This is a genomic window from Amycolatopsis sp. A1MSW2902 (genome assembly GCF_017312175.1).
Taxonomy (GTDB): domain Bacteria; phylum Actinomycetota; class Actinomycetes; order Mycobacteriales; family Pseudonocardiaceae; genus Amycolatopsis; species Amycolatopsis nivea.
The window spans coordinates 53083-107514 of the sequence record NZ_QJPO01000005.1 but is presented as its reverse complement, the minus strand read 5'-3'; the positions used below and the strand labels follow the sequence as shown (position 1 = coordinate 107514).

The window sequence follows — 54432 nt, the reverse complement described above, 5'->3', positions numbered from 1 at the left end:
GCTGACCGCCGCTTTGTACGTCAGCACCACCCTGGCCGGGCCGATCGCGCAGTTCGCCCGCGAGCGCGTTCCGAGCCCGCGGCGGCCTCAGCGGCGGACCGTCGACGCGGCGCGGTTGCGCGCCGTCATCGCCGGCCGCGCCGAGCGCAACGAACCGCTGGAGCTGCTGCATCCTTCCGAGGTTCGCAAGCGGCTCGACAAGCAGCCGTGGCGCGCTGACGACCCGCTGATTCATGTCAACCTGGCCGAGCTGGCCCACGAGGTCGACGTCGACTGGATGCCTCTGACCTGGCTCGACCGGCTCCGCCCGGAGCTGGAAGCCGCGGTGAACGCGGTCGGCCTCGTGCCGCCGCTGGCGCGCAACGCCGAGGTCGTCGAGCGCGCGGACGGCACCGGCAGCCTGCCCTGGACCGAGCCGCTGTTCTTCTACCAGGCCGCAGGAATCCCCGAACTGCTGCGCTTCGCCTGCCTCGTCGTGACGGCCGCGGTGTCCGGGATGCGACGCAGCGAACTCGTCGAACTGCTCCCGGGCTGCCGGATGCCGGTCGAGGAACCCTTCCCCGGCCTGCGGCGCTACCGGGTGGCCGGGACCTTGATCAAAGGCCAGCCCGTGGGCGGGACGCGGGAGCAGTGGGTCGTCACCGAGCACGTCCACACCGCGATCGCAGCTGTCGAACAACTGGGCGAGGACGGCCCGCTGTTCCCGAACATGGTCTTCGACAAGAAGTACGCCGCCTTCCGAACCTGGGGCAACGGGCCCCGCGGCCAGCGCCTCGGGCTCGCCCCGATTCCCGACGGCCCGGTGAACCTGCGCATGCTGCGCCGGACGCTGGCGGTGGCGCTGGCCTACCGGCCGCACGGCGTCCTCGCGGCCAAGATCCAGCTCAAGCACGTCTCGGTCGCCACCACCGAGGGATACGCGGGCAGCCCCGGCGGGGCGCAGGGCCCGTTTCCTGGCCGACGTGGCCCGTGAAGAGGAACAGCGGACCCTGGAACTGCTCACCCGCGAACACGAGCGATACCGAGCAGGCGCCCGCCCCGCAGGACCGGGAGCACGAGGACTCGCTAATTTCTTCGCCGCGCTGGACACCGCCCCGAAGCCGCCCTCGGGAACGCCGGCGAACGTCATCGACAACGACCAGCGCGTCCGCGCGATGCTGGCCCGGCGCGCGAAGACGCTGCACCTCGGAGCCGCGAACTACTGCTGGTTCAGCGACCCCGCGCAGGCCCTGTGCCTCAAGACCGCCGGCACCCCGCAGGCCGAACAGCCGGTGCTCGGGCTCTGCGAAGCGACCCGCTGCCCGCAATCGACCTTCCACCCCGTCCACCGGGCCATCTGGCAGGACGCCGCCGAACAGCACGAGCGCTTCCTCTCCGACCTGCCCCGCAGCCGCACCGTCGAACGCCGCCGCCTGGAGCAGGAACTGCTGCGCGTCAAGGAAGTCCTCTCCCGCATCGACGAGGCGAACCCGGAAGGCATCGCGGCATGGGACGACTGACCGAGCAGCAACGCGCCCGCAACGAGGCGGCGATCCGCGCCGCGATGGAACGCCTGCTGAGCGGAACCCTGCCCGCCGGCGGCCGCTGCGACCTCAACACGCTCGCGCGGGAAGCCGGTGTCCCGCGCACCGGCTTCTATCCCAAAGGAAACCGGCGCGGGACCTACCAGGATCTCTCCGAGGAATTCATCCGCCGACGCGACCAACAGCTCGCCAACCAACACCGCGCCGACCCTCGCGACGCCCAGATCTCCCGGCTCACCACGGAGAACAGACACCTCCGCGACCGCCTTGCCGACCAAGCTAGCGACCTGGACGAGCTGCGGCAGTTCCGAGACCTCGCAATCAGCCGCCTTGCCGCGCAGCACAACGAAATCCGAAGCCTGCGCGCGGCCGTCGAAGCCGGAGACTCCCTCGGCCGACTCCGGCCAGCACCCCGTCCTCCGCATGGGTGAACCACATCCCCCGATGACCGGGGCCGCAACGAGACACCGGGCAAGGAGGAATGCGCCACCGCTGTTATCCCGCTCGCTTCGCCGGAACGACCCGCCGGGCTGCAACGATCGCCAGCGCCGCGGCCACGGCATCCGGCAGGGCGTCGACCACCGGGATTCCCAACCGAAGGGCATGCCAGATCAGGTAGCGGTTCCGTTCGGGATTGCCCTGCCGTTAAGGACGGTGTCATAAGCCGCCATCTTGAACGAGCCCGCTGGTCAGTGGCCCCTGCGGGCGACAGGCCTCTACGGCAGCGCAACAGTCGATGGGTTCGTGAGTTCGGTCAGCGCTGTCGGCTGCATTGATCGTGCCTGGACCAGGGCTTGTGGGCATGGTCGGCTGTTCTCGACCCCAATTGAATCTGTGTCATCCAGAGTGACATGATCGCCTCTTCAATGAGTGATCTTCACTGAGGATGAAGGCGAGGGGTGTGGGTTGGCACTGGCTGTGGTGCGTGACCTACGTGATCTGCGTGCGCCGGAAACTCCGGAGGACCTCGCCGACTTCGAGACGGACGTTGCTGGCCGGGTTCGTGCTGGCACGTGCGTCAGCCGGGTTGGTGGACAGCACGATCCGCAACGACACCAACCACCTGGAGCTGATCAGGGACTGGTTCGGCCGTCCGCTGTGGGAAATGCAGCCTCCGGACGCCCGATGTCTACTTCGGCAAAGAACTGCGCCGACGCGAGGCCGTCGACGCGGACCGGCCGCGCCGGGGCGCTGGCGGTGTACTTCGAGTACCTCGAATTGCGCCACAAGGTCGAACTGCACAACCTCACCGGCCGGGTTGTCGAGTGTCCGCTCGACGAGATGAACCGGCCTCGCCAGTCGGTCGAGCCGCAGTTGCGGATCCCGCCCACCGAGGCCGAGATCGAGCAGCTGTTCTCCGGATGGCGCCAGGAATTGGTCACCTGCCGCAAGTTCTCGCCGATGGCCCGCAACTACGCGGTCGCTCGCCTCGCGGCCGATGTGGGCGTGCGGATCAACGAGGCCCGGATGCTCGACCTGGACGACGTCCGGTGGGAGCTGGGCCGGTACGGCAAGCTCAACGTCCGGCACGGCAAAGGCTCGCGCCGCAAAGGCCCGAAACCACGCCTCGTGCCGTTGATCAACGGTGCGGACCGCAATCTGCACTGGTTCATCGAGGACATCTGGGGCCAGTTCGGCGACGATCACACGCGTCAGGGCGCCCCGTTGTTCCCCTCCGAACGCAAGAACCAGGACGGCTCCTGCTCACGAGCGACCGCCGATGTGTTCCGGCGAGCGCTGACCGCGGCCACCGCCGCACACCTGCCGACCTGGGCGGGGAAGCTCACGCCCCATGTCCTGAGGCACTTTTGCGCCAGCCAGCTCTATCTCGGGGCATGAGCCTGTTCGCCATCCAGGAGCTGCTCGGTCACGCCTGGACCGGCACCACGGCCCGGTACATCCACGTTCACGGCAGTCACGTCGAAGACGCATGGATCACCGGGCAGCAACGCGCCGCCGACCGATGGAAGGGACTTGCACGATGAAGTGGAATCTGCGCCTGGCCGCAGCTAATCGCGGCATCTGGAAGGCCAGCGAGTTCCAGCGGATGCTCGCCGACCGAGGCCTGGTGATCAGCGCAGGCAAGATGTCCGGGCTGTGGTCGGGCACGCCGAACGTCGTCAAGCTCGACGAGCTGGACGTCATGTGCGCGGTGCTTGGCTGCGGGGTGGAGGAACTGCTGCTGCCCGAGCCGGGCAAGGTGTCGCAGCCAGATGCCACCACGGACGAGACCACCGCCGTGGTGGGCGAGGCTCGTGCCGTCACGCCGCGTCGCCGCGCTGGGAGATCCCTTCCGCCGCGGTGAAATGTGTCCACTGTGGAACGCCGCTTCCTGCTGGGAGTCGCCGGGATCGTGCTTACTGCGACAACAGATGCCGAGGGTTGGCGTCGTACTACCGCCGCAAGGACGGCGTCCCGACGCCGTCGCGGTGGCAGCATCCGGCACTGAGATCGAGCGATTCGGTGGTGCGGGCCGCTGCGGTCCAGGCCGAGCAACTCGGTGCCGCCCACGGCTGGGACCGCTCGACAACACGGCAGGTTCTGGACGGCCTAGTCGTGCTGCTCGACGGCCGGCCCGTCGACGACAGAGTCCTCGTGACCGAGATCCGCGAACGTCGGCTGCGCAACTCCCGCCGGATCGCCGAGGCCCTCGCCAAGCTCGATCTCCTCCAGGACGACACCACACCCGCGATCCGGCGATGGATCGAGCGCTGTGTCGGCGAGCTGCCGGCCGGCTTCGCTGCCCCGGTCCGGGCCTGGCTGCTGGTCCTGTTGGAGGGAGACGCCCGGACCCGGAGCCGATCACAGCCGACCGTCTACCGGTACTTCGGCGCCCTCCGGCCGACCCTCAACCGCTGGGCAACGAAGTACGACCACCTCCGCGAAGTGACCGTCGCCGACGTCAACGAGGTACTGGACCCGCTGCGCGGCCACCAGCGGCGCACCGCGGTCCCTGCGCTACGGTCTCTGTTTCTCTACGCCAAGAAGCGCGGCCTCGTCTTCACCAATCCCACGACCCGGCTTAAGGCCAGCCGCGTCGACTTGAGCCTGCAGTCGATGACCGACACCGAGATCCGCGCCGTCGAGAAGCTCGCCGACGATCCAGCGCAACGGCTGATCATCGCCCTGGCCGCCATCCACGCCGCCCGAACCGGCGCGATCAGGCGACTCACACTCGACGACCTCGACATCCCGAACCGACGGATCACCATCGGCGGACACCGACGCCGGCTCGACGAGCTGACCCACAAAGCGCTGCAGGCATGGCTCGATCATCGCCGCACCACCTGGCCGCGCACCCCGAACCGGCACGTGCTGATCGCCGGTCGGACCGCACTCGGCACCGAGCCCGTCAGCCACGTCCATCTCACCAACCGTCTGAGCCAACACGGGTTCACCATCGACCGCATCCGCAGCGACCGGATCCTTCACGAAGCACTGGCTCCGGTGCGGATCCGCTGCACCTGGCGCTAGTTTTCAACTTGTCCCACGCCACCGCCAGCCGATACACCGTGCTCGCCGAGCATCTGCTTGACAACCAGCTCGAGCGCGGCACCGAACAGCAGTAACCGCTACGCTCACAGCCACGAACCCACCGGGATTCCCCGCTTCGGCGGCGGCGAGGCCGTCAGTTCCCGACGAAGCGCGTTCACTCGCGCTGAACTCACCGGGGAACGGAGACTCCTGGAGCTGATCCGAGCCGCAAAGTAGGGACTAGCTGCTGGTCCGGTGGCCGGGCAGGTGAAGGTCGGCCCGGCGGGGTTCGCGGAGTACCAGTTCACGGGCTGGACGATCGAGCACCACCGACCGCACGCTGCGATCCGCGGCTCACACCCGTGTCGTGCCGGACTGCCTACCAGCCGCGCTGGTCAAGAACGGCGTGCGTTTCCGGCCCCCGCTCGTCCCCTGGTCCAGCAGTGGGTGATCTCGCCCAACTGGACAATGGGGCATCCCTCGCGGGGTGTGCGTCGACAACCCGGGCGAGGTGTGGGAGTCGCCGAAACGACGCAGTCCCGGTTCATCCTTGAAGCCTCCCCTTTTCGGGTGCGTCCGGTTGGGGGTGATTGCGGCGAGGGGGATGCCGAGCGGGCTCGGGACAGGGGATGATCGCGGTGATCGTTCGGGCACGCCCCGCTTCTCCCGCAGGAGGGTTGAGCAGGAAAGGGTTTCGGTGCACGACAGACGGGGCGCGCGGCTCGGTTGAACTGGGCGGAGTTGGCCAACTCGGCGAAGTTAGTGAATCCGATGCCTTTCGGGCCGCAGATTTTTGATGCCTTGGGCGCTGCTGATTCATGCACGAGCCGTACTTATTTTCCGTCCGAATCCGAGAGCGTATTCTTGCGCTATTCGCGCAAGTCTCAATGGTTTCACCAGTCAGAGTGGAGGCGTTTTTTTCATGCGAAGATGTCACGTGGCATTCTCGTCTATTTTGTGCGCAGCGTTGCTTGTGGGCCTTGCGACGGCTTCGCCAGTGAATGCAGCTCCGTCGCGGACGTCGCAGGGCACGGTTTCGCCGCCGGGTTCAGTCGAGGCCCAGAAGCAGGACTGCGCTCGGCGTGCGGGCGGCCGGGCGCGCTACACGTGCACAGTGGTTGAACGTGACTCCTCCGGCGGGAAGCGCGGGCTGCCTGCGCAATCGGAACTCGGCAGGCGACAGTCGCTGAAGGAACCCGGCGCGCCGAAAGCCGCGAAACAAGGTCGCGCTGCCGTAGGCGGCAGTTCGCTCGACCCGGCTTGCGCCGACGGCTATTACAATCCGAACAGGTTCACCTCGTGCTCCGATGACGGATGGACCGTGACGCAGCGGGAGACGGTCAACGGGGTGACCAGCGTGACCGGTTCCCTGAGCTTCTCGGCCAGGACCTCGGCGTCCTTCGCCGAGGGGTCGGGGGCGACTCCCTCGTGGGATCTGGACGTGGAAATCACAGTCGGCGCAGCATCGGGCACGTTGGCCAACGGCTTGAACGGAAACATGTACTCCGGGTGTCGGAACAACGCATCCGTCTGCTCGACTTCGCAATTGGCTGGCTCGAACGGAGAATACGAACCCGTCAGCCTCACCCGGGGGAAGACGGTGAAAAAATGGTATACGCAGTACTCTGCGGGCATGGACCAAGGCGCTGTTATCTCCTTGGACAAGTCTCTGGGCTACGGTCTCATCCTGTATCCCGTCGGCAACCCTGTGCAAATAGATGACTTCAAGAGCAATCAAATGTACGGTCGCTGCGACCACCGGCCGAACAGATACGGCGCTGGTTGCGTCGACTACAGCCTGCCCGGATACGTCAACTACAACAGCGTCGACAACCCCGACGTCGGCCCCGTCGCGCAGCACGTCTACGACGCCATCAGGACTCTGCCGAGCCATTGGGGACGACCTGGTCCTGGTTCGTCCACTCTGAACCGGCAGACGAACGCAGCCAAGATCGCCGACAACCGCAGAATCGCGTGCGGCTCCGTTGCGACCGGTCCGGGCGAAAGCTGCGACGAATACCCGATGGCGTCGACCTACCAGGGCGGCGACGGAGCTGCGCCCAACGACCGTTCCACCAAGATCGTGCCGCAAAACGCCAACGACATCCAAGGCGGCCTCACCAGCGCGTACTACGACTACTACCGTATTATCGACTTCGATGATTTTTACGTGCAGGCCGTGCTCCCCAATGGGTCCACCGCCTGGTAGGCCGATGGCACGGGGAGCAGCGTGAGCGCGGACGACGTGGTGGTACTGGCCGTCGAGGCCCAGGACGGCCAGTACCACCTCCGCTCGAAGCCTGAAATGGACAACCCGTGGCCGGGCAGCCCGGACGGCCTGCTGACGGGCGAAGCCGGCTGGATTGCCGTGCTCACCGGCACGGAATTCGGATCCGTCCCGGCGACCTTCCGAGTGCATCCCCACGCTCCGCCTTTGAACGACCACGACTGGGACATGGCAGTCGAACGCACCCTCGACTGCCCCGACGGCGAAATTACCGTCGCCTCTCTCTACAGCAGCGATTCCCGAACGGTTCGCGTCCCAGCCGGCTTCGTCCGGCTTCGCGTATCGGTGCGTAACCGCGGCAGCGCGTCGGTGACGCCAGCTCAGGCGCCGGAACAGCCGGAAGCCCACCTCATCGATGCATGGTCGGTACCCGAGTGGCAACCGTCCAGAGTCGTCGCAGGCCCTGACGAGACCGCTCAATACCGGATCTCATAACCGAATCGCACCAGGGCCCGTCATCCCTCGCGCGTCACCTGACGGATCACACGCCAACCCGAGCATCGCCAGCGTCCGGGGATTCCGGTAGCAACGGGGAAATTTTGGCGGATTACCTGGTCGTGTCCTCGTGGCCGCGAGCCAACCGCGCTTCCGTTCCCGCTTCGACCCCGTATGCGCCGCTTCCTCCGGGGTTGAGTAGCAGCGGTACAGCCGTTGGCGCTAAGCCAAGATCCGCAGGTCAGCGGCGGTTCACTCGGACGGCATCACGGTGTCGATCTCGCGGGCCAGCCGCTGCACGATCTCGCTCCAGCTCTGCCCGGCCGCCTCGGCCAGCCAGGTGATCAGGAACTACTCCACCAGCACGTGCACCCCGACCTGGCGACGGCGGATCTCGTTCATCCACTCCTTCTGGCTCTGCTCGATGGCGCGGACGTCGACGGCCGGCAGCGGAGTCCGGACCTCGACGGCATAGGTGACGGGCTGGTTGACCTTCTCGATCAGCGCGGTCGTCTCCTCCGGGCCGCGGCCCTCGCCGACCAGGGTCAGCACGCGGATCCAGTCATCGATCAGCTTGCGCGACTCGATGGCGGGCAACTTCCGCTCACCGGCTTCCCGATCGCGTTCCTCGTCGGCGCGTGCCTGCTCGAGATGTGTGCGCAGCCGGCCCGCCATCGTCGTCGCGACGCCGTTGAAGATGTGCTCGGTGCCGGCCGAGTAGTCGTCGGTGGCGCGCCGGGTGGCGAGCACGTGCAGAACGTCGGCCAGCGCCCGGGCCTCGCTGGGGCTCATGGGAACGTGGATCTGGCCGTCCGGGTGGTGGATCGCATTCGCGAGGTGCACAGCGAAGTCGCGCCGTTCCTCCGGTGTCAGGTCGGGTTCGGTGGTCAAGAGTTGTTCTCCCTGGTCAGTGGTCGCGCGGGGTGATGGGGTGACGGGCCTGTTCGTCGACGTCATAGCGGCGCCAGCCGTGTCCGCCGTAGGGCAGCAACCGCAGCCGGCCGGAGCGGGGCGGTATGGTCGATCCAGGTCAGCCCGGTGTCCGGGTCGGTGCGGCGGGTGCCGTCGTGGTGGAAGCGGACCTTGAACGGGCGGCGGTCGGCCATGTCAGCGGTTCCCGTCGGCGAGGGCCCGCCGGATCAGGGTGTACAGCGTGTCCTTCTTCTCGTGTCGGTTTCCCGTTGGGGGGCACCGGTTGTGCCACGGGCGGGCGGCGCTGGTCCGCCCGGTTTGGCAGGCGGTGCGGGGCGGGAGCCGGAACGGGCCGGGGTACTGGACGCCGCAGCGGACGCAGTGCGCGTAGTACAGCCGCGCCAGCGGGCCCGGGGTGGCCGACGCCAGCACGGTTTCGCTGGTCCTGTCGTCGCGGGTGACGGCGAGCTCGGGCCAGGCCGGGGTGCAGGCGCAGCCCGCGGCGATCGCCGCGGCGGTGATCTCGTCCTCGGTCACGGCACTCACTCCCCGGTCTCGTCGGTGCGGAAGCGCGGCTGCCGGCCGATCCGGCGAGCGACCTCGGCGACCTCGGCGACGGTGTAGGAGCTGCGGGTGCCCGAGATCGACATCCCGGTCGCCTCGGCCAGCTGCTTGAGCTGATAGGGATGCGGCTTGATGAACTCTCGCCCGTAGGCGACCAGCGTCCGCATCCGCTTTTCCGCGGCGCGCATTTCCTGGTGCGCGGCGTGGATCTCGGCCAGCAGCGGGTCCCAGTCGCCCTCCTCGTGCTCTTCGTGCATCCGCAGCTCCCGCTCGTAGGCGTCCCGGTCCCGGGTGACCTCGCTGCACCAGTCGCTGTAGATGTCCTCGTCCCCTTCGGGCATTTCGTCCGCCCGGGGCAGCGGGTGCCGGATGTCGACCAGATCGTCAATCATGTCACGCTTCGCCATGTGTTTCAGTATGCAACTCATGTTGCGAACTTCGCAATGGGATTCCCTCGAAGGAACTTGATGCGACAGAGCTGCCCATCACGGTGTTTCATAGGCGACCACCCATGAAACACCCCGACCAGTGGGGCCAGTTCAGGGCGGACTTTGTTTCATGGAACGTTTCATACGACTGGACTTGTGAAACGCCCCTATGAAACGATCTGGGGGTGAGCGACGACGATTTCCTCCGGGTCGAGGCCTTCGACTGCCCGATGTCGACCTGCGCCGCCCCTGCGGGGTCGCCGTGCCGGACGGGCAGGGGCAAGGTGGCGATCCAGTACCACACCGCCCGGTTTCGGCTGGTGCCGTCGCTGGCCAAAGCGCTCGCCGTGGCGACGCCGGCACTGCGCAAGCCGGGTTCGGCTTGGGTCGAGCTGCCGCGGCGCGCGACTGCCAGTGCCGAGCCGGCCGGGCACGTGCGGATCGGCTACGCCCGCGCCTCCACTGTGCGCCAGTCGCTGGACACCCAGCTCGACTCCCTCGCCGAGGCCGGCGTCACGCGCGTGTTCTCGGAGAAGATCTCCACCCGCGTCCTGCGCCGCCCGGAGCTGGAGAAGGCGATCGCCCTCGCCCGCGAGATCCGCGCCTCCGGCGTCGCGGTCACCCTCGTCGTGCACGAACACAAACGGCTCGGCCGCGGCATCGAACTGGCCGCCCTCGCCGAAAACCTCCGCGCCGCCGACATCGGCCTGGAATTCCTCACCGGCGACCTGCACGGCTCCCACGACCCGACCGGGATCGTGTTCACCGTTCTGGCCGCGATGTCCGGCATGGACCGCGAATACATCCGCGACCGCACCCTCGAAGGACACGAATCCGCCCGCGCCCGCGGCAAGACCATCGGCGGCGCCGCCGTCACCGACGAAGCCATGCTCTCCCACGCCCTGCACCTGCGCGACCAGCAAGGCATGAGCCTGCGCGACATCGCCGCACGCCTGGTCATCACCACCGGCAAAAAGAAAGGCCAGCACCCCTCCCCGGCCACCGTCCTGCGCATGCTGCGCGACCACGACCAGGCCGCTGGAGCCGCCGAGACCTCGAACGCGTGAAACGGTACGAGCCTTCCCGCCTGCGTTCGACGAGTGGACGCCGGGAGGCTTGGTGTCAGCAGCCCGGCATTCGGTGAGGGTCGCCCGGTGCGCGGCGCGGGGGCTCGATTGTTCCGAAGACCTCGCCGCGGTAGCGGCGGTACAGGTTGTCGACGCCGAGATGATCGATCACGTCGTTGGTGTCCAGCACCGAGCAGTGTGTGCCGTCGCGCTTGAAGGTGATGCGGCTGAAGACGTCGAAGGCGAGCGTCAGCCGACGCTCGCAGTGAATGTAGTCGATTCTCTCGCCGGGATGATCGGCCTGGAGCTGGGCGAACACCAGATCGTGCCCCTCGATGAGGTCGGTGCCGTAAATGTTCTCGTCGTCGATGCCTTGCACCTCGATGACGACGGCGACCAGGACACCGCCTGGCGCCCGCCACACCCGCAGGTGCTGCGCCCCGAACCCGGGGAACCCGGTGAACGTCCACTGGGGCTCGTCACGGATGAGATCCATGCAGGGAGACGATAAGCGCCCCGGCAGCGTCCACGAACAGGCGATCGCGTGCAGACGAGTCCGGACATCCGTGCAGTCCACTTCGGACATCGACACTCCCGAGACCGCTCGCCCGGAAAATCCGCGTCCAATGGAAGCGATCCATTCTTGTCGTCAAACGATCGGTTGACGACAGAAACGGCTCGCGGCCGACCGCCCGCGCGTACTGCTCGCGGCAACAGGCGAACCACTCTCCGCAGTCTGGACAAATCCGTGACAATGCTCGTCCAAAAAACAAATCACACGGAGCGTGTGACATGATTCGGCTGTCAGGTTTTCCCGCCCGGAAAGAAGGACGTCATGGCAAAACCGCAGCAGCAGCAGAAGTGCCTCAACAACCACCCCGCGACGAGCGAGGGCTACTGCACCCAGTCCGGCTGCACCTACTCGGCCAGCAATCGCCACCAGGCAGTCGGTGGAGTGAACCAGGGGCCGGCCTACGAGGTCCCGGAGTACCCGGAGGGCAACCCGTACACCCGCCTCGACTGAGCGGGCCCGGCGCGTCCGAGTCGGTACGGTTCGGGCATGACCGCTCTCGACGAGCCTCGTGAACCCGGACCACCGCCTCGGGCCGACGCCGACGACGGCGTGGAAGCGCGACGGGCCGAGCACGGCCTCATCGGAACTCGCGCACTCGCCGAGGAGTACGGCATCAGCACCGACAGCGTCCGGGCGCTGATGGCCAAGTACGGCGTGCGCGAGGTCCGCGGCTACCCGCGCGACGCGGCGCTCGCCGTCCAGGCGCAACGCCCCGGCCGACGGCCAGGGCCCGGCCGGGGACACCGGCGGCCCGCACCCGACATCGACGAGCACCAGCCCTGACCGCAGGTTCCCGGCCGGCGCCCCAGAACGCACCCCGGGAACCTGCAGACGAAGGGCCAACACCGCCATGACGATCGACATCGACGCCGAGCTGGTGCCGGACGACACCCGCTGGGGACAGGGATACGGCCGCCCCTACAGCCCGGCCGAGCTCGACGACATCGCCCGCAACATCGCCACGCCGCAGCCCGGCTACCGCTTCCGGCTGCGCGCCAACTCCCCCGGGTGGAGCCCCGCCGTCTCGGGCCGGGCGCACGTCCCGCCCGGCTACGACGCGCTGCGCCATCCCAACCGCGACGGCGTCGACCCGGACGCGCTCGATCCGGAGTTCGCGACGCAGGACGACCCGGTCCCGGCCGTGGCGGTCGAGCCCGGGCTGCAGCAGTACTGCCGCGACCGCGGCTGGGTGCTGGACCAGCACGGCCGCCCGCTGCACCCGCTGCACCTGCAGCTGCTGGCCGACTCCCGGATCGGGCTGCCCGCCGGCCTGGGCTACGCCCACTGGTACGGCGAGGCGGTCGTCGCCGACGCGGTGGTCACCACCGCCGACGGCGACGTCCTGCTGACCGGCCGCGAGACCGCCAGCGGCCGGATTCCCTGTCTGCCAGGCGGCTATGCGATTCCCGCCGACGCCGGCCGTACCGCCGCCGACTGGCGGCACGGGCTGCGCCCGGTGACCCGCGACTCGGTGATCGCGGCCGCGGCCCGCAAAACCCGCGACGAGACCGGGGTTGCCGTCGGCAAGGACACGCCGGCGACGATCGTCCGCGCCATCCGGCCGATCAGCTCGCCGCACACCCTGCACGCCTGGACCTGCATCTACACCGTCCGGTTCGACCTGGCGGACACGATCGGGCCCCCGCCGGACCCGGCGACCGGGGCGCGCTGGGCGTCGGTCGACGACCTCCACGAGCGGCTGCTCGGACGGATGTGGCCCGACCACCGGCGCGCGATCCTCGCGGCGGTCGAATGACCCGGTGACGAACAAGTCCCCGCCCCATCGGGGCGGGGACTTCACCGCGTTGTCAGTACAGAACATCGGGAACCACCCCGAGCCCGCGCGGCACAGGCAAGCATAGCCACCACCAGGAGGGCCGCCGGCCGCGCCGCGGGGAGGTCCGCCGCCGGGCCGCCCCGGTCGCGACGCCGGCGCGCCGCTCGCCATGTCTGACCATGTACGCTAATCTGACCATGTCCACGAAAGGCGGCCCCGGCGGGGCGCGCGAAAGGAGAGCGCCGTGAGCGAGGACCAGGACGTCGGGCGCGCGGCCGCGCCGAGACGGCGGGCCCCGCGCAAGCCGCAGGTGCCGGCGCCAGGGCACACGCGCATCGCGTGGTACTGGCGATTGCCCGACTTCGACGACGCGCGCGCGGCCTACCTCGCCGACTGGCAGTGCGACGAGCGCGAGCGGATCCGCGGACCGGAGAAGTTCGCGGCCTGGATCGGGCGAGCCCTCTCCCGCTTCGCCGAGCTCACCCCGCAGGAGCGTGCCGCGCGGGTCGAGCGCCCGCCCGCCGAGGGCATCACCGGCGGAAGCCGCAGCTTCGAGGTGCCCGACGGGGACCTGGCGGCGATGCGCAAAGCGATGCGCGAGGACCGCGAGGCCGGTCTGTGGACGTCGGACAGCGGATGGGTCGCCGGCGCGATCGCCACCGCCGTCGAGGCCGCGCGCACCCGCGCAGGCGGCACGCTGCCCACCCCGCCGACCAGGCTCGCCAGCAGCTACCGGCACCGGTTCGACGAGTCGTAGTTCGCACTGACAGCGGGGAGCGCGACCGGAGTGGTGTCCGGACCGCGCTCCCCGCACGCATTTCCGGTCGGCGCACTCGACACGCTTGCGCACTACTGAACATGTACGCTAACCTGAACATGTCAGTACGGAACAGGGGCTCACCACCCCGACGCGAGGAGACGAACGATGAACATCAGCGACATCCCGACCAGGCCCGCAGCGATCGTGACGGTCGACTCGGACTGCGAGCAGTACCCGGACATCATCGCGGGCACCTGGACGCCCGGCGACATCATCGCCTGCCCCGAGTGCCAGACCTCCCACGCCGTCACGGGCGTGACCGTCGTCGCGATCATCGACGCCGCCGAGGTTCCCGCACCGGAGGAGGTCGAGTGATGGCCGACTACCGCGTGATCGTCGCCGAGACAGTGCTGCATTCCGTTCCCGTGCACATCGACGGACCCGACAGCCGGGCAGCGCGGGCGGCGGCCAAGGCCGACGCCGTCGAGGCGCTCGCCGAGGCGGGAGGCAAGCACTTCCTGTCCGTCCAGGACCCCACCGTGCTCCGCGTCGCCCCGGTCGAGCGAGCGGCCGGACAAGACCCGGAGGCCGCCCGGGTGCGCTAGCCGCGCGTCGCGGGCTCCCGCGTCCCTGGCGGCGCGGGAGCCCGGGCGTCGACGCGCATCCCCGGGCGCGGGAACAGGCGCCCGCGCAGGCCGACGACGCGGCCGCGGAAACCCAGAAAAAAGACGGCGGGGAGGAAGAGGAGATCAAGGCCGCCCACCGGCGGCCGCGACGTGCGTGTCGCGATCTTCCCGACCTTTTTCGCGGGCACGGTTGCGCCTGCCTGAACATGTACGCTAGACTGAACATGTCAGTACAGAACAGGGGCTCACCACCCCGAACCCGAAAGGGAAACGACATGTCGGACGTCATCACCACCACCTCGAACAGCGACCTCGCCGCGATCGCCGACCTGCTGCAGCGCCAGCGCGCGCAGCGCCTGGACGTCGTCGCCCCGGCCGCCGCGATCCGCGCCGAGGGCGGCCGCCTGGTCGTGCGCGACGCGGGCGAGCCGGTGCTCACCGCAGACGGGGTCACCGCCCGGGACGCGTCGCTCGCCCCGAACGTCGTCGCCGACGCCGGAATCGCCGACAAGCTCGGCATCCCCGCCCCGTACGTGCGCCACCTGCGCGAGAACAACGTCGAGCTGTGGGACGCCAACGTCAACGGCTGGCTGGAGCGCGACGCGCGGTCGTTCCTCGTGCGCGGCCTCGCCGACGAGGACGGCGGCGAGGGCATCGCGCGGGCGTTCCTGTCCGAGAAGTACCGCATCGTCGACAACCTCGACGTGCTGCTCGCGACGCTCGAAGGCCTGCGCTCCACCGGCATCGAGGCGAACGTCACCGGCGCGGACCTGTCGGAAAAGCGGATGTACGTGCGCATCAGTTCCCCGGCTGTCGCGGCCGCCGCGCCGCAGCTGCTGGCCGACTACCGCTCGCCGTTCACCGGCGACCGCGGAGCGGACAACCCGATGGTGTTCGCCGGTTTCGTCGTCGCCAACAGTGAGGTAGGGCACGGGGCGTTCACCATCACCCCGCGCGTCGAGGTCCAGGTCTGCAAGAACGGCATGACGCTGCAGCGCGACGCACTGCGGTCCCCGCACCTGGGCGGCCGCCTGGACCACGGCCAGATCCGGTTCAGCGACGCCACCCAGCGCAAGAACGTCGAGCTGGTGAAGTCCCAGACCGCCGACGCCGTGCGGACCATCCTGGACACCGACTACCTGACCAAGGTCATCACCGAGATGACCGAGAAGGCCGCCGCCAAGGTCAGCGAGCCCTCGCACACCATCGAGCGCGTCAAGACCGAGCTGCGCTACACCGACGCCCAGCGCGACGCGATCTTGTCGCACTTCCTCAAGGGCGGCGACCCCACCGCCGGAGGCGTCATGCACGCGGTGACCAGCGCGGCCCAGGTCATCCGGGACACCGACGCCGACCGGGCGCACGAGATGGAAACCCACGCCGTGCGAGCGCTCGACATCGCCGCCGCCGCACGCTGACCGCCAACCGAAGCCGGGGCGGGCAGTGCCGCTCGCCCCGGCCGGTTCCTCGTCGCTCCGAAAGGACAACTGTTCACCATGACCACGACGGAAACCCGCTACGTAATCGGCGAGTTCGTACGCATCACCTCCGGCGAATTTGCCGGCCAAACCGGGACGGTCGTCGCCACCGAGACCGATGCGCAAGGAAAGACCCTGTACGCCCTCGCCCCCAGGCGAGTGGCCGTTGACCGCCGGCGACTGGTGGCCGGCGATCTTCTGGAGCACGCGGCCAGCGTCTCGCTGGCCGAGGCGCAGCAAACCCTGCAGGCGCTGGGTGACGCCGTCACGCGCGACGACGTCCACGCCTACCGGGACGCACTCGCCCTCGCGTGGCGCCAGGGGCTCACCAACGAACAGATCACGGACGCCCACACGTGGCGCGACCGCAAGCGAGACCGGCCCGCATCGTTCGGGTCGGACGGCGGAATTCGCTAACTCAGCGACAACGAGAAAACGCGTAGGGCCCGCCCGAGGCAACTCGGGCGGGCCCTACGCGTCGTGTACGCGGCCCGTCGCACGGCGACGCAGCACTGAGCGGAGCGGGACTACCTACTGAGCGGAGGACTCCGCATCGTCGGCTACCGGGGCCGACGCGGCTTGCGCGGGTTCTCGCTCAGTCGACGCGTCGCGCTTTTTGGTGGACACGTCGCGCTTCTTTGTGGCCGATCCACGGCGCGACGCTGCCGTCCGGGGTCGCCCGCCACGTCGGGAGCCGGGCTGCTCGATCCCGAGCTTTCGCAGTTCGTCGACAGTCCATCCCGCTTTGGTCGCCGCCGTCCAGGCGTCCGCGAGCTTGCTCTCGGCAGCGCGCAGCGCGTCACGCGCTGACGACGCTTCCTGCGCGTATTTCTCCAGGTCTCGAATGCTTCCGAGCCGTTCCTGCAGCAGTGCCTGGGCGCGGTCCGTGATCGTGTCCATGCCCGCAGTGTAGGCGACTTCACGCGTCAAGTCCCGCACTGCCCTTCCCCTGTCTTTGCCGATGGGTTTCGGTGACACAGTGCGTTCCTGGCGGAAAAGGCACTCCACGCCTTCGGCGGGAGCAAGCTATAGGGTAGGGTGCCCCTAAGTGCGGGTCACACCCTGATTACGCACCTCGCCCGTCCTAGGTGGCCGGCCGAGTAGACCCACTCGTGCACAGCACGAGGAGACCCATCAGGAGGTGTGCAGCAATGGGTGAACGGGGAGGCTCGTACCGTCGTCGGATGGTCGGTCAGCGGCGCGACAAGCGGACCGTCATCAAACACACCGACGAAGAGTGGGCCCGGGTCGCGGCCATGGCGGAAGTCCAGGGCGTCAGCGTCGCCAGGCTGTACGAGCGTGCGCTGTGGGCCGGAGACGCTGTCGCCGCGGCGAAGATGTCGCAGATCTACGCCGAGCTGGTGATGGCTCAGCGTCTGCTGATCGGCGTCGCGACGAACGTCAATCAGATGGCGACGGTCGCGAACTCGACCGGGGAGCTGCCCGCGGCCGCGCAATTGGAGGCTGCATTGGCACTCGCGCAGCGGCAGGTCGACCGTATCGACGAGCTGCTGCACGACCTGCCGGGCGGAGATCTGTTCCGGAGCGTGAAAGCGTGACCGGTGAACCGTCGACCATGGTCGCGCATGTCGCCGAGGGCGGTCGGGACATGCCCGGCTTGATGAAGTATCTCTACGGGCCCGGCAAGGCGAACGAACATCGCGACCAGCACATGGTGGCCGGCTCCCCCGGGCTCGCTCTCGCATGGCCGGGAGCCCTCGCCGCCGACGAGGCACGCGAGCTCGGGCATTTCGTCGAGTCGTCCTGGCGCGCTGCGTACATGGAACAGATGGCCGAGGCCGGGTTGCCGGTGCGCGGCATCTCGCGCACCGCACGCGGCAGCGAGCCGGGCGTCGTCGACGTCTTCGGCAACGACGTGTTCGGTCCCGAGCACGTCTACCACCTGATCGTTTCGCTCCCGCCCGACAACGCCTGGACCGACGAGCAGTGGGCTGCCGTCGCTCAGGAATTCATGAGCGGAATGGGGTTCAGCGACGGGCCCGATGACGACCAGGGCTGCCGGTGGGTGGCGATGCGCCACGGCTTGTCGGTGAACGGGAACGAGCACATGCACATCGCGGTGAACCTCGTCCGCCAGGACGGGCGCTGGGCCGAGCTCCCCCACCGCACGGACCGCAACGGCAACCGCCACCGAAACGACTTCGCACTGGTTCAGCGTGTGCGCCGTGAGATCGAAGAGCGTCACGACTTCGTGATCCCGCTGCACGACCGCGGCCGTTCCGGCCGGTCGCTTCCCGCGTACACGATGGCCGAGCACCAGCAGTCTCGGCAACGGGCCGAGCTGACCGGAAAAGAGGTCCCCGACCGCGTCCTCGTTCGGCAGCTTGTGCGCGCCGCGGCCGCCATGTCGACGACCGAGGTCGAGTTCATCAACGCTGTCCTCGACGGCGCGGTCGGTGTCGAGCTCGACGTCGCTCGATGGGCTCCCGGCGGGCACGACACGGTGACCGGGTACAAGGTCCGTATCGGCGACGGCCCGTGGCTCTCGCCCACTCATTTCGACCCGGAGATGACCCTGGGCAAACTGCGTGCCCAATGGGAGCCGAACGAGACCCCGCAGACGCGTGCGGAAGCACTGGCGCTGTGGCGAGGCGACGCCGCACCTGCGGAGGCGACGCCGGTCGCGGCGGGCGACGTCGAGGAACAGGTGCGTGCTGCCGTCGCGGAGCTGGACGCCTGGAACGGCGACCTCGAACGGCTGTCCTCCGATGCCCCGCAGTGGCGTCGTCACGAGCGGGACGCAGCCGGTCTTCTGTCCGTCTTCTCTCGCATCGACGGCCCGACCGGCGAATCGTTCGCGGTCGCCGCCGATGCGCTCATCCGGCACACCGTCGACGACGCGCCGACGTCTACGACGATGCCGCAGCCTCGCGGGCAGGACGGTGCACCCGCGCAACGATTCGGACCCACCCGTGCCGAGCTCGCGGCGCGTCACGCCGCAACCGCGCTGCGCGCGAGCTCGCCGGACCACCACCGCGGCTGGCTCGCCGTCCTCGCCCAAGTGCAGCGCACCGTGACCGCCGTGCACGCCGCGAGCGCGGCACGACAGGAGCTGGCGGCTGCGCGTGCGTTGCACACCAACGCGGTTGCCGTCCTCGAACACGTAACGACCGGCCTGCAGCACGCGGTGCCGGAGCGTGCTGCGTTCGCGCCTGAGGCTGCTGGTGCGGCGGCGATGGCGCGCGTCGCGACGGGACGCGTCAAGGCCGCACCCGACACGACCGCCGCCGGAGTGTCGCCGACTCGACCTGCCGGTGCGGAGAAGCCGGCACCGGATGAACGACGCGGCCGGACTCGCTGACCCCTGCGCTTCGGCAGACGATGGGGCGGTCGAGATGTTCCAGTGGTCCGGACGGGCGCGGAAGGGGTCCTGCATAGCGAAGCCCCGGCTCGCATGTTTGCTGAGCCGGGGCTTTGAACTGTGTGGGAGTTCGGACGTCAGGTGGTTTGGGTGCGGGTCCGGGTGGTTTGCGCGGCGGGCGGCTGTGTGTGCGGCGTCGCCTGTGTCGCGTGCTGGGTGTTGGCCGATGCCAGCATGTCGCGGGTCGAGCGCGGGTAGCCGTACGCGGAGACCTGGCGGACCCGGGTCGCCTCGTCGTCGAGCGATGCCGCCATGCTTTCGCCGCGGTCGTAGCCGTTCGCGGCGGTCGTGGTGGTTTCCGGGTGTGCGGCGTCGGTCCGCAGCAGCATCTCGCGGAGCTGGGCGAGGGTGTTGTCCACCGTTTCGGCGACGGCGGGGTCGTCCATCGGTTCCACCCCCTCGTAGCGAGTACCGTCCTCGTCGCTGACGACGGACTCGTCGCCGTGGGCGTCGAGTGCGGACATCACCACGTCACGCAGTTCGTCGCTGGCGATGGCCTGCACGTCGCCGCCGGCTTCGGCGACGAGGTGGACGAGTTTCACGTCCGGCATCCTCGGTTCGTTCATCCAGTGCGCCTGGCCGTATGCCTCGTTCTCGCGGGCGGCGGCCTCGGCAAGGATGGTTTGTGCGCGGTCTGCACGCTGGGCGTTGGCGGTGGCAGAGCTCCCGTCGATCCCGAGATAGGCCTGCTTGCGCAGGACGTCCGCCGCGGCGTCGGGGTCGATCCGCCGGGGGACGTATTCGTCGTAGAGCCGGGCGCTGTCGGCGCCGGTGACGTTCTGCGCGGACTCGCTCATCGTCGAGGTCCTTTCCTGTGCTGAGCGATGGTTGTTCCTGGGCAGATCGGGCGTTGTCACCGCCGTTGGGAGCGGATGTGGGTGGCTCGGCCGGACCCGGGCGTTTGCGGGCGAGGTTTCGCCTGTGTCGCCTTCCGGTTGTCGGTCTCGGCCAGCATGTCGCGGGTCGAGCGCGGGTAGCCGTACGCGGAGACGGTGCGGGCCTGGCGGGCGTCGTCGTCGATCGTCTCGGGCACGGACTCGGCCCGGTCGTAGTTCGCGGAAGCCGGCCGTGCTTCGGTGCGGTCGGGTCCGCTGTCGCGGTCGCCGGGCTGGACCGCGGTGGCGCGCTCGTCGTCGATGATTGACTGCGCTTGATCGAGCTCGCCCTCGGTGGCCCGCATCTCGCTGAGGACCTGCTCGACCGCTTCCTGGCCGGCGTCGTATTGCAGCTGGGCGACCTCGTCGACGGAGTAGCTCAGCAGCTGGTCGCGTTGATCTTCGGGGGCGTGTTCGCGGACGCGGTGTTCGGTGAACCCGATCTCCGCGGCAGCGTCGTCGTCTCCGGCGATGAGCCGGGGACGCAGCTCTGCGATGGCGTTGTCGATGACGAGGAATGCCCCGGAACGGGCGTTGTCGAGATCGGCCAGCCGCGCGCGAAGATCGTCGCGCTTGTCCTCCCACATCTTGGCGGGGTCGAGGCCGTCGGGCAGCGGGATGTCGCGGACGTCGACTCCTCGTTCGGCCAGCAGCCAGAAGTCTTTTTCCGCGGCCGTCCGGCCCGCGGCGTCGGCGTCGAGCATCTCCCAGATCCGCCCGCGTTCGGCGAGTTGGTCGGCCTGCCGGTCGGTCAACGCGGTGCCCAGCGGGGCGACGCCGGCGACCTGTCCGTCGCCGGCGGCGGTCACCGCGACGGCGTCGAAAGGGCCCTCGACGCGGGCGAGCCGGGCACTGTCCGGAGCTTCGTAGAGGCCCAGGAGGTGGTCGCCCTTGGTGTAAGCCGGGGTGCTGCCCGTGTTGAGGTATTTCGGCGCCCTCTCGTCGCCGGAGAGGTCGCGTCCGATGAACCCGACGATGTCGCCGTCCTGATCGCGGATGCCCACCATGGCGCGGTCACGGAAGAAGTCGATCACCTGGCCGCGCGTGGACTGCCGTCCCAGGCCCGCAGCCACGATCTCGGTGTCGGTGGCGCCGTGGCTGCGCAGGTGGCCGGTGAGGTTGGACCATCCGGTCGGGGCGTAGCCGAAGCGCCAGCGGTCGTCGGCCACGACGTCGGCGCCGAGCCTGCCGGCCAGGTAGGCATACCCCGGGGAGTCGGGCGTCATCGACGTGGCGAAGTAGTCGGCGGCCAGTGTGTTCAGCTCGATGGTCCGCTCCCGGCTGATCGCCGGCGTCTCGTTCGGTGCAGGGGCGGTCCGCCGCGGTGGTGCCGTCTGCGGGGCGGCGACCGGTTCCAGGCCGGCGGCCGTCCGTGCTTCGGCGGAGTCGTAGGCCGTCCAGTACCGGAGGGCCTTGTCCTGCCACGCCATCTCCTGCCACGCCTTGCCAGCGGCCATCGACGAGGTGTCGGCGGGCAGTTCGGCCCGGAAACTCTGCTCGGCCAGTGCCCACGCGGTCGCCCGACGGGCCCGCTCCTGCGGGGTCGACGCCTTCGACGGGGCCATTCCCCGTTCTTCCTTGGGCGCGACCGACGGTCGGGCGCTCGGTGCGGCCGGGGCCTGGCTGCCCGTTGCGGAGGTGGGAGCCGCGGGCTTCGTGCGTTCCGGTGTCGGGTCCTTGGCTGCTGTGCTGGCGGTGCCGCGGTTGTCGAGTTCTCGGCGGATTTGCCGCGCTGCGAACTTTGCGGGGTCGGTGCCGATGGTGCCGGGGTGCGTCACGCCAGGCGGGTACCGGTTTCCTGCGCTGGTGTCGACGGTGTCGCCTGGTGCGGAGTTTGGCTGCATCAGCCGCTCTGTGCCACTGGAGATCACTGCTTCCCGCATGATCTCGAGCGGCTCGTAGCCTTTTTCGGCTGCCTCTTGCAGTCTGTCGCCGAGCTGGTCAACCGAGCGCGTCTGGCTTGCGATGATCCATTCCGCGTCGTGCGGCCAGAGGTTTTCGATTGCGTCGATCGCCAGTTGCCGCGGGTCAGCGGCTGCCGCGGGCGCCGTGCGTTCGGGCTGCGGGGTCTTGGCTGAGTCCTCGGACGCGCTGGTCAGCGGGGCGGCGGGCCCGAGCGTGCCGTTCTCGGGGATCTGGACCTGCCGGGCTTCCTGGGCGTCGTAGACGGTCCAGTACCGGTCGTAGCGGTCCTTGCTCGGCAGGGCCTTCCACGCTGTCTCGTCCATTCCCGCCTGCGCCAGCCGCCATGCTTGCGCGCGGTGGGCGCGCTCCGCGTCGCTGCCGGCTTTCGTCGGGGCCACGCCGCGGTCGGGATTGTCGGGGCCGGCGGGGAGCACGACGTCTCGGTACCGGATTTCGACCGGGGCGCCGGTGGCGGTGCTGGCCGAGATGTCGTGCGCGATCGCGGTTTCCTCGGACAGCGCGGTCGCGACCGCGTCCTGGTCGCGTGCTGCGTCTGCGGCTGCGGCCGCGGTGTCTTGCAGGGCATCGGCGAGGTAGGTGGCCGGGTCGATGCCGAACCGGTCGCGAAAGTGCCGTTCGAGCAGGTCGGCGTTGTCCAATGCGGTTGCGGCGTTGTCGGGCTCCAGGATGGCGGTGACCCGGGCCGACTCCCAGGTGCGCACCAGGTCGGCGACCGCCGCGTCGTCCAGGGCGTTCGGATCCAGCGGTCGGTCCGGACGCCCGGCCGGCGTCAAGGACGTGCCGATCGCGAGGTCTGCTCGGTTCGGGTCCAGGCCCGCCGCGCGCATCTGGGCGCGGTGGTGGTCCAGCTCGGCGTCGGCCCGGTCGGTCGCGGTGGTTTCCCAGTGGCGGTGCAGGGCAGCGGCCCGGGCATGCTCGTCGACGGCGCCGCCCGCGACTCGCCATCGGTCGGGCGCGAACTCGGCTCCGCGGCCGGTGTGCTCGGCCCATGCCTCCCAGCGTGACAGCGTGGGGAGGCGTCCGTACTCGGCCCAGTGCTGCCAGTCGGCCCACACCTGCTGCTGTGCCGCGCCGTTCGGGCGAGCGTCGAGCCGACCGCGCAGGTTGCTGTGCCGTCGGTAGTAGAACGGGGCGTGGGCCTCGGCGAGGTCGACGGCCTCGGGCATGGTGATGCGTCCGGCGGGGACTCGTCCCGGCGCGGACGGGTTCTCGACGCTGCGCAGGATGGTGGCCGGGTCCGCGCCGTGGGCGGTTTCGATCCGTCGGCCGAGATCGTCGCGGGCGGCCAGGGCGCGCGGGTCCTGGTCGGCCCACGCGGCTGCCGCGGCCCACGCGCGGGACGCGGCGACGCGGTCGCCGCGTTCGACGACGCCGGGCCGGGTCCAGGGCAGGAACCTGTCCCGGGCCCCGTCGCGCTGTGCCGTCCAGACCGCCCGGTTCTTCGCCTCCTGCTGCCGCTGCAGCTCCCGGGCGTGGGAGGCGGTCTCGCGGGCTGCTTCGCGTTCCCGCTGCGCCAGTTCGCGGTTCTTGTCGGCGCGAGTGCGGGCGGTCCGCTCGGTGATCTGCGCGACCGTGGTGACTGCCGTGCGCAGCGCCTGGTCCAGCTCGCGTGCGAGTTCGAGTTCCTCGTGCATGGTCATGCCACGCCTCCCTGCTGGTGGGACTGGGGCTGCACGACGGACTCGGGGTCGACGTCGAACAAGCCCGCAGGCGGTTCGGTGTGCGCCCATACGGCCCCGGCGCGGTGGACCGGGTCGTCGTGGGTTCGGGGTGCGCAGTTGGCGAACGCGCCGTCTGCGCGGGTGAGCATCGACATGTGGTGGTCGAAGTGGTCGCGCAGCCAGGTCGAGAGGCTCGGCGCTGGCTCCAGGCGCATCGCCTCGAACGCTTCCCACAGGGCTTCCAGCCGGGTGACGGCTTCTTCGTGCAGCCACCACTGCTCGCACCACCGGGTGTCCCGGTCGTGGCGGTGACGCCAGTTGGGCAGCACGTACCGGTCGACGAACGTCGGCAGCGACGCGAACAGCGGCGCGCTCGCGGCGGGCGCGTCCTGTCCGGATTCCAGCGCGACCGCGCGGTCGTAGGCGGCCCGGGCGGCGGCGACGCGTTCCTCGGCCAGGTCTCGGGCGCGTTCGGCCTTGGCGACCTTTTCCCGGGCCGCGACCACCGCCGCGCTCTCGCGCGGAGGCACAGCGCGGGCCTGGGCGAGCCGCTCCTCCGCGGCTGCCAGCAGGTTCTCGGCCGTGTCGCGGCTCTCGTGTGCGTCCAGGAGGGCTTCCCGCGCCGCGTCCTGGGCCCGGACCGCTTTCTCGTGGCGCTCGACGGCCTCGACGATCTTCACGTCGTCCACAGCATCGCGGGCTCGCTCGGCGTCGAGTTTCGCGGCCGCGACCTCCACCGCACCGGCTCGGTCCGCGGCCGTGCGTTCCGCCGCGCGAACCGCGTTTGCGGCCGCCTGGGCTTTCGCCCGCGCCGCCTCGACTTCTTCCGCAGCACGGGCGACGGCGGCGTTTTCCTGCGGAGTCGCGGCGAGGGTGTCGGCGAGCTGGGCCTGCGCGACCCGCACCGCGCCCTCGGCATCGGCGAGGGCGCTTTGCGCTGCGCGGAGCGCGGCGTAGGCGGCTGCGGCAGGCCCGTCCGGGCGCTGCGGCGGTGCGGGCGCCGATCCGGACGGTCCTGCCGGGCCGTCCGGGCGCGGTGCGGCCGACTCCACGGAGGAGAGCCGACGGTTCGGGGTCCTACGCATGGGTCTCCTCCTCGGAATCAGCCTGGGCCAGCAGGGCCGGGTCGCCGAAGTGGGCTTCCGACGCCGCCACCAGCGGCGCCCACGGGTAGTCGGTGAAATCGCGCAGGCCCAGCAGCACGGGGCGTGCGCCGGAGGCGAACAGGACTGCGCGGCCGCGCGGCATCGCGCGCAGGTCCGCTTCGGTGAGGATGCGCTCGTCGCGGTTCTGGTGGCTGGTCGAGCGGTGGCCCCTGGTGCCCAGCGACAGCGAGCGGTCGGCGATCTGGCGATCGCCGATCAGCTTGGCCAGCTGCGAGAGCGTGGCATCGTCGTTGATGCCGCGACCGGCGACGAAGACGTTCGCGGCGCTGATCATCATGCGGAACATCCGCTCGCCCCAGGCCTCTTCGCCTTGCGGAGCGGACTGCAGGATCACGACCAGGATCAGGCCTTTCGACCCTGCGTGGCTGTAGAGGCGCGGGAGTTCGGGCCAACGGCAGATGTTCGCGGCCTCGTCGAGCTCGAACAGGACCGGCGTCGGCACGCGGCCGCCGCTGCTCTCCGCATACGTCTCTCCGGCGGCGTACACCGCGGCGGTCAGCGCGGCGGTCAGCGCCCGGGCGGAGCCTGCGCCGTCCTTGGACAGCAGCAGCAGGGTGTCGGCCTCGGAGCGGACGAAGGCGTTCGGGTCGAACTGCGGTCGCCGATCGTCGGGCCCGGTGGGCGCCATCCACGGGACGAACTGAGGAGAGCGCAGGAACCGCACGAACGAGCGTGCCGTGCCGAAGAGGCCGTCTTTCTGGTCGGGGTTGAGGTCGAGGTTCGTTTCGACGTCGGTGGCCATGGCCCGGTATCCGTGCGTGCGCAGAATGTCGGCCGGATCCGGCACCCCCGGGCGCGGCGGCGCCCCGGTGAGCCAGTCCGGGAACCTGGTCACGTACTCGCCGCCGAGAGCGGCGGCCATCACCAGGTTCGCCAGCAGCGCCCGGCCTTCGGGCTCGAAGTAAGGGTCGGCTCCGGCCATGTCGGCCGTGGTGCGGGCGGCTGCCCAGATCTCGACCAGCTGCTCCGCGCGCTCGACGCTGGTCACGAACGACATCGGGTTCCACCACCAGTTCGGCGGCCGATGCGCGATCTGCTGCGGGTCGTTGACCCACACCTGCCCCATCTCCGAGCGGGGCCCGCAGATGCGGTTGTGCATGTCCCGTTTGTTCTCGGTCGCGACGACCGGGCCGCGGTGGGACAGCACCTGCGGGATCGCGACCGAGCGGGTTTTGCCCGCACGCGTGCCCATGATCCACACCTGGGACCACTCATAGGTGCCGTACAGGTTCTGCCCGGTCAGCACCGACCGGCCCACCGGAACTCCGGCGCCCGTGTGCGCGCAGCCGAGCCGCTGCGCGTCGAGAGCGACCGCTTTCTCGGTCATCTCGCGGAAGTCGCGCGGCGAGGACATGTCCGAGGCGAGCGCGTCGGTCCACTCCCGGCCGCGCCACCACCGCCAGCCGAGGACACCCGCCGCGGCCGCGACAGCGAGCGTGATCAGGCCGACCAGCAGCAGCCACCCGGTCGCCGCCGGGTTCCACCGGCCGGTGCCGTCGCGGTCGGCGATCCAGGACACCGGGTCTCCGTGGCCGGTGCCGCCCAGCTGCGCGGACAGCCACACCGCGGCCGCGCACCACAGCAGGGCGAGCATGCTCAGGAATACGACCAGCGCCTCGCCGCCGGTAATCCCGGCCGCTGGTCGGCGCTTGTTCGGACGCTGGGTGGGCATGGTCTACACCGCCTCGTCGAGCAGTTCGTCGTAGCTGCCGCCGCCGCGGTTCATCGACGCGATCGCGTCGTGCCACGTACGGTTGGTGTCGTTGAGCGCGATCTCGGCGTCGACCAGCTGCACGCGGAAGGGCAACCCGAGGTCCTGGCCGGTTTTGAGCAGGAACTTGCCGCGGCCCGGCGGGGCGTCGGCCTTTCCGGTCTTCGGGTTGACCGTGCCGCGCGCCGACCAGCCGGTGACCATGGCCTGCTCGCGGGCGGACATGGCGAACACCTCGGCCAGGTTGCCCATTTCCTTGTGGTCCAGCCCGCCCATGAACACCATTTCCGAGCGGGACACGAAGCCCCAGGCCTTTTCCGTCGCGTCCGCGGTCGGCAGCTTGAGGTCGGCCATCGTGTGGGTGATCAGGATCTGCGCCAGCCCGAGCGTGCGGTTGAGCCGGGTGAGGTCGTCGATGCGGTCGACCATGAACTCGGCCGCGCGCAGGGAGCGCCACAGCTCGTCGTAGTCGAGGACGTAGACCCGACGCGGCTGCAGGCCGGCGTCGGACAGGTGCTTGGAGGCGGTGACGGCGGCCGAGCCGTAGGACCAGCAGACGAGCTGCAGACCGGCCTGGACGGTGCGGTCGGCGGCGTCGACGGCCTGCAAGTCGAAGCAGAACGGTCGGCCCATTTCCATGGGTTCGGTCGTGTGGTGGGCGAAGATCCCGCCGAACAGGCCCTCGTCGGAGCACAGGGCCAGCAGCGCGTCGACCAGCCGCTCGGTCCGCTCGGCGTAGCGGGTCTCGTCGCCGCGGTCCTGGGCGATCAGCTGCAGCTCCTTCGGCCGCTCTCGCACGACGTCGAGGACGTCCTGCACGACGGGGATGTCGGTGTGGTGGCGGTCCTGCCAGTACCGGATTGCCGCGACGAGAATGTTCTGCTCGTGTGCGGCCAGCCGCGCCCCGATCGCCAGCTCGCACAGGCCGATCATCACGTTCGCCCGGCGGCCTTCCATGTCCGCGCGCGCTTCGGCGCGGGGGTGGCGAAGCCGGCCGTCGCGGCCGGTCATCGTCTCGGGCAGCTCCATCAGCCGCTGCCACAGCGGCCCCAGGTCCAGGGGGTTGACGTAGGCCGCGCCCCGGCCGGGAGAGACGACCTTGCCGTCCATCTCCCGGACCAGGTCGACGTACTCGCCCTTGAAGTCGGACAGGACCAGCGGGATCACGCCCTTGTCCGGAAGCTGGATCAGCATGTGCCGCACCAGCGTCGACTTCCCGACCCCCGGGCGGCCGAGCACGAAGCACGAGGGGTTGTTGATGAGGCCGGCGGCGAACCAGGCAACGAGGTCCGCGCACAGGATGCCGCGGCCGCCCAGGTGCGGGCCCAGCGCCGAGCCGATCATCGGCAGGGTCGATCCTGCCGAGAACGGATACAAGCCGGTGACCTGGACCGACGGACCGCGGAACTCCGGCGGAGCGTCGACGATGGTCGTCTCGCCGCCCCCGGCGATTGCCCACCCCGTACGCGTCAGCGCCGACCGCACCAGCCGCACCCTCCGGTGCCGGAAACGGGCCAGCGCCCGATCGAAGAACCCGCTGCTCATGCTGCGCCCTCCTCGTGCTTGCCGGGCGCACGCAGCGCGATCTGCGGCACCAGGCCCAACGGCAGGGAACAGAGGAAGGAGACGTCTTGGGCGCCCTTGGGCAGCCGCAACGCGATGCGGGCCTGACCGGCCAGGCCCGTCTTGACCGCACGCGATGCCCGAGCCAGCTCGGCGGCGTCGCGGACGGTGACCGTCACCAGCATTCCCACCCGGATCAACGGGGAGCCCATCGCGACCTGACGGGTGGAGCGCTGCGCGGCCTCCAGATCGCCACTGGCCGCGGCCTTGGCATAGCGGCCTTGGGTGGCTTTCAACCGGGCGTTCTTCACGTCCCGCTCCGAGGCGGTCGCCGAGGCCTCGGGCGACTCCGGCCGGTACAGCAGCGCAACGCGTTTGCGGGCGATGTCCTTGTGCGGCGCGAGCATGTGATGCAGGGTCTGCGCGAAGAACACCCCGCGCGGCGGCTCTTTCATCTGCCAGGTGCGCGAGACCGCCGACTCGTGCGCGTAGTGCTCCCAGTGATTCCACGCCGAGATCGGTCCGGCCTGGGCCCACTCGATGCCGGTGCCTCCGCCGCCGGGGCCGTCCTCGCCCGAGCGCAGCTGCGCCTCCTCGACAAGCTCGGCCACCGACGGGTCGAAGGCGACGCGCACGTAGTCGGTGATCTCCTGCCCGGTGCACGGCCGTGCACCGGTCCCGGCTCCGGTCATGTCCAGCGATCCGGTCCAGGTCGGCAGCAGGTCCCCGATCAGGTCGGCCATTTCCTGCTCGCTGCGCGCCGGTTCGTCGGCCGCGCCCGGCGCGATCGCCGACAGCGTCACCGTCAGCCGCACCGTCGTCGCCGGCGTCCCTACGTGGTAGGAGTCCAGGATCTGATCGGTCACCCCGCGCGAAAGCCGGGGAGCGTTGTCCACCCGGCCCCGGCGCACCGCGCGCAGCAGGCGGCGCCCGGAATCCGGCACCGTTTCCACCACCACGGCGGCTCCCGCGACCTCTTCCACGGTGTTCAGCCGCCCGAGCCACGCCGCCCAGTGGGCCAGGTAGCTGTCGATCGTCGCCTTGTCCAGGCCCTCGAACCCGGAGGGGAACGCCTCGATCACCACCGTGTACAGGTCCTGTTCGGGCCACACGATCAGCCCGAACTCGCGGCCGTGCACGTCGCGGAAGGTGCGCAGCCTGGTCGTGGCGGCCAGGCCGGGCAGCCGGCATTCCCCGTCCGGCACGTGCCCGCTCAAGCCCTGCCGCAAGGCGGTGCGCCCGGTCTTCTCCGCGCGAGCGTGCATGCGGCGGCGCCACACCATCTGGTAGCGGCCGTACCCGTCCTTGGTCGGGAAGGCCGCCGGGGCCAGCACCGCCGCGCTGATCACCAGCCACACCACGGCCACCACCAGCAGCTGCAGCACAGCGACCAGCACGATCAGCACGATCGCGGAGAACACCGCGAACATCGTCGAGCCGAACCCGAGGTTGCCCAAGCCCGGCAGTTTCGGCGAGAGCAGATTGCCGTAGGTGATGTCCCGGTCTGCGGTTTCGTTAGGCGTTGTCATCGCTGGGTTCCCTCCGCGCCCTCGGCGGTGTCCGGCTCTTCGCCGGCCTTCATCTGATCGGTCAGTCGGCGGGTCGTTTCCGACCCGCCGCGAATCGCGGCGCTTCCGCCTGAGGAGCGGGAACCGGCGGCCACGGGTGCGGGCGAGGACCCGCCGCTCGGGCTGGCCTGGCCGCCTGCTGCTGCGGCGGCGTCTCCCGGTCCGCCCTGGCCGCCGCCGTTCTCCGGGGAGCCGTTTTCCCCGCCTGCGGCGGTTCCGCCGCCGCTGCGGGAGCCGGAGCCCGCGCCTGCTGGCGGCTCCGGGCTGCCGGAAGGCGGACCGGAACCGCCTCCGGAAGGCGGCTGCGCGAGGCCTGCGCCGCCCATACCGCTCCCCGTGGCGGTTCCGGTTCCCCCGGTTCCCGCAGCGCCTCCGGCGCCGCCTCCCGCTGCCCCGGCTCCGGCTGCCCCGGCTCCGGCCCCGGCCACGATCGCGGCACCGGCGGCGACCGCGCCCACCGCCGCGGCGCCGGAGAACATCGAGGAGCTGCCCGCCGCTGCGGCGGGCGCGATGAACTTGATGAACGCCGGCATGGCCAGCGCGGCGATCACCATGATCACCATGCCGTAGATGGCGTCCTGGATGGAGCCGCCCGCGGCGTCGGCCTGCGATGTCGTGTTGGTGGTCATCAGCTTGATCCCGACCGCGTAGATGATCGCCGCGACCGGCTTGTAGAGCGTGAACCCGAGAACGGTCATCGCCAGGCGCTTGAACCGTTGCCAGCCCTCTTCGCTGGCCGTCGTGGCCGCGAACACGGGCGACAGCGTCAGCAGCACGATCAGGATGGGAGCCCTGATCACCATGAACACACACTGGACCAGCGAGCCGATCAAGCAGAGGAGGAACAGGATCAGCCACAGCCCCAGCATGGTGACCGGTGCGCCGGTGCCCAGGCCGATTTTCATCAGCTTGTCCATGCCCTGCGACGGGTCCCCGTTCGAGGCCTGCTCGATGATCCACGGGCTGAACGCATCGCCCGCCGAGATCAGCAGCTGTGTGACGGCGGCCAGGCACAACGGCCCCGCCGCGACCGTGGCGACCTGGCGCACGACGCCCTTGGCCTCGTGCGCCTCGCCCGAGCGGTGCGCCGACCAGGCGATCCGGCCGATAGCGAACGCGAACGCGCACACGGCGAAGAAACCGGTGAACACCGACAGCGACCCGTGGAACCAGTCCAGGGTCGGAGACTCCGACCACCGGCCGTCGGCCGCCTGGCCCGCCACCGTCGGGGACGGCACCTTCATCCAGAACGTCGACAGCCATTTGACGAGCCCGATCACGGCCTCGCCGAACGCCCGCACCATGTAGTTGAAGGCTTTTTTCGCGCCCTCTTCGAGGTAGCAGCCGACGCTGATACCGCAGCTTTCCGCGAGAACGATCCGTGTCATGAGTTCGGCCCCCACGGGACGAACCCCGACGGCATCGTCTGGCTTGCGACGGGTTGCACCGGACCTCCGGCGCCGTCGATTTTCCAGTCGCGGTCGCGCCACACCATCGACAGCGCAAACTGCCCGTACGCCCCGTCGGTGAGCAAGAGGCTCAGCTGGCACCGGTCGGGCTGGCAGGCGCCGAAGGAGAACCCGATCGGCGTCAGCGCGCTCGGCTTCGCGTCGGAGGTCGACGCGATCGTCGCGTCACGCCCTGGTCCGGGCGTCATCCCCGCGTTCGCCACCTGAGTCGCGGTGGCCGGAGCCGCCAGCCCCTCGAGGATGACCGTGGCGGCCATCAGCGCACCGGTCGGCGAGTGCTGAAAACAGCTGTGGACCGGGCCGACGGTGCGGGTCGGCCCGTAGTCGGGACTCGTCGGGATCGAGGCCAGGTCCTCGGCCCGCCAGGCCACCTTGGGGCCGCTGGTCGGGACCTCGGCCGACCCGGAAGTCCCGGCGCACCCGGTGTCGTTCCATCCTCCGTCGCCGGTCAACGGCGGCGGACCGGCGCTGACGGCGGGCTCCTGCCCTGACGTCGAGTCGCGGCCGGAAGGCAGCAGCACCCAGACCAGCCCCGCGACCACGACCAGCACGATCGCGGCCGCGAAATACCACCACCCGGTGCGGCTGAAAAACTTGTCCGCCCTGGACCGCTCGGGTTCCTCGTTGTCGGCCATGTGGCCAGCTCCCTCCGTGTCGGATGTGCTCTAGCCCGCGCTGACGCCGAGCGCGGCGAAGATCGCGGTCGCGGCTCCGAGCAGCACCGCGCACACGAGGCAGATGACGGCTCCCGCGCCGCCCTCGAAGTGCCCGTGGCGCAGTGCGGCGAGCCCGGTTTTGCCCATGGCGGCAATGAATCCGCCGAACAGGGCCAGCCCGGTCAGGCCGCTCACCCAGGCCAGGACGGTGCTCAGCTGGCCGGTGCCCGGAGGAAGCTGGCCGGCGGCCAGGACGGCCGCGGAGAGGAAGGGATTCATCAGCTGCTCCTTGCTTGTTGTTGTTGGTGGTGGATGTGGGGGCTGGCCAGTTCGGCTTTGGCCAGCACGCTTTTGCGGATGCGCCGCATCCGGGAGGAGAGCCGGTCCGGGTGCGGCGGGCCGGGATTTAGGCGCAACTCCTCCTCCCAGTCCAGTCGCCACGTGACCGGGAAGATCCGCGACGCGGACTCGGCCGGGCGTTTCTGGGCCCCGAGGTTGGGCAGGTCCGCGACCAGCACCAACCCGAGAATCCGGATCTGGTTGAGGCCGCCGGAGGCCCACTGCTGCCCGGTGCGGCGCACGAGATCGAGCCCGTGCCCGTGAGTGCGGGCCACCAGCAGCACCGGGGCCGAAGGGGTCCACAGCCAGTCCAGGCCGACCCCGCAGTCGACGACGCCCTGGCCGAGCAGCCCCGCCACCGTCGTGGCGCCAGCGCCTCCGTGCAGGCCGACGACCTGCAGCAGCGGGACCGTCGGGATCCGCGGCGGCGCCACCCGAGGCGACACCATCCACAGCGGCAGCCGCAGTACCGGGTTCGCCGGGGCAGGCGCGCCGGTGGGCATCGGGGCGCCTTCGTACTCGAACCGCCCCCCGTCCTGCTGGGACGGGGCCTGGATCGGCGACGGGCGGACCTCCGGAGCCAGGAACGGGTTGGCGACCGGGTTTTTCTCTTTCCTTCTCATCAGCGCTACCGCTTCCATCTGTGACGTCCTCGCTTTCCGTGTTCCGCGTTCACGAGGCGGGGTTCCAGCCGTTGACCAGCCATTTGCCGTCGGCTCGGACGACGACGACCCGAACGGTCGCCGCGTCGGTGGGCACGTCCACGGTGATGTCCTCAGGCAGCGACGCATGGATCGCCGCCGGTCCGGTGATCCGGGTCGAGTCGACGTTCTGCGGGTCGACCGTGCGCAGCTGCGTCACCGCCTCCGGCGTCGACAGCGGCTCCAGCCCCGCGATCCACTGCGAGAGCTGGACTCCCTCCGCAGGGCGCAGCCACCGCTGCACCCACTGCACGGCCGTCGACGTCGCGGCGGACTGCTCGGCGACCGAGGGCGGCACGGTGGCCGGGTTCACCGGGACCAGGGATGTGCCGGGCGTGTCGGCCGGGCGGTGCTCGGCGGCGTCGCGCTCGGTGGCCGTGCACGCGGACGCGGCGGCGAGCGTCAGCACCGCGGCGGCGGCGCTGACCAGGGCACGGGCGGACAGCAGCATCAGGAGCCTCCCGGGGCTTGGGTGGGCAGGAACGTGACAGCGGACGGCATGAGCCCGACGTTGCGGATCCGGGAGATCTTCACCGGGACCCCGTCCTGCTGGGCCTCGACCATCTGCCCGTCGCCCAGGAACATCGCGACGTGGTGAATGGTGGCCGGGTCGTTCGTGTTGTAGGCCCAGAACAGCAGGTCGCCGCGGCGGGCCTGGGCGACCGGGACGCGAGCCCCGGCCGTGTACTGCTGGGCCGAGGTGCGGGGCAGCGTGATCCCTACCTGCTGGTAGGAGCGCAGCATCAACCCGGAGCAGTCGAAGAAGAAGGGACCGGTCGCGCCCCACTGGTACGGCTTGCCCTGCTGCGCCAGCGCGAAGCTGACAGCGGCCTCCATCCGGTTCGCGTCCAGCGCGGAGGGCCCGCACGCGCCGACCACGCCGCCGGGCGGCGCACCCGCCGCAGGCGGCACCGAGTCGCCGTTCTGCGCGATGACCGCGGCCGCGAACGCTTCCCACTTGTGGTAGCGCTCGGGGAATCCGCTGCGCTCGACCCGCTGGGCCGCGTCGCCGGTGCGCATCGACTGCCACCCCGGGACCGCGGCCAGCACCGAGTACCACTTGTTGACCTGGTAGGTGACGTCCCGCAGCTGCGCGGGGGTGCCCCAGCCCATGCTGGGACGCATCTGGAAAACGCCGATCGAATCACGGTCGCCGTCGGGGAGGTTGCGCAGCTCGGACTCGGTTTTTCCGGCCTGGATCGCCGACTGCCACGCCTGGGGCGGCAGTCCTCGCTGCTTGCCGATCCCGATGATCGACGCGACGATCGAGCGCTGGTCGGGGGTCAGCGCCGCGGCTGCGCCCTTCGGGTCGACGGGCGCGTACGACCCGCCGCCGCCGTCGCCGCAGCCCTGGCCCAGGGCGGGCTTGGGATCGTTGCCCGAGACCGCGAACAGCATCAGCGGCAGCATCAGCAGCAACGCGAAGAACCCGCCGGCGGCCCACTTCATCAGCGGCCCCCCGTCGAGGTCGCCGGGACGCCGGCAGCAGGGACGGCGTAGAGGTGCTCGGCGGTGCCGTCGCGCGCTACCAGGTACGCGGCGGTCCCCCACACCGCGCCCGGCGTCCCCGGGACGGTCGCGGCGGTCCCGGAAGCTCCGGCGGCCAGCGCCTGCTTGCTCGCCGGAGTCAAGCCTGCCGGGGTGGCCGCCACGGCCACGCCGTCCACGGTGCCGAACGCGACCTCGTCGCCGACGACGCTGGTCTGCCACCCGTTCGGCAGAGACGCGGTCTTCCCGAGGTCGAGATCCACGATCGAGGTGCCGTAGACACCCCAATGCCCGGAAGGAGCCGCCGGGACCAGGGCGGACGTCGCGCCGGTCGCGGCCTGCGCCTGCGGCACCGGCGTACTGGTCCACAGAGCGTCGCCGCCGGAGGAAGGGAAGGCCCTCAGCACGACCGTGCCCGACGGCGCGCCCGGCGGGGCGTAGGCGAGCACGACCGCCCGCTCGGTGGCCCCGGCGACAGCGGAGAACGTCATGCCTGCCGGTGCCTGCACCGGAATCGGGTTCCCCGCGACGCTGTCGGAGGTGATGCGCCACAGCTGCCCCGGCGCGGCCGCGGCCATCAGGGCGCCATCGGCGGTCGGGAACAACGGGGTCGCGCCCGAGGGCAGCACCCGCGCGACGAGGTTCTGGCCCTGGACCACCAGAACGTGCTGTCCGCCGTTGTCGTCGGTCACCATCGGACCGGTCGGAGTCACCCGTACACGAGCGCTGGAAGACGGAAGTTTCGCGGTCAGCAGGGACCGTCCGGTGGCCGGATCCCACGCCTGGATTTCCGAGGAGGACGCGGCCACGACCGCCGGCGCACCATTCACCCTGGTCACGGCAGGCCCGGTCTGCGCGGTTCCGTCGATCCCCGCCGACCACAGCCGGGCGCCGGTCGCAGCGCTGTAGGCCGACACCGAGTCCTTGCCGGGCGCGAACACCCTCAGCCCGTCGGCCGCGACCTGGGAGGTCGGGTTGGGGCCGTTGCCCTCGACAGGAGCCGACCACGTAGCGACCCGGGACCAGCCTGCCGGGCCGGCGACCGGAAGCTCGGTCGCCACCGGAGCCGGCGGCGCGGGGGCCGCGGTCTCCGACGGAGCCGGACGCTGCAGGATCAGCACGACCGCGACCAGGGCCACGGCCACGGTCAGCGCCAGGCCTGCGGCGGCGATCAGCACAGCACGGCGCGGTCGGCCCGTTTTCCGGGGCGACCGCAGGGCTGTCGCGTCGTAGGTCTGGCCGTCGTCGGTCACGACCATCTCCCACACCGCGCCGGACAGATCCTCGCCCTTGGCGCGGATCGCCCGCCCCGGACGCAGCGCAGCCTTGCGCGCAACCTCGCGGATCAGCTGTGCCCGCACGTCGGCGAGGTCGCTGGACACGGCCACGACCGTGCCGTCGACCAGCCCTCGCGCCGTGCCGTCGACGGCGCCCGGCTCGGGCTCCAACCGAATCCGCACCACCGGGTACACCGGCACCGTCGACGGGTCGAACCCCGCTTCACTCGGCCCGATGCCGCCGCCAGACGGGGTGTTCTGCCTGGTCGAACTCATGATCTCCTCCTCTCGCCGAATCGGCCCTGGTCAGTTGTTCGGGGGGACGGTCGGCGTGATGCTCCCCAGAACCCCATTGCCAGTGTAACATTATTAGCTGTGATTGTTAGTTCGCATTGTTAGGTAACTGGGGTTGCGACCGGCGATGAAAGAGAAGGCAGGATGATGGGCGACGACGTAACGCGGCGGCGACCAGGGATGCGACGGGTGACACTCGCGAGACTGCCGGGGTTCTCCCCCAGCCGACTGCGCGCCGCGCGTGAGCGGCGCGGCCTGTCGATCCTGGACTTGGCGGACCTGATCGGCATGACTCGCAGCTCGGTGCACAAGTGGGAGGCTGGCGACGTCGCTCCGGATCCGCGGCGTGCGAAAAAGGCCGCCGACGTCCTCGGCGTGCCGCTGCAGGCGCTGACTGACCTCGTTGACGACGAGATCGGGCTCGCCGAGCGGCGAGCCCTCAACGGGATGACCGCCCGCGATCTCAGTCGAGAGAGTGGGATCGACAGTGCAACCCTCAGCCACATCGAGAGCGGTCACCGGCGGCCCAGCGAACACCAGGCCGCCGCCCTCGCCGCGGTCCTCGGCCTCGGCCCGGCCGAACTGCAGGCGCTGTGGGAGCGCACCCGCGCACGACGGATGATCGAACTGCGGCGGCGTGCTGGCCTGGCTGACCAGCATCACGACGAGACGGGGCCGGCACAGGGCTGACCGGCGCACGACGGCGGCCATTACGAAACTCCCCTCCTTTGAACTCTCGCAGCGAGCGGTCGGCGTGCTGGCCTTCGTGCGCTCGCGGGCGTCGCTCAAACCGCAGCCGACGCCGATCTCGCACGGTCCGGCGCGTCGCCCAGGCCAGGAAGTTCGCGACAGTCTCCTCCGGTCGGCGCTAACTGGCTGCCGTGCGAGAGGTCGCCCGTGTCCTCCGGGCCACGCTCGGTGAGCATGGTTTGATCGTCAGGGTCGAACGGCTGGATCGCATGAGTATTCGTACGCGTTCCACCTGTGCGAATCGTCACGTATCCGCTGGTCAGCTCAGTGCACAGTGGACAGATGCTGGAATCCCCCCTGTGGATGCCGCACCGTTGCCCGGGCGCGCTGTCGTGCGAGGTCTGGCCGACGTCGCGCGGGAGGGAACTCGCCTCCTCGTCTGAACCCGCTCCTCCCCTGTGCTGGCTCCGGGCTTCTTCGCTGGTCGCCGGTGTCAGCCGGAGCCGCCCGAGCACCTGCTCGCCCGGGCGCATCGCCCACCGTGGGCGTTTGCTGTAGATGACACCGTACACAGTGAACTGTAAACATAAGCTGACCGAAGGTGTCAACTCTAGCTAACGCATGGTAAGAACATGGCGCACACTGGCAAACGCTGAACGGATGCTGGCCGAAGACCGACATCACGACCTCCCCTGGTCTGCGTGCGAAAGCGGTGCAGGAACCAGGAGGCGGTGAACCTGGAGGGAGCGGCTCATGCCGCACGAACGAGGTCCGCGCGTCCCCGAACGACAAGCCCTCGGTGCCGCGGTCGCCACCGAGGGTCGCGGTGCGCGCAGCTCGCCGACCCCGCCCGCGTCGCCGGCGCGGCGGCCGGTGATGATCGCAGCGGACCGCGAACTGTGGTCCGTGAGGAGGGCGCCCGCCGCGCATCCCAGCCTGCGGGCGGACCGACGAGCGGGTGCCGCACGTGAAGGAGCGCCGCAGTGACCGATGACCCTCCGACCAGCGGCTCCGCGGCCCCGCACCAGCCTAGCGAGACGTTCGCCGCGAAGCTGTCGCGCCTGATAGCGACGATCCACCCGCCTGACCGGAAGCCGTACTCCTACCGGGAACTCGCCGCCGGCATCGCGGACACGAGCAACGTGAAAGTGTCCGCCGGATACCTAAACCAGCTGGCCACAGGCCAGCGCGGGAGCCCCGGCTTCGACCTCGTGAGCGCGATCGCGGCGTTCTTCGGCGTGCCGGTGACGTACTTCGCCGACGACGAGGTGACCAGGAGGATCGATCAGCAGCTGGCCGACCTGCAGCGATACCGCGACAGCGACGCCCAGGCCATCGCCGAGCGGATCATGGGACTCGACGAGCGCGGCCGCGGCGCCGTCGACGCGCTGGTGGACTCGCTGGAGCAGTACGAGGCCCAGCCGCGGTCGACACGCAGACGCCGCAAACCCAGCTCTCCCGAAGCCTGAGGCATGCGATCATGGCCATGACGACCATGCCGGCCGCGTGGCCCGCGCCGTGGTGCCTGCGCCTGGCGTCGGTCGCCGCGGTGATGGGAGAGGGCACGGTGGACTGGTCGCAGCTGCGCGTGACCTGCGAGCGCGCCGTCGCCCAGCTCCAGCGCGACGTCGGGATCCCCGACCCGTGGGACATGAACGTCTTCCTTGACCGGCTGGAAGCCAGCCGCGGCCGCCCGATCGACCTCTGCGCGGTCGCGTGGACACCCGGGCAGAGCTCCGGTGCCTGGCGTGCCCGAGCCGACTACGACGTCATCGCCTACACCAGCAACACGACCTCGGTGCACCAGGACGCGATCATCCTGCACGAGGTGGGGCACATGATCCGCGAGCACCGCGGGCGCTGCATCCTCTCCGACGAAAAGGCCCAGCGCATCGGGCCGGAGTTGGCACCGGCGACGTTCGCGCACATGTTGAAGCGGACCACCTCGGCGCAGGAGGAGCACGAGGCCGAGCTCATCGCCCACCTCGTTCTCGCCCGCATCGCCCGGCAGCGGCCGCGGCGTCGCGGAGGCGAGTTCGCGCGCCGGGTCGAGGGTATCTTCGGCTGAACCAGCCCAAGATCCGGAGCAGACCATGGCAGCGACGCTGTTTTACCTGGTCGCGGTCATCGCGATCATCGCCGCGCTCGTGCGGGCCCGCCGCGTCCGCGCCAGCCCGAACAGCCTCGCGGCCGCCGCCTACGTCCTGCTCCTGGCAGCCCTCGCAGTGGTGTTCGCCGTCATGGCGACGCCCTCGCAGGCATGGGCGAACCGGTTCGTTCCCGACCTGTTCAAGCTGGTCGGCAACTGCGGGACACTGGTCTCGGCGTTCGCCGCCACCGTGCTGGTCGCCGCGGCCGAACGCCCCGACGTCCGGCCGGCCCGGCAGCTCGCGACACGCGGCACCGCTCTGGCCGCCGTCGTCGCGGTGCTGGTCGTGACGTTCTTCCTGCCGCACAGCGCGGTCTTGACCGGCAGTTTCGACGCTTACCTCGCGACCGACCCCGCCCTCGTCGTCTACACGATCGCCTACTCCGCCTATCTCGTGGTCACCGGTGCCGACTTCGCACTCCATTTGTGGCGGTTTTCGCGGCACTCCGACGGCCTCCTGCGCGCAGGTCTCCGAGTCCTCGCTGTCGGCGGCCTCGCCGGAATCGCTTACGCCGTCGCGAAAATCGCCGTCGTCGTGCACCACGTCGCCACCGGATCGCGCACCGGCGCGGGCGACGCCGGTGGCGTCTGCCACGAGGCGTTCAGCTCCCCCGCTTGCACGGTCGCCGTCGGCGCGCCCGCGCTCGCGGCCGCGCTTCTGCTGGCCGGCGTCCTGGTCACCGCCGGTGCCGCCCGCGCCGAGCACGCTCGCCGGATGCTGCGCTACCGCCGTGCGCTCCGCCTTCTCGAACCGCTGCACCGCCGTCTGCGGACGGCGCTGCCCGAGATCAGCCGCGGAGCCGATCCGCTTCCCCAATCCCAGGACGTGCCGCTCGCGCTCGCCCGCTCCGTCGTCGAGATCCGCGACGCGCTGCTGCTGCTCAGCCCCTACCGCAGCCCCGCCGTCGCCGACACCGCCCGGAGCCGCGCCACCGACGCCGGTCTCACCGGCACTGACCAGGTAATCGTCGTCGAAGCCGCACAGCTCGCGGCCGCGCTCGCCGCGCACGGCAACGGCGACGCACCGGCTGACGCGGGCGCGTCAGCGGCACGCGCTACCCCCGCCGACGGCGAGTTCGACACCGAACTCGACTGGCTCTGCAGCCTCGCCCGAGCCTTCGCGACGTCCCCGATCGTCACCGAATGGCGCGCCGACGGTAAGACCGTCTCATGACCACCCCGCCCCGCCCGGTCCTCGTCGACACCGACGGCGGCTTGGACGACGCGCTCGCGCTGCACTACCTCGCCCGCTGCCCCGACATCCGGCTGCTCGCCGTCGGCACGGTGCACGGCAACGTCACCGCGGCCGCAGCCGCCCGCAACGCCCTGCGGGCCCTGGAACTGGCCGGAGACCACTCCACACCCGTGGCGATCGGCTCCGCCGAACCGCTCGCGCAGGCGCTGCAGCTGCGCCACCCCGACGACCCGTTCGCCGCCCTCGCCGGGAAACCCGGCCGCGGCCCCTCTGACCAGGGCGCAGTCGAGCAAATGCTCGACCTCGCCCGCGCGTGCCCCGGCGAGGTCGAGCTGCTCGCCCTCGGCCCGATGACCAACCTCGCCCGCGCACTCGCCGCCGAACCGGACCTGCCCCGGCTGCTCCGCCGCGTCGTCGCCATGGCCGGAGCCTTCGACACCACCGGCAACATCACCCCGCACGCCGAGACCAACGTCCGCCTCGACCCCGACGCCGCCGACCAGGTCCTCGCTGCCGGGTTCGCGATAACCCTGGTCAGCCTCGACGTCACCCGCACCGTCGCCGCCGGCCGCGGATGGCTGCAGCAGCTCGCCGACGGTGCCGTCCCGCTGTGGGGCCCGGCCGCCGCGATGCTCCTGCAAGCACGCGACCAGGTGCCGAGCCTCCCCCTGCACGACCCGCTCGCGGCCGCGGTGCTCGTCGACGAGCACTTGGCCCTCGAACGCCGCACCGCCCCGGTCGCCGTCGTCCTCGACGACCGGCACGGGCACCGGGGCGCGACCCGCATCGCCACCGACGACCCGGGCAGGCCCGCGGTGGCGATCACCTCAGCCGTCGATCCCGACGCCGTCCTCGCCCGGCTCGCCGCCGGGCTCACCGCCTGACCCCGTCGGCCGCACCTTTCGCTCGTTCGGCCCTGTTGCACCGGCGGGATGCTGACCAGGCTGGAGAGTCCTCTCGTCGTGCGATCAAGGAGTGGTGACGGATGGCAGCCGAGGTCGATGACCTGGTGTTGGGAGTCGAGGAGCTGGCGGTGGTGCAGGACCGCACCGAGTTCCAGACCTCCGACGGAGCTCAGGGCGACGACGGAGAAAACCGCGACGGCTAAACGAACTCCAAACCGGGGGCTGCGCGGGGGCGAATGCCGTCGCACGGCCCCCGTTTCCTTGCCCAGCACCATTTCGCCTGTGAGGGACGGTTGATGGATCACCTGCTCGTGGACGGCGTCGAGAAGGCCCTGGGCTGGTCGGGGCCCGGCGGCCTGGGGAAGGTCTTCGCCCGCGGCCAGCTGCCCGACCGGGCGTTGTGCGCGCGGCTGCTCACCCCGCACCGGCTGCTGGACCTCACGATGCGGCGCAGCCTCTCCCCGCCGCAGTTCCGGTGCCTGCAAGGCGGCCGCGAGCTGCACCCGCGCGAGTACATCGCCGCCGCCCGCACGCGGCGCGGGCAGGCGATCCCGATGGTCGACATGGACCGGCTCGGCCGGCTGCTGGACTCCGGGGTGACGATGGTGCTGGACGCGACCGACACGTTCGACCCGACGATGGAGGTCGCGTGCCGCGCGCTGCAGTGGTGGTCGGGCGAGCTGGTACAGGTCAACACCTCCTGACCAGCAAGGACGCCGCCGGGTTCGAGCTGCACTGGGACGACCATGACGTCCTCGTCGTCCAGCTCGCCGGGGAGAAATCCTGGGAGGTGCGCGGCGCGTCCCGCCCGGTCCCGATGTTCCGCGACGCCGAACCGAACACCGAGCCCAGCGAACAGATCGTGTGGACGGGCACGATGGCGCCCGGGGACGTCATGCACATTCCCCGCGGCCACTGGCACCAGGCCACCCGCACCGACCGCGACGCCGAGGACGGGTCGGGATTCTCGCTGCACGTGACCTTCGGGATCGTCGCGCGCACCGGCGCGGACTGGGTCGCCTGGCTCGCCGACCAGGCCCGTGACCAGGAACTGTTCCGCCACGACCTCGCCCACCACGACGATCCCGAGGCCCAGTCCCTGGCGCTGTCCGGGGCGGTGGCCGGGCTGGCGCAAGCACGCCCGCCGGGCGAGTTCCTCGTCGGCCGCCGCCGCGCCCAGCGCCCAGCCCGGCACCTGTCGACCTTCGGCGCATTCGGGCCGCCGGAACGGGTGGTGTGCGTCGCCGAGTTCCCGCCCGAGATCGACACCGCCGACGACGGCACCGTGACCGTGGTCGCGGCCGGGCGGCGGATCCGGTTCGCGGCGAAGGCGCTGCCCGCGCTGCGGCCGCTCCTGTCGGGCAACCCCGCCGTGGTCGCGGACGTCGCGGCCGAGACCGGCCTCGACGCGGCCCGGATCGCCGAGAAGCTGATGCGGGAGAACATATGCGCGGAAGCCGGCCCCGAGTTGTCCTCGGGCTACACCGGTCTCGCCACGACCGGCTGATCCTCGAACACGCCCTCGCCGCCGGGGTGCGGGCGATCGACACCGCGTTCAACTACCGCGGGTTCGGCTCCCACCGCACCCTCGCCGCCGCCGCGGCGGACCTGCTCGCCGAGTTCGCGGTCTCCACCAAGGTCGGGTTCTTCCCCGGCCCCGCCGGTACACCCGTGCACAGCCTGGACCCGGTGCGGCTGCGCGACGCACTCGACGAGTCAGCCGCCACACTGGACCTCGTGCCGGAAACGGTGTTCTTGCACAACCCGGAACGCGCCCTGACCAGCACCGACCCGGCCGAGAACCTCGATCGGCTCGCCGCCGCGGCCGCCGTCCTCGCGCAGGCGAAGGCGGCCGGGCTCTGCCGGTCGTGGGGCGTCTCGACGTGGGACGCCCGGCCGTTGGCCGCCGCAGTAACGGACGCCGCGGCGGCCGCGCGCGTCCCGGCGCCGCAGGTGCTGATGACCCGCGCCGGGCTGCTGGTCGCCGCCGACGTCCTCGACGCCGCTGAGCACCTGGCCGGCCTCTACGGCCTCGACACCGGCGCGCGGTGGGGCATGAGCCCCTTCGGCGGCCAGGTCCAGCGCCCGGTGTGGAAGACGCTCGATCCGCGCGGATTCCTTGCCCCGCACCAGAACGCGACCGTCGCACAGGCGCTGCTGCGGGTCGCGTACGTCCTGCCGCCTGTCGGGCGGATGGCGGTCGGCACCGACGACCCCGCCCACCTCGACGAGCTGCTCGCTGCGGCCGAACTGGACGTCGACGAGCAGCGGATCGCGCGCTACCGGGAGCTGTTGCGCGCCCGGGCGGTCAGCGCCGCAGCTCGCTGAGCAGCCGCTCGGCCGCCGCGCGGGCCGGGTCCAGCAGCGGCCCGGAGTAGCCGGCCGGAGCGCCGACGATCCCGGCCGCGAACCACAACATCATCAGCTGCCCGTCGCGGCTGTCCAGATCGGCCCGGCGCAGGTCGCGGACCTGCTCGGCGAGACCGGGCACGGCCAGCGACGCCGACCACAGCATCGCCGCGTCCAGCCCGCGCGGGGCCAGACCCCAGTCCTCCCAGTCCAGGATCCAGCACTCCGGACCGGGCAGGTTCGCCCAGGTGAAATCGGCGTGCGCGGGCGCCCACGACCCGATCGCGGTGTCGATGCCCGGGCCGAACACCGCGGCGATCTCCCCGGCCACCCGGGCCTGCGTGACCGGAGCCGTGTGCAGGGTCGCCACCCGCGTCGTGTCCGCGGCCGCGAGGGCGTCGAGCGAGGCGTTCAGCCTCGCCCACCACGCCGCAGGCAGCCGCGGGTCGACCGCGAGGATGCCGCCCGGCTTGATCGGCGCGGCGGTGACCAGCTCCGTCTCGTCCGCCCGCCACATCAGCCCGGCCTCCGGCTCCGCCCAGGCGACGCTCGCGTGCCAGGCGGGTTTCGCGATCCCGGTCAGCAGCCCCGCGGCCTCCGGCCCGTTGAAGCCCTGACCAGCCATCTTCTCCGGCCGGCGCGTCTCGATCCGGACCCAGGTGCCGCGATCGGTGGCCGCGCCGACCGAACGGCGCTTGCGCACCTCGCCCTCCCGGTCCAGCCGCACGCCCAGGGCCTGCTCGATCCGGAGCAGGACGTCCTCGCGGGGGTGGGCACGCAAGTCCGGCGCGGCCGCGCCGGCGCGGCGTGTACCGGCAACCTCGACCGCGGACATCCTGTGCTCCTTCCGCCGACCCGTCCCGTGCTGGTCAACGGTAGTGGCCCGGCGGGCGAACCGGCGAACACGTGAGCTCGCGACGGGCGCAGGGGCCCGGGTGGTGCCGTCTCCCTCTTGGCGGTGTCCCGGGGCCTGCGGGCGCTGCCAGGATCGGCGGATGAACGACGACGTCGACCAGGCGCTGCTCCGGATCGCCGCCGCAGCCGTCGACGATCCCGGCCGCGCGAGCGAGCAGCTGACCGCGTGGTTCGGCACCAGCCCGAACCCGACCGGCGAGCGCAGACTCCGCGAGGCGCCGCAGGCGATACCCCGCGTGCTCGCCGACACGATGCGGCGCGGCGGACTGGACGACCGGAGCGGCGCCTTCTGGGCGCCGGACTTCACTGAGCCGGGAATCCCGGAGGAAGTGCAGGTCATCATCCGCGCGACGGCCCGTCACCTCAACGGCGACCCGGCGGTCGGCGACGACCTCGTGCGCGCCCACCTCGCCGTGCACGGCCTGCCCGGCGGCTGGAACCTCACGGTCGCCGGGCTGGAACTCCTCCGGGCCGAAATCGCCGAGCAGCGCGAGGACGGCCACCCTGCCCCGCCGGTGTCCGGCGCAAGGCATGACCAGCAGAAACACTCCTCGATCATGCCCGGACGCGACGAGGGACCCCGCCGCGGCGGGGCCCCTCGCTGACGGTGTTCGGCTACTGGGCGCGGCTCAGCAGCGGCACCGCCGGCGCAGCCTCGGCCTCGGCGACGACCAGCTTCGTGTCGCCCTTCGCGAGCTTCTTCATCAGGTCGCGTACTTCGATCGCGACCGGCTTCGGAAGGCCCAGCTTCGAGGCCAGCTGGGTACTCGCCGGAACCCCGCCGCCGTCCGCCACGATCGAGGGCGTCAGCGACCCGGCGGCCATGCCCTCGAAGCCGCGCAGCGCGTGCGGAAGCAGCGGCAGCGTCCGCTCGTCCAGGACCACCTCAGGCCGTGCTTCGCGCTCCGCCCGCAGCGCGTGCGCCTCCGCGCTGACCGTGTCCAGCGTCTTCTGCACGTCCTTGAGCCAGCTCCGCAGCCCTTCCTCGCGCTCGCGCTGCTCGTCGATCTCGCGGCGGGCGGCGTCGAGGTCGCTGACCAGCTGTTCGTGCGCGTGCAAGTCGTCGGTCAGCTTCAGCAGCGTCGTCGAGAGCTGCCCGGTGATGTGGTTGTAGGCCCACACCAGCATCCCCACCATGACCGGCGCGATCGCCGCCTTCGCCGCGAGCAGCAGCTCGCCGTGGGCGAGGTGCGTGCCGCTGTTGAGCGCCAGCGAAGCCGCGAGGATCGCGGCCTCCTGCAGGTACCGCGAGACCCGCCAGCCCCTGACCAGCGTTTTCCGCTGGCCCATCCCGGCCCGCGCGGTGGTCGCCGAGGTCAGCATCAGCAGCACCAGCGTCCCGCCGAGCGTGACGTCAAGCGCGTAGCTGATCCAGAACAGCGGATTGCCCAGCTCGTTGCCGGGAACGAGCTGCTGCTGGACGTTCACCCCGCTCCAGGCCAGCAGCAGGATAATCCCTGCGATGATCGCCTTCTTGGCGGTGACCAGGAGTTTCGCCGTCTCCGCGAGCTGCGCCGACTTGCTGGTCAGCTGCTCGGCGCGGTCACCCGCGCGCTGCTTCCAGCGCTGGATGTCCGCCTCTTCGTTCCGGCGGCGATCCTCCTCGGCCGCGTCCTTCTCCGCTCGCGACCGCTGCCGCTGTGCCTCTCGATCAAGCTGATCGATCGCCGCTTTGTCCTCGCGGACTCGATGCGCCAGCTGCAGCGCGCGCAGCTGCTTCTCCGCCGCGATCCGCGCGTCGATCTCGTCCAGATCAGGCGCCTCGAACAGGGCGTTGCTGTTGCTGAGCACCGCCTGCCGCTCCTCGGCGTCCGCCGCACGCTCGGCCAACGACAACGGCGGCCGTTCCGGCCGCTGAGCGGCCCGTCGGAAACCGAACCGGCCGTGGCGGCCCGTCTGCCGGTTTCCGCTGGTAGCCAAGGCCGTATCATCAACTACGGACATCATGGGTTCCAATCTGTCGTGTCCAGGCCCCGGCGGTGTTCGCGCACCTCCGGGGCCCACTTTCTATTCCGCTCGCTTCGCGCGTACCGGAGCGACCTGGGAGATCCGGGCCACCGATACGCCCCACGCCCTCGCGAGGTCGGCTGCCCGCACGCCGTGCCGGCGTGCTTCCTTGGCCGCGGCCGGCATGTCGGCCTGGATCACGGTCTCCAGCTCGTCGCGCCACTGCCGTAGTCGCGTGAGCCGATCCCAGCTGGTTTCGCCGGCCTCGGCCGGCCACCGCGCCGAGGCCGCGCGAACATCCGAGTCGCTCATCGCCGGCCTTCCCCGTCAGAAATTAAATCAACTTGATTTTAAAGCCCGTGAGGCGGTGACGCAACCGCGCCGCCGCTGGTCAGGATGCCTGCCTTGCAAGGCAGCGGTTCGGGCGGGCGTGCGCACTCGGGCCCGCACGCGGGTACGCGCCCGTACGCGCGCACGCGTGCGAGGGACATGCTAACCCTGCTCGGGGTCGGCGGCCGCCCACACCTCGGCGGGCAGCGCCACCCCGGCGCGCTGCTCGGCGTCGGCGAGCGCCGCGCCGAGCACGAGCGGGGGCGCTCCCTGCTCGCGCGCACGACGCACCGCGGCGACGAGGGTCTGCAGCCGCTCCGACTGCTTCCGCCATGCGGCGCTCCAGGACAGCGCAGCATCCGCAGCCGCTTTTCCGGCCTTCCCGCTGGCCGCGGGAGACGCCGGAGCGGCCGGGCCGGAGGGTTTACGTCCGGAGGAGCCGCTCGGGCCCGCAGCGGCTTTCTGAGCCCCTTTGCGCGGAGGTTCCGGCGGAGCCGGAGCGGCCGATGGTTGCGGCGCGCTCGGTCCCGGAGCAGCTCCGGACGCACCGGAGTCGTCCTGGCGTGAGCCGGTTTCGGTCGGCTGCACCGCCGGCTTCTTCTCCTCGTCGTCGGTCGGCGGCTCTGCCGGAGGGCGCGGGTGCCGCGGCGGAGGAAGCTCCCGCGGCCGCCGCCGCTGCTTCCGTTCCTGTCGGTTCTTGGCCATCTCCGAGACGCCGTCAGGTGCGTTTCCGCTGGTCATGCCGCGTCCTCCGTCGCCTGCAAGGCACGCAGCGCGGACTGGTGCGCCACCTTCGCGTACGCCGTGATCAACTCCTCGCGCGAGGCAGGCATCGTCCGCACCGAGCACACTGCGGTGCGGGCTTTCCGGCTGCGCAGCCACTTGACCTCAGGAATCGGCGACGACACCGGAATCTCGTAGGTCTTGGCGATCTGCGCGATCCGCTCCAGGTGCGGATCCGCCCAGACCTGGTAGACGATCTCGTTCGGCGCGATCATCAGGTTGTAGCCGTCGTGGTTCTCCGCGAACCCGTTCAGCGCCTCCATCTGCTTCAGGCCGAGCGTGGTCGGCGTCACCGTCAGGTGCGCGGCGGCCTTCGCACCGTCGGCGGGGGCGTTGCCGCCCGGGTGCGTGTCGACGACCACGGGCCGGTCCCAGTCGGCAGCCCACTGGATCAGCGCCTTGCACATCCGGTCCGCGCTCGGCTGGTTGGCCTCCAGCGTCGGACCGGCCGGCACCAGGTCCGGTTTCGACGCGCCGCCGCGGATCGGCCGCGGGGTCCGCCCCGAATCCAAGGCGTCCAGCAGCGGCGAGCGGTGACGCTGCTCGTGCAGCCACCCCAGCGCCCGAGACGCGCCCCCGTCGTCCCAGTCCAGGTCCACCAAGACCGCGTCCAGGCAGTAGGCCAGCTCGGTGGCGATGGTGGACTTCCCGACCCCGCCCTTGGCCGAGGCCACCACGATGATCACGCGCCGCAGATTGACGCGCGCCCACCAGCGCAGCTTGGCGATGAAGCGCAGAACCTCATCGCCGCTCAGGTCCGCCGGTAACTCGATCACCATCGTCACGGCCCACATACTGGCACACCCGCGAGCCCGCGGCCGGGAACACGCCCGAACCAGCGGACGCGTCCGAGTGCGGACAAGTGCGCCGGTCCACGCTCGGGCACGCGCTCCGGCTCGATCCCGGATCCGCGCCCCTGCGCGGAAGCGGGCGAGCGCTCCTGCCAGCGTGCGGGCCAGCGCGCGGGCAGTCGCGCGCACCCGCGTATATACCCGCGTGCGGGCTAAGACGCGAGCTCGCACGCGGGCGCGGACCAGTATGCGGGTGCGCGTGCACGCGCGTTCGGGCATGCGGACCCGTGCACGGACCAGCGCGAACGTTCCGCAAACCGTCGTCGAGAGCCGGAAATGATCACTCGGAAGTGGACGAATCTTGCTAGGCGAAATCCCGGCGCGCCTCCAGCGCTTCGGCTAGCAGGTTCGATAACTTCCGCACCGTGGAGCGCAAAAAGCCCGGTCGCCGCAGCAAAGGCGACCGTCGACAGGTGAACACGCGGCAGCCACGTGTCCTCGCCGAGGCGGCCGAGGCCGACGCTGCACGCTGCGGACTGACACTGACCGACTGGATCGGGATGCTGATCGCTGAACGAGTCGGCATGTCCTACGAACAGCAAGAGGGGTTGACCTTGAGCCCGTAAAAACACGAAACGCCCTGGTCATCGGAGCTGCCAACTCCTGCAGGGCGTTACCGCGTAACTACACGTACACCACGCCGGAACTCTTCTTCGTTGCTGGGGAGGGGCCCCGGGCTTTGTGGTGTCTTCAGTTAGGTCGAAGTCATCATAGCGCACGACTCTCGGCCTGGCGCCTCATCGCGCCCGCGCGACACGCGGACGAACGAAGAGGCCCAGGCCACACTTGTATCCAAAGCACGGCGGAAGCCGTGTTTCACCTGCGGAAATGCCGAGGCGAAGCTGCGGAAGAACTTGCCGCTGCGGTTCGTTTTGCCGTCGGCGTGCACGCTGTGCGGCTCGTGCTGGGCACAGTTCAAGGGGAAGCCGGACGCTGCGGAAATCGGCGCGGCGCCGACGGCCGCGGTGGAGGTCCGATCGGTCGGACCGGCGGAGTGGCAGCAGGTTCTGGGCGATCAGCCGTGGCGTGGCGAGCTGCGCCGCGACGCGCGCGGCAAGGTGGATGCCCTGGTCAGCGAGCTGTGCCGGTGGTCCGGGTGGGAGTCGGGGGAGACCTGGCCGACCTGGGACCGGCTGATGTCCGCCACCGGCTGGGCGCGCGCGACGCTGGCCGGATGGCTGCGGCAGCTGTGGATCCTGGGCTGGATCGACCGGATCGAGCCGGGCTCGACGCCGGCCACCAGGCCGATGGGCTCGCGCATCGAGGGCAACCGCGCCGCGGTCTACGGCCTGAGCGTCCCCGCCTATGCCGACGAGGCCGCCAAGCCCGCCCTGCAGCGCGAATACACCACCACTCTCGCCCAGCTGAAGGCAGCGATCGCGCAGGTCAAACAGCTTGGGCAGAAAAACTGGACCCCCACCGGGTCTTTAGACCCGGTGGAGTTGCGTTTAGAAGTTAACCACCTACGTACGCGCGCGAGGGAAATTTTCCACAGGCTCGGCGGCGGTTCCGGGGGCGGAAAAGACGAAATCGAGCCGCTTCGCGGCAGCTTTGACGAGAGCGGGCGGCGGCTTTGGGCGCGGACGGTCCCGACCACGCGGGCTGAGATGCTCGCCGCGGCCGCTGAGCTGCGCCGTCAGCACCCTGTGCTCGCCAGGTTGAGCGCGAAAGCCGTCCGCAGCGAGTGCCGGTCCTGGTGGCGGGCAGGTTGGTGCAATGACGGCCTGCTCCATGCCCTCCGGTCCAGGCCAGTCGGGTGGAGCGGCGTGAGCACCGCCCGATCCCACGGCGTGTACGCCGTTATACATCCGGCGGGGTGGGTGCGGTCCCGGCTCTCCATCTGGACCACCCAAACCGGAAATGGCCTGGTCAAACCGATGACGGACCCGACCCTGCGGCGGGAGGCCCGCCGGTTCGGCGTCGACCAGGCGGTCGCCGCGGTCGAGGAGCGGGCCGAGGCCGACCGGGCCGCCTACGGCCGGATCGGTGCCCGGCTGCTCGCCGACGTCCGCGCCGAGGCCGGGCGGTACTGGCAGCCCACACCCGGCCAGGCCGCCGCCGCGCTGACCGATCGGATCCGCCTCGACCGGCCCGCCGGGCAACCGACCGCCCGCGACCGCGCGGTCGCCGAGTTCGCCGCGCATGTCCAGGCGAAGCAGCTGCGGACGCGGCCGCGGCTCTCGCCGCTGCAGCAGCAGCTGCGCGACCGGGCGGCCGCCGTCGCCGAGGCTCGCGGCCGGGAGCGAACCGGCACGGGGTACCGCCCGCGCCGCGATCGGCACGGCCGTCGATGACCTTCGCCGGACAGCGCCCGGAACACTGGCATTCGCCCTGGTCAGGGCCGAGATGCGACGTACAGGGCGGTACGCTGGGAAACCCTGGCGGCCGAGAGCGAGGAGGCGACGTGAGCCCCACGACCCCGGCGACGACCGGCAGCCCGTCCGCCGACGCGGCAGCGGAAGCGACGAGCATCGCCGAGGCGCTGGTCAGCGGCCTGTCCGCGGCCTGGCGGGCGATCCAGGCCCGTCATCCCGACGTCCCGGACGTGGTCATCGCCCTCGGCACCGGGACCGACCGGCGCCGCACCCGCGCCAAGCTCGGGCACTTCGCCAGCCGCCAGTGGGTGCGCCCCGCCGTCCGCCGCGACGAACGCGGGCACGGCGGCGAGGACGGCCGGGCCGCAGCGGCGGGTGAGGAGGACATGTTCGTCCACGAACTGCTGGTCAGCGGCGAGGGACTGGCCCTCGGGCCGGTCGAGGCGCTGGGCACCCTCCTGCACGAGGCCGCCCACGCCCGCGCCGAGCACCGCGGCATCGCCGACACCAGCGACGGCGGCCGCTACCACAACCGTCGCTTCGCCGCGCTCGCCGAGGACATGGGCCTGCACGTCGCCGACGCCGGCCGCAGCGGCTGGGCCGCCACCTCCGTGCCGCCCGCGACCGCCGAGACCTACCGTGACCAGCTCGAACACCTGCGCACGGCGCTCACCGTCCACCGGCTCGAAGCCCCGCCCCGCCCGGCCGGCGCGGCCCCGGAAGGCCGGATGCTCGCCGCGGTGTGCGGGTGCCCGCAGCCGCGGCGGCTGCGCATCGCCCGCACGACCTTCGAGGCCGCCGGCATCGTCTGCACCGCCTGCCGCCAGGAATTCCGACTCGCCTGACCGCCCCCGGCTTGCCCCCGCCCCCGCCACCGCCACCCGACTACTCTCCGGTCCTGAGCCCAGCAAGCTCACCACCAGCACGACGAACATCGTCAAGCGGGTCACCGTCAGGCAGTTGACCTGAAAACCTGACGGCGAGCCGATCGGCGACACACAAGTTCACAGCACGCGGTCACCGCAACGCCAGACCTCCCCGGTAGCGGGCGGACCACGTCGCCGCACCTCTTCGAGGCCCTCTCTGCCAGCCGAGCAGCGGGGGCCTTTTTCGCGCCCAAATTCTCTGTTTAAACAGTAAAAAAATCATTGCATTGCATTGCTGATATGAAATGAAACGCTATGCAATGCAATGAGTTCGTGGTACGCTGAGCGACATGAGCGAACAGCCCGTGAACGACCAGGCCGACGACGGCGCGCAGTCCGGAGCGGACGGCGGCGCTGCGCCGACCGGGACGTGCCCGTTCCCGACCGGCCCGGACAACGACCCCGAACTGACGTTGTGCGGCCGCCCGTCGGAGCCCCGCAAGCCGGGCAAGCCCGGCGCGGACCCGCAGTACTGCGACAACCCGGCGCACACGGGCCTGAAGGCACACCGCCGGCGCAAGAAGGCGGAGCGGGCCCGGGAGAACGGCGGGGTCGCGGTCATCGCGCCGGACGTGCTCGTGCTGGACCCGAACCGGGAGGTCACCGACAGCGCCACCGCGATGCCCGTGGTCCGGACCCGCTGGAACCAGGCCCTCGACGAGCGCGAGGCGTTCCTCGAACGCAACAACGGCGAGCTGGCCCAGATCCTCGACCACGCCGCCGAGTTGGCCGAGGTCATGGACGACCCGGACAAGGCCAGCGGCGAGATCAAGCACATCCGTACCCAGGCCGACGCCGCCATCAGCACCGCCAACACCCGGGCCGAGAAGGCCGAACGCGCCGCCCGCAAAGCACGCGAGGAAGCCGACGCCGCGGCAGCGGTCCGGGACGAAGCCGTCGACGAACTCGAAGCGCTGGAGACGGAGACCGAGCGGAAGCTGGGCGAGGCCCGCGCCGAGGTCGAGGCCGCGAAGAAAGACGCGGCTGACCAGGTCAAAGCCGCCGGAGACGGCGCGGCCGAGGCCGTGAAGCGAGCCGAGCAGCAGCGGGACGACGCGCTGCAGAAGCGCCAGGAGGAACACGACCGTCTGGTCGGCGAGATCCGCAAGGACGCGGCTGACCAGGTCACAGCCGCCAAGACCGACGCCGACAACCGCATCACGGCCGCGAAGGCCGACGCGGACAAGAAGGTCAAGGCGGCCCAAGCCGACGCGGCCGACGCCCGCAGCGCCGCGGACGAGGCGCGCAAGGAACTGGAGCGGGTTCGCCAGGCCGCCGTCAATGACGCCGCGGCCGCCGAGGCCGCACAAGGCGAAGCCGAGCGGCTGCGCAAGGAGCTGACCGCGCTCAACACCCGGTTCGACGAGGCGCAGCAGCGCCACGATCACCAGCTCACCGCCGCCCGCGACGACGCGGCGAAGGCTCACGCCCAGATCAACACCCTGGTCGAACGGCACGAACAGGAGCGACAGCGGATCAGCGCCGAGCACCAGAACCAGCGGACCCAGGACCGCAGCCAGTGGGAGAAGGCGCAGGAGGACGTCAACCAGGCCCACCGCGCCGAGGTCGAGGCCCTGGCCGGCCGGATCCGCGATCTCGAAGCCGCCGTGACCAGCGCACAAGAAGCGCCGGCCGCCGAGAAAAGCGCCCGGAAGGGGCCGGCCAAGTGAGCCGGCCGGGATCGCCCCGCTGCCGGGTCCTCCGGGCTGCGACGGCACGCGGCGCCACGACCCCGGGGCGGCGTGAACCATGCCGCGCCTGATGTCGGTCGCCTACACCGAGGACGCGGTGCGTCGCCGCGCGAAGACCGTGACGCGCCGCAAGGGCTGGGACTACCTGCGCCCCGGTGAGCGGATCACGCTGTGCCGCAAGGTGATGGGCCGGAAAACGGGCGAGCCGCTGGTGCGGATCGTCGACGTCGAAGTCGTCGATGTCCGCCGTGAACCCCTCCGGGACATCACCGCCGAGGACGTCGCCCGCGAAGGCTTCCCCGAGCTGTCCCCGGCCGAGTTCGTCGACCGGTTCTTCGTGCGGGCGCAAGGGATCGCGCCGGACGAGGTCGTGACCCGGATCGAATGGCGCTACCTCGACGCGGACGCCGCCCAGCTGGCGTTCGACGTGGCGCCGGCCGCGGAAGGACGCTGACGATGGGGCGGCAACCGCAGCCCGGCACCGTGCAGGTGAGGCGGCGCCTGCGGGCGATCCTCGCCGGCGCCGACGAGCCGATGTCGACGCCCGACGTGCTGGTGGCCATGTCCCGCCGCGCGGGCTGCAGCAGCCCGGAGACGAAGCCCGTCTGCCGGTTCGCCGGCGACCCGCGCGGGTCGTGCGCGGCCTGGTGCTGGCACCAGGCGGTGTACCCGCAGCTGCGCGCGTTGGCGAAACTCGGCCTGGTGCAACGCATCCGGGTCCCCGACCACCGATGCGTGTACTGGCAGCGCGTCGACAACGAGACCGACGAGGCCATGAACGAACTGCTCGACCAGGACGCCGGGGAAGCCGCCGGGACCGGCCCCGCCGCACCAGCGCCGAGATCAGGTGCGCCAGCTCTACCGCGAACGCGCGCACCTGATCTCGGCGCTGGTGCGGCGGGCGGTCCTGGACCCCGGACGGGAGGCCGTGATCGCCTACAACGACCCGGACGAGCCCCGCCTGCCCGTGCTCTACGCCGACACCGAAGCCGGACAGGTCAGCTGGCACATCAACCCCGATGACCTGCCGCTGTTCGCCGCGGTGCCGGTCGTCGCCCCCGGCGACCCCCGCGCCCGATGGGACGGCCACGACAAACAGACCGCGCTCACGCGCCTGCGCACCCTGGCCACCGGGCAGTCCCGCGGCCCCGATGCCGCTCCCGGGCAGGTCGGGCGACGGTGACCCCGCCGGGGGGTGCGGGCGAAGCGTGCGACGTGTTCGCACGACTCACGACCTCTCCTCCGCCGCTATGGCGTCTGCCGGCGTTCCTGCGGACGCCTCCTCCTCCTCCTCCTCCTCCTCCTCCTCCTCTGACCAGGAAGGATCCCACCGTGAAGCTTTACGGGCGGATCCGCTGGTCCCCTGGACGGGCCGCTATGCGCCGTCCTCAAGCTCATCCGGTGC

At 70.8% G+C, this 54432-nt stretch carries 60 protein-coding genes (1 of these 60 only partly in view); 36 read left to right on the top strand and 24 right to left on the bottom strand.

Annotated elements, in window-relative coordinates:
* The 3 genes in view from DMP23_RS47865 to DMP23_RS47855 are tightly spaced (each overlapping or abutting the next) and all read left to right on the top strand, a layout consistent with a single transcriptional unit that may run on beyond the window.
* Positions 1-973, top strand: the 3' portion of a protein-coding gene (locus tag DMP23_RS47865) for a hypothetical protein (RefSeq protein WP_337825308.1). The gene continues 677 nt to the left of window position 1, outside the view; 973 of the gene's 1650 nt are visible here — the last part of the coding sequence; its start codon lies beyond the left edge, outside the window; it ends in the stop codon at positions 971-973.
* Positions 963-1499, top strand: coding sequence for a hypothetical protein (locus DMP23_RS47860; protein ID WP_337825307.1), 537 nt, complete (start codon positions 963-965; stop codon positions 1497-1499). The genes DMP23_RS47865 and DMP23_RS47860 overlap by 11 nt, the downstream gene beginning before the upstream one ends.
* Entirely contained in the window at positions 1487-1954 is a 468-nt protein-coding gene (locus tag DMP23_RS47855; protein WP_337825306.1) for a hypothetical protein, read from the top strand. The genes DMP23_RS47860 and DMP23_RS47855 overlap by 13 nt, the downstream gene beginning before the upstream one ends.
* Before the next feature lie 499 nt (positions 1955-2453).
* Here the strand turns inward: DMP23_RS47855 and DMP23_RS47850 are convergent, their stop codons facing one another.
* On the bottom strand, positions 2454-2579 hold the full coding sequence (locus DMP23_RS47850; protein ID WP_337825305.1) for a hypothetical protein: 126 nt from the start codon (positions 2577-2579) through the stop codon (positions 2454-2456).
* 69 nt (positions 2580-2648) lie between these two features.
* Here DMP23_RS47850 and DMP23_RS47845 point away from each other — a divergent pair, with 69 nt between their 5' ends.
* From DMP23_RS47845 to DMP23_RS47820, 6 genes are all read left to right on the top strand, one after another.
* Positions 2649-3362: a site-specific integrase gene (locus tag DMP23_RS47845; protein ID WP_337825304.1), complete on the top strand. Its 714-nt coding sequence runs from the start codon at positions 2649-2651 to the stop codon at positions 3360-3362.
* On the top strand, positions 3359-3508 hold the full coding sequence (locus DMP23_RS47840; protein ID WP_337825303.1) for a hypothetical protein: 150 nt from the start codon (positions 3359-3361) through the stop codon (positions 3506-3508). The genes DMP23_RS47845 and DMP23_RS47840 overlap by 4 nt, the downstream gene beginning before the upstream one ends.
* Entirely contained in the window at positions 3505-3828 is a 324-nt protein-coding gene (locus tag DMP23_RS47835) for a helix-turn-helix domain-containing protein (protein WP_337824595.1), read from the top strand. The genes DMP23_RS47840 and DMP23_RS47835 overlap by 4 nt, the downstream gene beginning before the upstream one ends.
* Before the next feature lie 77 nt (positions 3829-3905).
* On the top strand, positions 3906-4997 hold the full coding sequence (locus DMP23_RS47830; protein ID WP_337825302.1) for a hypothetical protein: 1092 nt from the start codon (positions 3906-3908) through the stop codon (positions 4995-4997).
* 1114 nt (positions 4998-6111) lie between these two features.
* On the top strand, positions 6112-7206 hold the full coding sequence (locus DMP23_RS47825) for a NucA/NucB deoxyribonuclease domain-containing protein (protein ID WP_337825231.1): 1095 nt from the start codon (positions 6112-6114) through the stop codon (positions 7204-7206).
* A gap of 21 nt (positions 7207-7227) precedes the next feature.
* Complete coding sequence (locus DMP23_RS47820; RefSeq protein WP_337825232.1) at positions 7228-7719, top strand: hypothetical protein; 492 nt, start codon at positions 7228-7230, stop codon at positions 7717-7719.
* 351 nt (positions 7720-8070) lie between these two features.
* On the opposite strand, the gene DMP23_RS47815 is transcribed toward DMP23_RS47820, so the two are convergent.
* The 3 genes from DMP23_RS47815 to DMP23_RS47805 form a co-directional block, all read right to left on the bottom strand.
* Positions 8071-8610, bottom strand: coding sequence for a hypothetical protein (locus tag DMP23_RS47815; RefSeq protein ID WP_337825233.1), 540 nt, complete (start codon positions 8608-8610; stop codon positions 8071-8073).
* A 216-nt stretch (positions 8611-8826) separates the two neighbouring features.
* Positions 8827-9168, bottom strand: coding sequence for a hypothetical protein (locus DMP23_RS47810; protein ID WP_337825234.1), 342 nt, complete (start codon positions 9166-9168; stop codon positions 8827-8829).
* A 5-nt stretch (positions 9169-9173) separates the two neighbouring features.
* Positions 9174-9602 carry a hypothetical protein gene (locus DMP23_RS47805; RefSeq protein WP_337825235.1) on the bottom strand — a complete coding sequence of 143 codons (429 nt, stop codon included), beginning with the start codon at positions 9600-9602 and terminating at the stop codon, positions 9174-9176.
* A 206-nt stretch (positions 9603-9808) separates the two neighbouring features.
* On the opposite strand from DMP23_RS47805, the gene DMP23_RS47800 reads away from it, so the two are divergent.
* Entirely contained in the window at positions 9809-10690 is an 882-nt protein-coding gene (locus tag DMP23_RS47800; RefSeq protein WP_337825220.1) for a recombinase family protein, read from the top strand.
* 55 nt (positions 10691-10745) lie between these two features.
* Here the strand turns inward: DMP23_RS47800 and DMP23_RS47795 are convergent, their stop codons facing one another.
* A complete protein-coding gene (locus DMP23_RS47795; RefSeq protein WP_337825219.1) occupies positions 10746-11186 on the bottom strand; it encodes a hypothetical protein in 441 nt (146 codons plus the stop codon).
* Between the two features lie 339 nt (positions 11187-11525).
* Between DMP23_RS47795 and DMP23_RS47790 the strand changes: the two genes are divergently transcribed.
* The 8 genes from DMP23_RS47790 (at position 11526) to DMP23_RS47755 (ending at position 16322) form a co-directional block, all read left to right on the top strand.
* Positions 11526-11714 (top strand): hypothetical protein, encoded by a 189-nt coding sequence (locus tag DMP23_RS47790; RefSeq protein ID WP_337825218.1) that lies wholly within the window; start codon positions 11526-11528, stop codon positions 11712-11714.
* Positions 11715-11750: 36 nt separating this feature from the next.
* Complete coding sequence (locus DMP23_RS47785; protein WP_337825217.1) at positions 11751-12047, top strand: hypothetical protein; 297 nt, start codon at positions 11751-11753, stop codon at positions 12045-12047.
* Between the two features lie 67 nt (positions 12048-12114).
* On the top strand, positions 12115-13020 hold the full coding sequence (locus tag DMP23_RS47780) for an NUDIX hydrolase (protein WP_337825216.1): 906 nt from the start codon (positions 12115-12117) through the stop codon (positions 13018-13020).
* Between the two features lie 265 nt (positions 13021-13285).
* The gene (locus DMP23_RS47775) at positions 13286-13798 is read left to right on the top strand and encodes a hypothetical protein (RefSeq protein WP_337825215.1); all 513 of its coding nucleotides are present in this window, start codon (positions 13286-13288) and stop codon (positions 13796-13798) included.
* A gap of 168 nt (positions 13799-13966) precedes the next feature.
* Positions 13967-14176 (top strand): hypothetical protein, encoded by a 210-nt coding sequence (locus DMP23_RS47770; RefSeq protein WP_337825214.1) that lies wholly within the window; start codon positions 13967-13969, stop codon positions 14174-14176.
* Positions 14176-14406 (top strand): hypothetical protein, encoded by a 231-nt coding sequence (locus DMP23_RS47765; protein ID WP_337825213.1) that lies wholly within the window; start codon positions 14176-14178, stop codon positions 14404-14406. Before DMP23_RS47770 ends, DMP23_RS47765 begins: the two co-directional genes overlap by 1 nt.
* A 296-nt stretch (positions 14407-14702) precedes the next feature.
* The gene (locus DMP23_RS47760; protein ID WP_337825301.1) at positions 14703-15845 is read left to right on the top strand and encodes a DUF932 domain-containing protein; all 1143 of its coding nucleotides are present in this window, start codon (positions 14703-14705) and stop codon (positions 15843-15845) included.
* 78 nt (positions 15846-15923) lie between these two features.
* Positions 15924-16322, top strand: a complete 399-nt coding sequence (locus DMP23_RS47755; protein WP_337825210.1) for a hypothetical protein — start codon at positions 15924-15926, stop codon at positions 16320-16322.
* Positions 16323-16436: 114 nt separating this feature from the next.
* Here the strand turns inward: DMP23_RS47755 and DMP23_RS47750 are convergent, their stop codons facing one another.
* Positions 16437-16805 carry a hypothetical protein gene (locus tag DMP23_RS47750; protein WP_337825209.1) on the bottom strand — a complete coding sequence of 123 codons (369 nt, stop codon included), beginning with the start codon at positions 16803-16805 and terminating at the stop codon, positions 16437-16439.
* 284 nt (positions 16806-17089) lie between these two features.
* Here DMP23_RS47750 and mobC point away from each other — a divergent pair, with 284 nt between their 5' ends.
* Together mobC and DMP23_RS47740 are read left to right on the top strand one after the other, a co-directional pair.
* Entirely contained in the window at positions 17090-17464 is a 375-nt protein-coding gene (gene mobC / locus DMP23_RS47745) for a plasmid mobilization relaxosome protein MobC (protein ID WP_337825208.1), read from the top strand.
* Entirely contained in the window at positions 17461-19227 is a 1767-nt protein-coding gene (locus DMP23_RS47740) for a relaxase/mobilization nuclease domain-containing protein (protein WP_337825300.1), read from the top strand. The genes mobC and DMP23_RS47740 overlap by 4 nt, the downstream gene beginning before the upstream one ends.
* Before the next feature lie 137 nt (positions 19228-19364).
* On the opposite strand, the gene DMP23_RS47735 is transcribed toward DMP23_RS47740, so the two are convergent.
* The 13 genes from DMP23_RS47735 to DMP23_RS47675 are packed head-to-tail and all read right to left on the bottom strand — an operon-like array spanning position 19365 to position 35963.
* A complete protein-coding gene (locus tag DMP23_RS47735; RefSeq protein ID WP_337825205.1) occupies positions 19365-20084 on the bottom strand; it encodes a hypothetical protein in 720 nt (239 codons plus the stop codon).
* Positions 20085-20140: 56 nt separating this feature from the next.
* A complete protein-coding gene (locus tag DMP23_RS47730; RefSeq protein WP_337825299.1) occupies positions 20141-23728 on the bottom strand; it encodes a toprim domain-containing protein in 3588 nt (1195 codons plus the stop codon).
* A complete protein-coding gene (locus DMP23_RS47725) occupies positions 23725-24834 on the bottom strand; it encodes a DUF4913 domain-containing protein (protein WP_337825298.1) in 1110 nt (369 codons plus the stop codon). Before DMP23_RS47725 ends, DMP23_RS47730 begins: the two co-directional genes overlap by 4 nt.
* Positions 24827-26587, bottom strand: a complete 1761-nt coding sequence (locus tag DMP23_RS47720; RefSeq protein ID WP_337825297.1) for a type IV secretory system conjugative DNA transfer family protein — start codon at positions 26585-26587, stop codon at positions 24827-24829. Before DMP23_RS47720 ends, DMP23_RS47725 begins: the two co-directional genes overlap by 8 nt.
* Positions 26588-26590: 3 nt before the next feature.
* On the bottom strand, positions 26591-28171 hold the full coding sequence (locus tag DMP23_RS47715) for a hypothetical protein (protein WP_337825296.1): 1581 nt from the start codon (positions 28169-28171) through the stop codon (positions 26591-26593).
* Positions 28168-29718 carry an SCO6880 family protein gene (locus DMP23_RS47710; protein ID WP_337825295.1) on the bottom strand — a complete coding sequence of 517 codons (1551 nt, stop codon included), beginning with the start codon at positions 29716-29718 and terminating at the stop codon, positions 28168-28170. The genes DMP23_RS47715 and DMP23_RS47710 overlap by 4 nt, the downstream gene beginning before the upstream one ends.
* Complete coding sequence (locus DMP23_RS47705; protein WP_337825294.1) at positions 29715-31145, bottom strand: hypothetical protein; 1431 nt, start codon at positions 31143-31145, stop codon at positions 29715-29717. The genes DMP23_RS47710 and DMP23_RS47705 overlap by 4 nt, the downstream gene beginning before the upstream one ends.
* Positions 31142-31861: a hypothetical protein gene (locus DMP23_RS47700; RefSeq protein WP_337825293.1), complete on the bottom strand. Its 720-nt coding sequence runs from the start codon at positions 31859-31861 to the stop codon at positions 31142-31144. The genes DMP23_RS47705 and DMP23_RS47700 overlap by 4 nt, the downstream gene beginning before the upstream one ends.
* 30 nt (positions 31862-31891) lie before the next feature.
* Positions 31892-32161, bottom strand: a complete 270-nt coding sequence (locus DMP23_RS47695) for a hypothetical protein (protein ID WP_337825292.1) — start codon at positions 32159-32161, stop codon at positions 31892-31894.
* On the bottom strand, positions 32161-32844 hold the full coding sequence (locus DMP23_RS47690) for a DUF6668 family protein (RefSeq protein WP_337825291.1): 684 nt from the start codon (positions 32842-32844) through the stop codon (positions 32161-32163). Before DMP23_RS47690 ends, DMP23_RS47695 begins: the two co-directional genes overlap by 1 nt.
* A gap of 49 nt (positions 32845-32893) precedes the next feature.
* Positions 32894-33373, bottom strand: a complete 480-nt coding sequence (locus DMP23_RS47685; RefSeq protein ID WP_337825290.1) for a hypothetical protein — start codon at positions 33371-33373, stop codon at positions 32894-32896.
* The gene (locus DMP23_RS47680) at positions 33373-34371 is read right to left on the bottom strand and encodes a C40 family peptidase (protein WP_337825289.1); all 999 of its coding nucleotides are present in this window, start codon (positions 34369-34371) and stop codon (positions 33373-33375) included. Before DMP23_RS47680 ends, DMP23_RS47685 begins: the two co-directional genes overlap by 1 nt.
* Positions 34371-35963 (bottom strand): outer membrane protein assembly factor BamB family protein, encoded by a 1593-nt coding sequence (locus DMP23_RS47675; protein ID WP_337825288.1) that lies wholly within the window; start codon positions 35961-35963, stop codon positions 34371-34373. The genes DMP23_RS47680 and DMP23_RS47675 overlap by 1 nt, the downstream gene beginning before the upstream one ends.
* A gap of 207 nt (positions 35964-36170) precedes the next feature.
* On the opposite strand from DMP23_RS47675, the gene DMP23_RS47670 reads away from it, so the two are divergent.
* The 9 genes from DMP23_RS47670 to DMP23_RS47630 all read left to right on the top strand — a co-directional run bounded on the left by DMP23_RS47670 (position 36171) and on the right by DMP23_RS47630 (position 43248).
* The gene (locus tag DMP23_RS47670; protein WP_337825287.1) at positions 36171-36671 is read left to right on the top strand and encodes a helix-turn-helix domain-containing protein; all 501 of its coding nucleotides are present in this window, start codon (positions 36171-36173) and stop codon (positions 36669-36671) included.
* Between the two features lie 983 nt (positions 36672-37654).
* Positions 37655-38140: a helix-turn-helix transcriptional regulator gene (locus tag DMP23_RS47665; RefSeq protein WP_337825286.1), complete on the top strand. Its 486-nt coding sequence runs from the start codon at positions 37655-37657 to the stop codon at positions 38138-38140.
* Positions 38141-38157: 17 nt separating this feature from the next.
* Positions 38158-38739, top strand: coding sequence for a hypothetical protein (locus tag DMP23_RS47660; RefSeq protein ID WP_337825285.1), 582 nt, complete (start codon positions 38158-38160; stop codon positions 38737-38739).
* Positions 38740-38764: 25 nt separating this feature from the next.
* Positions 38765-39994: an MAB_1171c family putative transporter gene (locus DMP23_RS47655; RefSeq protein ID WP_337825284.1), complete on the top strand. Its 1230-nt coding sequence runs from the start codon at positions 38765-38767 to the stop codon at positions 39992-39994.
* Complete coding sequence (locus DMP23_RS47650) at positions 39991-40899, top strand: nucleoside hydrolase (protein ID WP_337825283.1); 909 nt, start codon at positions 39991-39993, stop codon at positions 40897-40899. Before DMP23_RS47655 ends, DMP23_RS47650 begins: the two co-directional genes overlap by 4 nt.
* Before the next feature lie 101 nt (positions 40900-41000).
* Entirely contained in the window at positions 41001-41123 is a 123-nt protein-coding gene (locus DMP23_RS47645; RefSeq protein ID WP_337825282.1) for a hypothetical protein, read from the top strand.
* 93 nt (positions 41124-41216) lie between these two features.
* On the top strand, positions 41217-41624 hold the full coding sequence (locus DMP23_RS47640; protein ID WP_337825281.1) for a hypothetical protein: 408 nt from the start codon (positions 41217-41219) through the stop codon (positions 41622-41624).
* Positions 41570-42427 carry a JmjC domain-containing protein gene (locus DMP23_RS47635; RefSeq protein ID WP_337825280.1) on the top strand — a complete coding sequence of 286 codons (858 nt, stop codon included), beginning with the start codon at positions 41570-41572 and terminating at the stop codon, positions 42425-42427. Before DMP23_RS47640 ends, DMP23_RS47635 begins: the two co-directional genes overlap by 55 nt.
* Positions 42367-43248 (top strand): aldo/keto reductase, encoded by an 882-nt coding sequence (locus tag DMP23_RS47630; protein WP_337825279.1) that lies wholly within the window; start codon positions 42367-42369, stop codon positions 43246-43248. Before DMP23_RS47635 ends, DMP23_RS47630 begins: the two co-directional genes overlap by 61 nt.
* Here the strand turns inward: DMP23_RS47630 and DMP23_RS47625 are convergent.
* Positions 43229-44104 carry a hypothetical protein gene (locus tag DMP23_RS47625; RefSeq protein WP_337825278.1) on the bottom strand — a complete coding sequence of 292 codons (876 nt, stop codon included), beginning with the start codon at positions 44102-44104 and terminating at the stop codon, positions 43229-43231. The two genes, DMP23_RS47630 and DMP23_RS47625, sit on opposite strands and share 20 nt — an antisense overlap.
* Before the next feature lie 160 nt (positions 44105-44264).
* Between DMP23_RS47625 and DMP23_RS47620 the strand changes: the two genes are divergently transcribed.
* Complete coding sequence (locus DMP23_RS47620) at positions 44265-44789, top strand: hypothetical protein (RefSeq protein ID WP_337825277.1); 525 nt, start codon at positions 44265-44267, stop codon at positions 44787-44789.
* A 10-nt stretch (positions 44790-44799) separates the two neighbouring features.
* On the opposite strand, the gene DMP23_RS47615 is transcribed toward DMP23_RS47620, so the two are convergent.
* The 4 genes from DMP23_RS47615 to DMP23_RS47600 form a co-directional block, all read right to left on the bottom strand.
* Positions 44800-46104, bottom strand: a complete 1305-nt coding sequence (locus tag DMP23_RS47615) for a hypothetical protein (RefSeq protein WP_337825276.1) — start codon at positions 46102-46104, stop codon at positions 44800-44802.
* Between the two features lie 87 nt (positions 46105-46191).
* Positions 46192-46443, bottom strand: a complete 252-nt coding sequence (locus DMP23_RS47610) for a hypothetical protein (protein WP_337825275.1) — start codon at positions 46441-46443, stop codon at positions 46192-46194.
* A gap of 180 nt (positions 46444-46623) precedes the next feature.
* Positions 46624-47202: a hypothetical protein gene (locus DMP23_RS47605; protein WP_337825274.1), complete on the bottom strand. Its 579-nt coding sequence runs from the start codon at positions 47200-47202 to the stop codon at positions 46624-46626.
* Positions 47199-48023, bottom strand: a complete 825-nt coding sequence (locus DMP23_RS47600; protein WP_337825312.1) for a ParA family protein — start codon at positions 48021-48023, stop codon at positions 47199-47201. The genes DMP23_RS47605 and DMP23_RS47600 overlap by 4 nt, the downstream gene beginning before the upstream one ends.
* 437 nt (positions 48024-48460) lie before the next feature.
* Here DMP23_RS47600 and DMP23_RS47595 point away from each other — a divergent pair, with 437 nt between their 5' ends.
* From DMP23_RS47595 to DMP23_RS47570, 6 genes are all read left to right on the top strand, one after another.
* Positions 48461-48661 (top strand): hypothetical protein, encoded by a 201-nt coding sequence (locus DMP23_RS47595; protein ID WP_337825273.1) that lies wholly within the window; start codon positions 48461-48463, stop codon positions 48659-48661.
* A gap of 288 nt (positions 48662-48949) precedes the next feature.
* A complete protein-coding gene (locus tag DMP23_RS47590) occupies positions 48950-50389 on the top strand; it encodes a hypothetical protein (protein WP_337825272.1) in 1440 nt (479 codons plus the stop codon).
* A gap of 110 nt (positions 50390-50499) precedes the next feature.
* Positions 50500-51255 carry a hypothetical protein gene (locus tag DMP23_RS47585; protein ID WP_337825271.1) on the top strand — a complete coding sequence of 252 codons (756 nt, stop codon included), beginning with the start codon at positions 50500-50502 and terminating at the stop codon, positions 51253-51255.
* Positions 51256-51626: 371 nt separating this feature from the next.
* Positions 51627-53006: a hypothetical protein gene (locus DMP23_RS47580; RefSeq protein ID WP_337825270.1), complete on the top strand. Its 1380-nt coding sequence runs from the start codon at positions 51627-51629 to the stop codon at positions 53004-53006.
* Between the two features lie 79 nt (positions 53007-53085).
* On the top strand, positions 53086-53481 hold the full coding sequence (locus tag DMP23_RS47575) for a hypothetical protein (RefSeq protein WP_337825269.1): 396 nt from the start codon (positions 53086-53088) through the stop codon (positions 53479-53481).
* A gap of 393 nt (positions 53482-53874) precedes the next feature.
* Positions 53875-54210, top strand: coding sequence for a WDGH domain-containing protein (locus DMP23_RS47570; RefSeq protein ID WP_337825268.1), 336 nt, complete (start codon positions 53875-53877; stop codon positions 54208-54210).
* The last annotated feature ends 222 nt before the right edge of the window (positions 54211-54432 follow it).

What these genes read in the sequence shown, in the direction of transcription:
- DMP23_RS47855 (WP_337825306.1), top strand. Translation starts at nt 1,487, where the DNA reads ATGGGACGACTGACCGAGCAGCAACGCGCCCGCAACGAGGCGGCGATC.
- DMP23_RS47845 (WP_337825304.1), top strand. Translation starts at nt 2,649, where the DNA reads ATGTCTACTTCGGCAAAGAACTGCGCCGACGCGAGGCCGTCGACGCGG.
- DMP23_RS47840 (WP_337825303.1), top strand. Translation starts at nt 3,359, where the DNA reads ATGAGCCTGTTCGCCATCCAGGAGCTGCTCGGTCACGCCTGGACCGGC.
- DMP23_RS47835 (WP_337824595.1), top strand. Translation starts at nt 3,505, where the DNA reads ATGAAGTGGAATCTGCGCCTGGCCGCAGCTAATCGCGGCATCTGGAAG.
- DMP23_RS47805 (WP_337825235.1), bottom strand. Translation starts at nt 9,602, where the DNA reads ATGGCGAAGCGTGACATGATTGACGATCTGGTCGACATCCGGCACCCG.
- DMP23_RS47795 (WP_337825219.1), bottom strand. Translation starts at nt 11,186, where the DNA reads ATGGATCTCATCCGTGACGAGCCCCAGTGGACGTTCACCGGGTTCCCC.
- DMP23_RS47790 (WP_337825218.1), top strand. Translation starts at nt 11,526, where the DNA reads ATGGCAAAACCGCAGCAGCAGCAGAAGTGCCTCAACAACCACCCCGCG.
- DMP23_RS47785 (WP_337825217.1), top strand. Translation starts at nt 11,751, where the DNA reads ATGACCGCTCTCGACGAGCCTCGTGAACCCGGACCACCGCCTCGGGCC.
- DMP23_RS47780 (WP_337825216.1), top strand. Translation starts at nt 12,115, where the DNA reads ATGACGATCGACATCGACGCCGAGCTGGTGCCGGACGACACCCGCTGG.
- DMP23_RS47770 (WP_337825214.1), top strand. Translation starts at nt 13,967, where the DNA reads ATGAACATCAGCGACATCCCGACCAGGCCCGCAGCGATCGTGACGGTC.
- DMP23_RS47765 (WP_337825213.1), top strand. Translation starts at nt 14,176, where the DNA reads ATGGCCGACTACCGCGTGATCGTCGCCGAGACAGTGCTGCATTCCGTT.
- DMP23_RS47760 (WP_337825301.1), top strand. Translation starts at nt 14,703, where the DNA reads ATGTCGGACGTCATCACCACCACCTCGAACAGCGACCTCGCCGCGATC.
- DMP23_RS47755 (WP_337825210.1), top strand. Translation starts at nt 15,924, where the DNA reads ATGACCACGACGGAAACCCGCTACGTAATCGGCGAGTTCGTACGCATC.
- DMP23_RS47750 (WP_337825209.1), bottom strand. Translation starts at nt 16,805, where the DNA reads ATGGACACGATCACGGACCGCGCCCAGGCACTGCTGCAGGAACGGCTC.
- mobC (WP_337825208.1), top strand. Translation starts at nt 17,090, where the DNA reads ATGGTCGGTCAGCGGCGCGACAAGCGGACCGTCATCAAACACACCGAC.
- DMP23_RS47735 (WP_337825205.1), bottom strand. Translation starts at nt 20,084, where the DNA reads ATGAGCGAGTCCGCGCAGAACGTCACCGGCGCCGACAGCGCCCGGCTC.
- DMP23_RS47730 (WP_337825299.1), bottom strand. Translation starts at nt 23,728, where the DNA reads ATGACCATGCACGAGGAACTCGAACTCGCACGCGAGCTGGACCAGGCG.
- DMP23_RS47725 (WP_337825298.1), bottom strand. Translation starts at nt 24,834, where the DNA reads ATGCGTAGGACCCCGAACCGTCGGCTCTCCTCCGTGGAGTCGGCCGCA.
- DMP23_RS47720 (WP_337825297.1), bottom strand. Translation starts at nt 26,587, where the DNA reads ATGCCCACCCAGCGTCCGAACAAGCGCCGACCAGCGGCCGGGATTACC.
- DMP23_RS47715 (WP_337825296.1), bottom strand. Translation starts at nt 28,171, where the DNA reads ATGAGCAGCGGGTTCTTCGATCGGGCGCTGGCCCGTTTCCGGCACCGG.
- DMP23_RS47710 (WP_337825295.1), bottom strand. Translation starts at nt 29,718, where the DNA reads ATGACAACGCCTAACGAAACCGCAGACCGGGACATCACCTACGGCAAT.
- DMP23_RS47705 (WP_337825294.1), bottom strand. Translation starts at nt 31,145, where the DNA reads ATGACACGGATCGTTCTCGCGGAAAGCTGCGGTATCAGCGTCGGCTGC.
- DMP23_RS47700 (WP_337825293.1), bottom strand. Translation starts at nt 31,861, where the DNA reads ATGGCCGACAACGAGGAACCCGAGCGGTCCAGGGCGGACAAGTTTTTC.
- DMP23_RS47695 (WP_337825292.1), bottom strand. Translation starts at nt 32,161, where the DNA reads ATGAATCCCTTCCTCTCCGCGGCCGTCCTGGCCGCCGGCCAGCTTCCT.
- DMP23_RS47690 (WP_337825291.1), bottom strand. Translation starts at nt 32,844, where the DNA reads ATGAGAAGGAAAGAGAAAAACCCGGTCGCCAACCCGTTCCTGGCTCCG.
- DMP23_RS47685 (WP_337825290.1), bottom strand. Translation starts at nt 33,373, where the DNA reads ATGCTGCTGTCCGCCCGTGCCCTGGTCAGCGCCGCCGCCGCGGTGCTG.
- DMP23_RS47680 (WP_337825289.1), bottom strand. Translation starts at nt 34,371, where the DNA reads ATGAAGTGGGCCGCCGGCGGGTTCTTCGCGTTGCTGCTGATGCTGCCG.
- DMP23_RS47675 (WP_337825288.1), bottom strand. Translation starts at nt 35,963, where the DNA reads ATGAGTTCGACCAGGCAGAACACCCCGTCTGGCGGCGGCATCGGGCCG.
- DMP23_RS47660 (WP_337825285.1), top strand. Translation starts at nt 38,158, where the DNA reads ATGACGACCATGCCGGCCGCGTGGCCCGCGCCGTGGTGCCTGCGCCTG.
- DMP23_RS47655 (WP_337825284.1), top strand. Translation starts at nt 38,765, where the DNA reads ATGGCAGCGACGCTGTTTTACCTGGTCGCGGTCATCGCGATCATCGCC.
- DMP23_RS47650 (WP_337825283.1), top strand. Translation starts at nt 39,991, where the DNA reads ATGACCACCCCGCCCCGCCCGGTCCTCGTCGACACCGACGGCGGCTTG.
- DMP23_RS47645 (WP_337825282.1), top strand. Translation starts at nt 41,001, where the DNA reads ATGGCAGCCGAGGTCGATGACCTGGTGTTGGGAGTCGAGGAGCTGGCG.
- DMP23_RS47640 (WP_337825281.1), top strand. Translation starts at nt 41,217, where the DNA reads ATGGATCACCTGCTCGTGGACGGCGTCGAGAAGGCCCTGGGCTGGTCG.
- DMP23_RS47630 (WP_337825279.1), top strand. Translation starts at nt 42,367, where the DNA reads ATGCGCGGAAGCCGGCCCCGAGTTGTCCTCGGGCTACACCGGTCTCGC.
- DMP23_RS47625 (WP_337825278.1), bottom strand. Translation starts at nt 44,104, where the DNA reads ATGTCCGCGGTCGAGGTTGCCGGTACACGCCGCGCCGGCGCGGCCGCG.
- DMP23_RS47620 (WP_337825277.1), top strand. Translation starts at nt 44,265, where the DNA reads ATGAACGACGACGTCGACCAGGCGCTGCTCCGGATCGCCGCCGCAGCC.
- DMP23_RS47610 (WP_337825275.1), bottom strand. Translation starts at nt 46,443, where the DNA reads ATGAGCGACTCGGATGTTCGCGCGGCCTCGGCGCGGTGGCCGGCCGAG.
- DMP23_RS47605 (WP_337825274.1), bottom strand. Translation starts at nt 47,202, where the DNA reads ATGACCAGCGGAAACGCACCTGACGGCGTCTCGGAGATGGCCAAGAAC.
- DMP23_RS47600 (WP_337825312.1), bottom strand. Translation starts at nt 48,023, where the DNA reads ATGGTGATCGAGTTACCGGCGGACCTGAGCGGCGATGAGGTTCTGCGC.
- DMP23_RS47580 (WP_337825270.1), top strand. Translation starts at nt 51,627, where the DNA reads ATGAGCGAACAGCCCGTGAACGACCAGGCCGACGACGGCGCGCAGTCC.
- DMP23_RS47575 (WP_337825269.1), top strand. Translation starts at nt 53,086, where the DNA reads ATGCCGCGCCTGATGTCGGTCGCCTACACCGAGGACGCGGTGCGTCGC.